Raw genomic sequence first — 56320 nt, forward strand, 5'->3', positions numbered from 1 at the left:
CATGCATCTGGTTGCATGCTCTTGGGTGAGGCCCAAAACCTCTCCAAACAGCGGTACCCGCTCCCGTTAACTAGCGGATTTTTTGTGCCTTTTTCCCAAAAGTGCGCAAACCCTTCGTTATGAGCGGGAGGGCGGTGAATACAATACCTTCTTCGGAGGGGAATAAACCCGCCTGTCTGTTTGCAGGTTTTTGGCCTCCCGCTCGCCAGCGAGTCCCAAAAGCTCTTTGTCGTGCGGCCTTCAACACCCTAAACAGAGGGATTGAATATGGTCGACTCCGCATGCGCATGCAGCGCCACAAACACTCTTCAAAATGAAATTGACGAAGTCCAGATCGTCGTCTCTGATCTTCAGAACCTCGCGTACATGCAACAGCTTGTACTCAGCGAGCGCGTGAAGAACAGCTGCGAGCGGGATGCTTTGCTCACTTTGCACCACGCTTTATGTGACCGCCTGGAGGCACTGAAAAAGTCCTGCGGATTATTGGAGCGGGTCGCCCTTCCGCAGCCGGTCAACACCAATGTTGTGTCTCTGGATTAACGCACTGTGACAGGTGCTCGGGCGGTGTCACGCGCACCCCGTGTTCACTGCCACAGGGAAGCCTCCACACCAAGGCCTCCAACCTCAGGTGAAAGGCACAACCCTGCAAATGAGCACCCTGCTGGTCTGCGGCCGGGCAACAAACGCCCGCAGGCCAGCATCCCAAAGGGCAGGGGATGCACTCCAATCTGATCAAACACAGCGCAATCAGGCCCCCTGAGCGTGAAAGTGATTCATGCTAATCAATCTAAAAATAATGGCAGGAGTTGCTAATATATAAGTTTATTGTGGAATAAATAGGATGTTTTGACGAGCCGTGAAGCCTGCCAAACCGGGGGATCTACACCCCGTAAAACCCAAAAACCCTTGGTATTTCAGGGAGCTTGTAACGGCAGTTGTGTCGCGCCGCGGCAAGGCCCCCCCGTCAACCCACTGTCTCTAAGTAGTTTTTCCTTTTGACTTTCAGGCCAATTCGCCCAAACTCCGATGTGTGTAATCAATTAGGTCTTGAAGTTACATTGGGACTAGGAAAATGCGCTGGTATCAGCTGTATTTGAATATCTTAAAGAGAGATAAGCTGCCTTGGCACATCGAAGATGTTTCCATGGCCAATAACCTGCATCTCGTCTGACGACCTCCGCCTGCAGTGGAGTCGCTCCTGCTGCACGGCCGCATGTAAGCTAGCCTCCTGCCTCCTATAGTCCACCAAAGATGCAGAGTGTAGAGGCCAGCCAAAACATGCAGCACCCCCAAAACAAGTAATATTAGGCACTCATTCCAACACTGCATCCCCTACGCAGCAGAAGAACTGTGCTTTGATATTGGCAATACCATCGGCACCTCCGGTTTGCGCTGCAGGTGTGTCGTGATTGCTTCAGATAATGACGTTTGTCTTTGCTCCTGCCTTCCAAGTGTTGAGCGCGCTTGGGGCAGAAGAACGGCACCGCCATGCCTGAGACTTGCAGCGGGAAAATATACAGATCACAGAACAGCCAAGATCATGCAGGCAATAACTCTGCATGGTCAAGTAATACTCATGTAAAAAGCAGCGCCTTGTGTATTGCATAAAGGTACATGTGTCTGTGATCTGTATATATAAACGATTATTTATTCACATATCCATATTGTTACTTATTGTGATGATCGAATATTTGGATAATTAATGAATACGAAGATTGGTGAAGCGAGAATGTTTTCGATTCGTAAGTAGACAAACTTCGAAATCGATAATTTCTTCACTCCTTGAGAATTCGGAGAGACATGGTCCCTCCGCCCTATTGGTAAAGAAGCAAGTAAGAGGACGTTCTTATGACTAAGTTTATGCCAGAGCCGTTCAAGATTAAATCTGTTGAACCAATGTACTTCATTTCTGACGAGCGTCGCGAAGCGGCAATCCAGGAAGCTGGCTTCAACACATTCCTGCTGAAGTCCAAAGATTGCTACATCGATCTGCTGACCGACTCCGGTACATCCGCGATGTCCGACAAGCAGTGGGCTGGCCTGATGGTTGGTGACGAAGCTTACGCTGGCTCCGAAAACTTCTACCACCTTGAAGAAGTTGTTAAAGAGCACTTCGGGTTCAAACACCTCATCCCAACTCACCAGGGCCGCGGCGCAGAAAACATCCTGTCCACGCTCACAATCAAGCCAGGCGACTACGTTCCAGGCAACATGTACTTCACCACAACACGTTTCCACCAGGAACGTAACGGTGCAACATTTGTTGACGTAATCTGCGATGAAGCCCACAACCCTGACCTGGTTGACGTGCCATTCAAAGGCAACGTGGACCTTGCAAAACTGCAGAAGCTCATCGACGAAGTTGGTGGCGAAAAGATCCCTTACATCTGTCTTGCTGTAACCGTGAACCTGGCTGGTGGTCAGCCTGTTTCCATGGGCAACATCAAAGCAGTAAGCGAACTCTGCCACAAGCACGGCATCAAAGTGATGTACGATGCAACCCGTTGTGTAGAAAACGCATACTTCATCAAAGAACGTGAAGCTGGCTTCGAAGACAAAACAATCAAGGCAATCCTCCTTGAAATGTTCTCCTACGGCGACGGCTGCACCATGTCCGGCAAAAAAGACTGCCTGACAAACAACGGCGGTTTCCTCTGCATGAACGACGACGACCTGTTTGCTGAAGCAAAAGGCATGGTTGTTCAGTTCGAAGGTATGCCTTCCTACGGTGGTCTCGCAGGCCGCGACATGGAAGCAATGGCAATCGGCATCAAGGAATCCGTAGAGTTTGACTACATCTCACACCGCGTAAACCAGATCCGCTACCTCGGCGAACGTCTGGATGCAGCTGGCGTGCCAATGGTTAAGCCTTACGGCGGTCACGCAATCTTCCTCGATGCACGCGCATTCCTGCCACACCTTGACCAGCAGCAGCTCCCTGCACAGGCACTTGCCGCAGCGATCTACCGCACCTCCGGTGTACGCACCATGGAACGTGGCATCGTATCCGCAGGCCGCGACGTTAAGACCGGTGAGAACCACGTTCCTAAGCTCGAAACAGTTCGTCTGACTATCCCACGTCGCGTATACACATACGCACACATGGATTACGTCGCAGATGCGATCATCGAGCTCTACAAAAACCGCGAAAGCATCAAGGGTCTCGAATTCGTATTCGAACCTAAGGTACTTCGCTTCTTCACTGGCCGTTTCGAAGAAGTCTAAGAACTAAGCCATTGAAGTGACTAGCAATAGTCAAAGACTAAACTGCATTGGAGGAGAGCCCGTGTGCTCTCCTCTGTTGTTATCAAAGCACAAATCTTACCCATCGTAAGTCTATGTGCGCTTTTCGGGAAAGCTCTGCCACGGGGCACTTACAAAATCGGCAGGTGTTTTCTCAATTGGTCACGGCAAATGCCGGAGTTGGGAGGCTCAACATGACCATTGCTTCTGAGCAGGTTCCTACTGCAGAGACAGTTGAACCAAAATCTACCAAGAAAAGCCAGGGCACAATCTTAGGCGCCAGTGTGATCGCTGCTGGCACCGCCGTCGGGGCGGGCATGTTCTCGCTCCCTGTTGCAAACAGTGGCGTATGGTTTTCTGTTTGCCTGGTTCTGATGATCGTTGTTGGTTACATCATGCACACTGCATCGTTGTACATCATGGAAATCACGCTTCATTTCCCTGAAGGGTCCAACTACGACAGCCTTGCCAAGGGCACCATTGGTAACGTGGGCCGTGTGGTCAACGGTCTCTCCGTTGCCTTCCTGTGCTACGTTCTCACCTACGCCTACATCTCAGGTGGTAGTTCGATCATCACCTACTCGCTGTCGATTTTTGGTGACGTCAACATGTCATCAGGGGTGGCGAGTCTGATCTTCGCAGTCGTGTTACTATCGATTGTGATGATGGGGACCCGAGCTGTTGACCGTGTGAACACTGTTCTCATCGGCGGCATGATCATCACGTTCATGATCAGCTTGAGTTCATTGATCGGTAACTCATCTACAACGAACCTGTTCCCAGAGATCTCTCTCGGCGATCGCATGCCATATGCGTTCTACACCATCTCCTTCTTGGTGGCGAGTTTTGGTCTTCAAATTACAGTTCCAACTGTAACCAACTATCTGGGTCTGGATGCGAAACGTACAAGCAAAGCGCTGCTGATCGCGATTTTCCTTGCAGGCTTCTTCTACTTCCTCTGGATGTTTGCAGTATTCGGAAACATCTCCCGTGATGACTTCCCTGCGATCATCGCTGAAGGTGGCAACATCGGTAACATTATCGGTGCTCTGAGTAAGTCTGGTATCAGTGAAAACATCTCTGTAATCCTGCAGATCTTTGGCAACATGGCTGTTGCAACATCCTTCCTGGGTGTGTCTCTCAGCCTGTATGATTACATCTCTGACTTGTTCAAGTTCGATACAGCTACCGTTGCTGGCAAAGCAAAGACTGTAGGCATCGCATTCGTACCAACCATTATCCTTGCTATCCTGTACCCACACGGGTTCATCGCAGCAATCGGTTATGCTGGTGTGGTTCTGGTGATCTTCTCCTTGCTGGCGCCAATCGTAATGGTTCGCATCTGTCGTGAGCGGAACCCGGACATGTACCAGGTCCCAGGCGGCAACGCCCGTCAGGCAATGGTGTTCGGTTTCGGTATCCTGGTGTTCATCATCACTGCATTCGAACTGACCGGCAACCTGCCAATCTTCGGCTAATCCGTTTGAAGAGAAAGCAATAAAGACGACTATTCAGTCGGGGCAAAACCTGATTGCGAGGCAAGCCACAAGCCCCCGCAATCAAACCAACTGACCCTCAAATGTCAGCAAAAGACTTGCCGCAGCCCTTCCCGCTGCGGCAAGTTTTGTCCGTTTCAACACCCCGAACCCACTGGGAGGCAGGTTCGGGGTGTTGGCGTAACCCCCAACAATGACTGATCAGGTGTCGTCGAAAGTAAAACCGCGCTCTAAGAGGACGACTGTTTGCCCTCAGGCAACCTCTCACCAAAAACGCAAAGCAACACCGAGTGCCAAATATCAGATCGGCAATTCAGGCGGGGTAGCTGTCCATTGTTGCATTTGCAAAGTACCGCGCCAATAACAAGGCCAGAGCTGGAGTGTCGGGCCAGAGTGGACATTCGATAGCGTCAATCAAGGCTTGAGATCGTACTACCTCAATATTATAAAATACACGCCTCCGGTATTTTCTTCGAAAATAAATATTCACGCAGTCGAAGCACTAAATGATCATGGTGTAGGGTTGTAGGAGAACGAGTTTTTCTTGCTTTCAGGACCGATCAGAGTAGCCAGAATTGTAGATTGTTTAGCATATCTTACATAGCCTCTTGAAAAGAGAGCTGAGAATAACTACATAAACAAAGCGCGTTTACAGCCATCATTGGCTATCTTTTCTTCCGGCTTGCCGGTTTGCTAGGTTCCCCCTGATTTTGAGAATGTTGCACCCCATGTACATATCGAACATGGGAAATACGCCCGCTTAGCCCGGGTAAAGTTACAAGGTATCAACCATGACACACGGCACTGTAAAATTCTTCAATTCCACAAAAGGTTTCGGCTTTATTTCTCCTGAAGATGGCGGAAAGGATGCATTTGTTCATATTTCTGCTGTTGAGCGGGCAGGACTTATGGGTCTCGAAGAAGGTCAAAAAGTTGCTTATGAACTAGAAAGCGGCCGCGATGGCAAAGCTTCAGCTGTGAATTTGCAGCTGGTTGACTAATAAAAGATCAGGGCTGCGCCTGTTGCGTAGCCCTAGTCCTTATAGAAAGAACCAAAATATGCCTAATATTTCAATGTCATGTGCAAAAGATCGATTTGCTGCGATTGAAAAAAATAAAAAAAAAGAACTCACCGATGAAGAGGAACGGGCTCTGCAATTAAGTGAAAAAACGTCTCGCCTAAAAGAACTCCGTCTTGCTAAAGAAGCTACCGATAAAAAGCCTCGCCCTTTGATAAAATAGTCTACCAAGTGATTGGCAATCAGCGAGTGCACAAGATATCGCTAAATATCTTGGGCTAAGATCTATTCTTTGATCTAGTAGATCTAAAGTTCAAGAAACTATGTTTCTCTAAGATTTACTTATACTATCCAAATAAATCCGTATTAAAATTTAAATTGATTGAACCAGTGCGATAAGATGTGCAATATGTACATAATGGAATATTGCTTTTGGGGAAGTAGTATTCTCTGGCCAAGCGACTGTACATAAGTACTAAAGCGTTTTTGGTCATCACAGATTGTATCCTAAATGATCAATGGTTCCGTGAAATTCTTCAATTCTGAGCAAGGCTTTGGCTACATTCAGGAGGACGGTACAAATTCACAGTTTCGCGTCCTTCGAGCGTCCTTAAATCGTGCTGGTATTAAGAAATTGGCTGAACGCCAAAAAGTACGTTTCGATACGCTTACAAATCCTGCAAACGGGAAAATAGAAGTCAACAATATCGAAGTTGCCTAACAAAAGACGGTCCCTGGACACGTAACTTCCTTACTCATGACAGTGGTGTTTATCAGATCTGCAGCTGGTCATATACACTACCTCACAGCTGCTCCCCCTATTCCTACAAGATCTTAGTGCCGTGAATAAAGCCATCCTCACCCGGCACTGTGTGAGTTAAATCCACGTTTTACCGGTCAATTATCCTCGCCACTTCCCGTGCTCTAAACAAAGGGCCGGCAATTTGCTTGTCAACTGATGACTGAGCAACGAAAGAATGGTCCAATGACAGAACGAACTGATCTTGCTAAAATTGGCTTAACCGCAGAATTAATTGGTCCTCTCCAGTTTCCCAATCCAATTGCAAACAGTAACCATCGGCAAAATTTGCAGGAACACTCCTCAAAATTGAAGAACCACATTGCAGTTGTAGCGACCAATACACATGATTTGAAAGAAACCGGATTTGGATCGATTGAGACATGTCGCTTCTTTTACGATGCTCTAAAAGAAAAATATCAAACAGTTACGTTTCACGAGATTTCTTCGATATCCAGTTTAAATGATATTGTTACGTCTAGACCAGATCTTGTTGTCCTTTGCAGTAAATACTTCCTGGATGTAAGTAATAATACAAAAACTTGGTTTTCAGATTACTTTTCTAAGCATGCAATTGCTTTTACCGGATCTGATCGCAACTGTCTGGAGTTCGATTCCAATAAAGGAAAGGCTAAGACGGCTATACAAAACCACGGTATTGCTACTGCAAAGTTTTTCCAAGCCTGCCCTGGCCAGTTCGAAACAGAAGACAAACTCCCTCTTTTTCTTCCTCTTTTCGTTAAACCAATAGATGCTGCTAATGGAAATGGAATTGATGAAAACTCGATAGTTCGCGACTTCGAAAGTTATCAAAGTAAAGTCAAAGAACTTTTCGAAAGCTATGGCGCAGATGTTCTGGTCGAGGAGGTGCTACCGGGACGAGAGTTTACCGTTGCAATCTTTGACGATCCGGAAACCGATTCAAGATCTATTATGCCTGTAGAAATCATAGTTCCCAAGAATGAAAAGGGTGATCGAATATTGGGATGTGCTGCAAAGCAGCAAAATCATGAGTTACTCAGAACTATTACCGAACCCACTTTGAGCGCTGTTTCCGAGCTTGCAGGCAGTGCTTTTACGGCATTAGGAGTTAAGAGTTTTGGTCGGATTGACATCAAGCTTGATGCAGAAGGAAACCCCAATTTTCTTGAAGCAAACCTAGTGCCGGGTATGACGCCCGATTCAAGTTACTTCCCGAGGGCTTGTTCATTACAAACTGGGTCAAAATCGAAGACGAACAGGCCGTCAGCGATGACACATTCTGAGGTTGCCTTGAAGATCGTTGAACTCGGCCTCAATCGCATCAACACATTACAGCAAGTGGGCTAATTACAATCGTCTGCTACAGCGTATCTCCGAAAAGTGGAAATCGGCCTTCGGATAAAGATCCGCAAAAACAAAGGCTAAAGCAGTTCATGTGTTTCAACTTAAATGCGAACTGATTTAGGTAGTTCTTGACCTGAGGTGAAGTAGGTTTTTACTCAGTAGAGCCTACTTCCTACTCTTTACGTGTCGCCGAATTAGACCCAGATAAGGTTCAATTATCACTCTCGCAGGGAGTGATTTGCTTTAGAAAGAAAGTCGGGTGGGCTAACTGATCATCACGCTGTTCAAACCGCTCCTCACGCAAATATCTCCCCCAATATTTCAAGATGAAAACACGTAACAACTTTATGTTGTGATTCATGTTTCTGTCATACAACTTTCCCACCCGCTTCTCAGAGTGCTTCAGCTCTATATCTGCGTCGGTCACTCAGATTTACTTGAGTACATACATTCCAGCGAACGATGTCCAAAACGAACAAAAACGATAAGGACACAGCATGAAAATTAACGGTAAGCCGCTCAATTTTTTGATTATCACGACGGATGAAGAGCGCTTTCCGCCGATCTATGATAATGACAGTGCCAAGCAGTACCAGTTGCAGAACAGTGTTGCGCTCGGAAAGATGCGCCAACACGGATTGGAGTTTCTCAACCACCACACTGCAACCACAGCCTGCGCTCCCAGCCGAACCAGCATTTACACTGGCCAGTATCCTTCATTACACGGTGTCAGCCAGACGCCGGGTATTGGTAATGACATCCGTCACGCACTGGAACAGGTGCTCGTTGAACAGCGCCTGAAGAAATGTCTGCTTACCCATACATTGAACAATGAAGACAGTTCCAGCCCCGGACCTTTGCGGCGCTGATGGACACTCTGACCGCGACATCGCGACACCATAAGCAAGCAGATAAGCATCCCTGACTGTTAGCCCATAAGACGGCAACCGTTCAGCGCAAAAAGGAGATAACAAATGCCGCTGAAATCAGCTTCACGATTAGCAACGCTATGGCTCGTACTCGCGTTCCCTCTACTCAGTTTAGGTGCAGCCAACGCTGAAACCGGCACAGACGCGAGCACAGACCTAAGTCTTTTCAAGGAATGCCCGGTATCTCAGGATGATCCCAACACATTCGCTCTGTGCGCCACAGCCAAATGCTGGACCGTCGACACTGTTGCTTACTGCAAATGTGATGTGATGAACGAACAGAGCATTTCTCTCCCGTTTCACTATAAAGAGGGTGACGAGAAAAAGGATGTCTGTGATCTGTTAAAGGCCGGCATTGATAACGGTTTCACGGTAAGCACCTATGCCACACCGCGCCAGATGGAAACTGACTACGATCCCGATACGGAAAAGCTGGGGCCACCCATGGCGACGTACAGCTGCCCCAACACAGACGATGCGCCCGCTGGCTACTCTGCTCAATGTGATGGCGGCTTCTGTTTTAACAGCACGCAGGGGAAAGACTTCCCCGGCATCGGAGCGGTCAAGGAAGACGAGATCATCTGTTCCTGCCCCTCAGTGCCTAGCCCGTCCGCAGGCTTTCAGATGGCTGGCCCCTGGTTATGCGCACCCGGCGATCGCAACACCGACGGTACGTGCTGCGATAAGTCGTTCCACGACAAGCTTTGTTCAGTCAAATCAGTCAATTCCACTGGCACTGAGCTTATGGTAGGTGCGCCTCTGGGAGTAGCTAAGTTGCTCTCGAAAAAGTTGGACGGTAAGGATCCGGCCATCAACCGCTGCGTCTTTAAATAAGCAGCACCTGTCAAAGACATGTCGCAGCTCTTCCCAGCTGCGGCATCTTTCTGCCGCTCAAGCACGCATACATTGCGGCCTCGACGAAGAGGCAGGCTTCGGGGATTTTGTTGACCGCTCAGCTGAAGAACCCGTCATTCAGTATTCAGGCAGTACTTGAGAAATGTAGTGCCATCATATTCGATTTCACCGACAAATACTGCGCCGAGCCTTTTAAGCGCTCCTAGTTTTTTGCGCGACGGCGGCAACAAAAACGTGACGAAGGGGATACGCTCATCTGCAAGGGCAAATTCAATTGCTTTTTGTGAGATGCGTGTGCCTAGGCCAAAAAACTCTGTTTTCAGAACCAGACCATAATCCCATTCATCTCCTTCTTTTTGAAAGCCACCCCAACCGACATAGTTGTTGTCTAGCAAGATAGCCCAATGCCCTAGGCCATCACGTTTCCAGCACTCTTCTTTAGCAGTGACAAATTTGCTGACGGCTGCTTCATCCCACTCGAATGTCAGAAGTGGCATATGCTCGGCAATACGAGGGTCGGACATGTGAGCAATAATTTCACTTGGCTCAACTTCAGGCAATCTGGTGAAGGTAATTTCGTGTTTCAATGGGGTTTCTTTCAGCGTTTAATAGAGCCGTCTAATAGGCGGGTAACTGGTGCCAGACAACTGGCGATACCTTCTAACATTGAATGCCGGGAAGGGGATCAATGTAGTATGCCTTCCTGAACTCAGAATGATAATCTCACTTCACATCAGCCACCTCTGCGTCAGCCGAAACTTCAAGTCCCCAAAACCGTAAAGCGTCAGGGCCGATCTGGCCTAACACCTGCTCAAAGCGGGAAAGGTCAACGCGGCTGCGCAAAACCTCAACCACACGTGCGGGCGTCTCATCATCCGCAAAGTTGTGATGTGCCCTGAGAGCTTTTACCTCAGCAGCCCAATCGTCTTCATCGCCAAAGTCCGCAGTGTAGTCGCTGCTGCTCCAGCCAGATGTGAAAATCGCCCGAAGAACCGCTGGCAGCGTATCAGCAAAGGACAGAACTTGCTCAGCGTTCAATCTCCGACGGAACACCAGCAAAACAGCCTGTACGCATGTGTAGGTCTGATTGCGAGTGGTCAGACCAAGTGCGTCCTGAGCATCAGCAAGGAAAGATTCGTACTGCTGAGAGGCCAGCTGATACTCCTGAGGCATAGGCATGAAGGTAACTCCGAAAATACGGGTGATCGCTCGATGTACGACCTTAACTCAGGTTTTCGCGCTGCAAAAGTGACTGATTTTCAGCTGGCTCTTAAATCGATTTAACTTAGGTAATCTACGTATATGTACTATAGCTGCGAGTAAAGGTGAGGTCAGTGCTAGAAAGTTTGTGGTCAAGAATAATAAAAGAAATAATTATACTAAGTTGTGCGGTGCGAAATGAAATGATGAAGAAATATCGCTTCTGACCATGAGTAAATTTCACATTAGTCAAATTATAAATTCATATTGACATAGGTCAAAATGCTATCTACGCTTTAAATGTCATTGAAGTGGAGGCACTATGACTTTCGGCTTGATATTATTCATTTGCGTATTCTTGGCGATCCTTGGGATGGTTGTGATTTCAGAGTTTTCTTCACGGAATAAAACTGCAGATCGCATGATCGCGGGTTTAGACGCTGATCTCAGCAAAGAATAACTCGGACAGAGATCCAGTCGAAGTGTGAGGCGCTGACTTTAAAGGACGGTTTGAAGTCGGCATCACCTCATAACGATAAGGCGGCTAGAGCTAGGGTATAGGGGGACTCTAGCTCTGCCGCCTTCTTCGTTTTCAGGCAATCTGCACGGTAGGGGCGGGGGATGACGCAGTCTCAATTTGCCGTAATCATCAGCCGCTCAGAATGAATAGGCGCACCGGCTGAGCCAAATATCAGGCCGCCATAACCTGCTGCACCAACTTCCGGCAAACTCTCCGTCTTCACTGCAGAAACATGCTGAATTTCCAGCACCGTATAAGGCCGCTGATAGGTCCAGGTTCGGTTCTCAACTCCGGTGAGATCAGGGTTTGGAGGCTGTTCAGTCGTGAAGGCGTAAAAGTAGAGCGTGAAACCAAAAGGCTCGACAGGCTGAACGGAGAGCGGCGTCATACCCCAACTGAGAATATCGGGCTCAATTGCCGTAGTGTCGCCAGTGCGCAAGGTCACAAGGCTGAGATGCGGACCTCCACCTAGTCGGCTCTCATCGAACTCCAGATCAGGCCGATCGCCTTCAAACCAATGGTCAATCAGCTCAATCACAAAACCTTCCGGATCTGTGAGTTTGGCAAGGTACCCGACATCCCGAAACTGCTGCGGCCCTGTAACATAGACACCGCGCGCCTGAAGCTGGGCGCAGGCCAGCTCGATATTGGGAACTGAGAGTGCGATTTTCCAATAAAGATCGGTAGCTTGCGGCGTGTAAGGCGCCTCCGCCTCGATGAACAGAAGTGCCGTCTCTTCCGCACAATATCCGACCCGCCCGTCACCCTGATCGGACATACCCAGGACATCGCAATAAAATCGCTTTTGAGCCGCCACATCACGGACGCGCAAACGAAGAGTATCAAGCTTTGTCATAACGGGCTGTCCTTTATCAGGGCACAAGGCAAATACGCGTGTTTATTGAGCGATCTCGAAGTGGTCCTCGCGCAGCAAAGCACGGCCATCCGGCTGCAAAACCCAAAGCTCATTGGTGATGACGCCATGGGCGTTGTTCATCTTCCAGTTGGCTGCAACGCGGGCAGAGGTCTGGTCCAGAACAGTGGTGACGGTACTGCTGTAAACCACATCATCAAATCCCTTGGAGATGATGTCTGTCCAAAAGCCCTCAATCGCTTCGCGCCCTTTAAATGTGCCAAATGGCTTCACCACCATCACGGCATCATCCTCATAAAGCGCTGCCGCACCCGCTGCATCACCTGCGTTGAACGCATCACGCCAGGCGCGGCTTGCAGTGGCAACAGCGGTGTTGAGCTTGTATTCACCTTCAGCCAGTTTTCCTGCTTCGTCAGCGATGGCTTGTCCGCTCAATCCAACCGCGACAGTAGCAGCAAGAGCGATAGATTTAATGAAAGTCATCACGTGATCTCCGTTCAGATGCGATGTTGATGACTGTCTTTTGCCGCACTTGCATTGTTTGAAAAACACTCTATTTCTGAAATCACTATTCACATAGTGAGAACAAAATGCTCTCAACGCTCCCGCTCTCCTTCGTCACAGTCGTCGAAACTGGCTCAATCACCCGTGCAGCGGATGAGTTGAACATAGCCAAGTCCGCTGTCAGTCAAAACCTGAAGCGGCTGGAAGAACAGCTGGATGTAAAACTCGCCATCCGCACCACACGCCACCTCTCTCTGACCCCAGCAGGGGAGCGCTACTACCAGCGTTGTAAAGAAATCCTCGCACTCTCACGGCAGGCGGAAACCGAGATGGAGAGTTTCGGAGCGGTCCCGTCTGGCCCGATCACCATCACAGCCCCCCACGCTTTCATCACGCCTGTCATCGCACCGGCCCTGGCAGTTGTGAAAGAGAAGTTCCCGAACCTTCAGCCTTCAGTGATAGCGGAGGACAAGCGCCTCAATCTGATCACGGAGGGGATTGATGTTGCGATCAGTGTCGGCCAACTGCCAGACAGCACGCTTCAGGCGCGCCGCATAGGGACGCTGCGCGATATTCTGTGTGCCGCGCCAGCTGTAATTGAAAAGGTGCCTCCCGCTGATGACCCGCTCTACTGGCAATGGGTGCAATCCCTGCCATACATCGCTCATACACGAGAGCCTGCTGTGGTGCGGCACCGCTTCCCGGTTCAGGAAAGTTCAGAGAGCATTGAGGTGAGCTTCAGGTCTGCCGTCAAAGCCAACACCATTGAAGCCATCGCAGCTTTTGCCCGAAATGGCCTGGGCGTTGCGCTCCTGCCGGATATCGCGATTGCGCAGGACCTGAAGACTGGAACCCTCCAGCCTCTCCTTACTCTGTCAGAGCCAGAACCAACACCAATTTATGCCGTGCACAGCTATGATACTCTGCCACCCAGATCGGTGCAGGAGACAATCACAGCAATTCAGCAAGCCTTGGCGAAAGCACTGCAATAAGGCAGGTCTCACTTGATCCCTACCTCTAACAAATTACACAACATGCTCTGAAATCAGAGTGTTTCCGAGAATGAACTCATGAAACCTTCTCTTAAAAGCGAGCGGTATATTTTACCTTCTGACTTTACCTATACGTTAATATATGATCCTATGCGGCCATCGTAAGTTGAAAAGATACCGCTATGAAGCAACTGGAAGAAATGATGGCTGAAAGTGAGCAGCGCGTGGAAACAATCACAATTCCCAGTGAGGGGGCTACACTGATTGGCAAAGCCTACTGGCCTGTGGGTGACCCAAAATCCTCAGTCATTATTCACGGCGCAACCGGTGTGCCGCAATTGTTTTATGCCAAGTTTGCCCGCTGGGTCGCAGAGCAGGGCCATCTCTGCCTCACCTATGACTATCGCGACTTTGGTGCCTCTAAACAGATACATCCACGCAACTCTTCTGCCACGATGTCTGATTGGGGCCTGTATGATCAGCAAGCTGCCTTTGATGCGCTGCTGAAACTGGCTGACACGCCCAGCACTCACGTGATTGGTCACTCTCTTGGCGGCTTCATGTTGCCATTCCATCGAAACCTGGACATGGTCGATAAAGTCACCACAGTTGCCTGCGGTCAGGTTTATTGGCGTGACCACCATATGCCATACTTCCTGACTGTTGTTGCCTTCTGGTATTTGCTAGGGCCAGCTGTCACACGTATGAAAGGTTATTTGCCCGGTAAGGCACTTGGGATCGGCGCAGATATCCCTGCTGGTGTTTACTGGCAATGGCGTAAATGGTGCACTTCTCCAACCTTCTTCAAGGATGACATCGGTAGTGTTTTACCTTCCATGAACCCGAAGCCGTTCACTGGCCCGATCAAAATCATGTCGTTCACCGATGATGATCTTGCCCCCAATGCCTCAGTGGAACGCCTTCCACCTCTCTACAAAGATGCGCAGGTCACGCGACAAATCCTTAATCCGGCAGACTTCGAGCTCAAGGAAGTTGGGCATCTGAAGGCCTTCGCCAAGCAAAACGCGGTCTTGTGGCCTGAGATTCTGGATATTGCTTGAGGCAGGCCGCTCCATTAACAGAGGGCAAATGAAAAAGACCAGAGCTGACGAGAGCACCTAACCACGCATTAGCGCCAATCTGCTTTACTGGCGAAAAAGCGGGTAGTCCCATGCTTCTTCGACTGATCAAAGTTCTGGTCTCCTTGGCGTTCAGCGGTTTTGCTGCTCTGGTCTGCTTCAATAATTATCAGGATGCACCGGCCAATCTGGCGTATATTGAAAGCGTCATTTCCATGGTGGACACATTCCCAACCAGCCCCAAATTCCGGGCTGTGTTCCCTCTGGAAACCGCACCCACCTTCCTCACCATTATCCTGGCCATAGAAGGCTTCATTGCTCTCCTGCTGGTTCTGGGAAGCTTACGCATGCTGGCCAGCATTCATCGGCCAGCGGCCTCATTCAATCGCTCCAAATCCACCGTCTCTTTCGGCCTTTGCATCGCCATTCTGCTTTGGTTCGGCATCTTTGTAACAGGAGCAGGAGAGTGGTTCCTCGCATGGCAATCTCCACTCGGGAGAGGGGCTATAGACACCTCCTACAACATCAGCATCATCGCGTTTTTGGTGCTGATCTTCGTGAACCAGAAAGAGGAAGACCACGGCTGAGACGAAAGGAAAACCCTGAGATCCACCCAATTAGATGTAACCTAAGACTATCCATCTGAGGCATTTGAAGGACTGCTTTTGCCTAGGAATTGTTCCACGTTTGAAACATCGACCACTTGTGGTGACGGGGAACAGAGATGGATATCAGGTTTGGGAGGAATGTGTTTTCAGGTCAACCAGCCGCTTCAAACAGGAAGTCGCATAAATCCATACCTGCGCGCTTTCTTGATGATGACTACTTGATTGGCCTTGGACTGGCCCTGCAGAAGAAAAGGCGGGGCGAGTATCTGACAGGAAGTGGCAATACCGTCCAACGCTATATCGCCAACCAACCGCAACGGGTGACGCTCCAATACACCAACAAATCCTTCTATTTCTCCTCCATTTGTGATGGCGCCATCGTGGTGTTTGATTATCTGCGGCATAATGAAAGCATGGCACACTTCAACGAGTACGCCCATGTCGGCAAGCGCTTCGCCACGATCAAGAAACCGCAGATTTGCGAAGTCCACCGCGTCGCTGAAGAAACCAATGCCGCCAACGCCATAGACCTGCTCCTCGCCGACTACCCCGGCAACCTCACTATGCTGCACCCGCTCAAGACCAACAAATGGTTCAACAAAGACCGCATAGATTGGTACGCCCGCCAAGGCGGCCACCACTACCGCATCGAAACCTCAAACCTTGGCTCAAGCCTCTATCAATGGAAAGACAACCAAATCCTCCTGCGCTTAACCCCCGAGCAAATCCAACTGCATTCGCAGATCGGTTTATCCCAGAACGATCAAGATTAACTGTTATTGCAAAGAGGAAAGGGGACGTTTTGACGTGGTTGACTTTTAAGCTTGCATCAAAATGCTCGATTTGGAGGTGGCGGAATTGGTGGTTCGGAGGAGATAGCAATTATGTTGAGCAGAAAGGACGCTGAGATACCTAAAAAAAGCGACCATTTAGGCCGCTTTCTACGTCTCAGGTTTCCAGTGCCAGTCCTTAGGACTTCTTCACGAATTCCGTCAGAATAACAATACGTTGGTCGTTGACGCGGCCTTCGATGTGTTCTGCATTATCCTGCACCAGAGTAATGTTCCGCACCGCTGTGCCGCGCTTGGCAGTGAAGCCAGCGCCTTTGACCTTGAGGTCTTTAACCAGCGTCACGGTGTCGCCAGCGGAAAGCACAGCGCCATGCGTATCCTTGTGCACGATGGAGTCTTCATCCTCTGCCGCTGGCATACCGGACTGAGCCCACTCAAGCGTTTCCTCATCCAGATACAGCGTATCCAGTAGGTCTCGTGCCCACGCTTCACCGGAAAGGCGGCCAAGCAGGCGCCATGCGCTCACCTGAACCGCTGGCTCAGTGTTCCATGCGCTCTCATTCAGGCAGCGCAAATGGTTCACATCCAGCTCAGCTTCACTCTCCAACTGCGCAGAGCAGGTGCCGCAAACCAGAATGGATTTTTCTGCACTGCCATCGCTATCCGGACCAACTGCGACTGCAGCAAGATCCTCTGTTGCACCGCAAAGCTCGCATTTATCGTCTGCGCGGCTGCGCAGGTCATTCTCAAGAGACATGGCTAAAGGCCTTTAGATCGTTGTTTCACGAAAAAGGCGACCAGAGGCCGCCTTAAAATTCTTTGCCGTAAAGTTGGCTTGCCGCAAAGCTCACCTGTCCTGAGGTTTTGCTTGCCTGCTCGACGGTGCTTTGCACCTTACCCTCGCGTGCCTTCGAAACTCGCAATGATTCACTGGATCATTGCGTCGAGCCTACTGGCCCGACCGTTTCTTTTGCTCGTCGGCTCGCCGCAGAAAAGCTGCTTACTCTCGCGCGGCCTTCGCACCTTCAAACGATTCACTGGATCGTTTGATCTTGCCAAAGCAAGACCAGTGCTCAGTCATCCATCTTCAGCGCTTGAATGAACGCTTCCTGAGGGATCTCAACCTTACCGAACTGGCGCATCTTCTTCTTACCCGCCTTCTGCTTGTCCAGCAGCTTGCGTTTACGGGAAGCATCACCGCCATAACATTTCGCGGTTACATCCTTACGCAGGGCAGAAAGGGTCTCGCGCGCAATCACGCGGCCACCAAGCGCTGCCTGAATAGGGATTTTGAACATGTGCCGAGGGATCAGCTCCTTCAGAACCTCACACATCGCACGACCGCGTTTATCTGCCTGTGACCGGTGCACCAGCACAGAGAGCGCATCAACCGGTTCGTCGTTCACCAGAATAGACATCCTGGCCAAATCACCAGCACGGTATTCGCTGATTGTGTAATCAAACGAAGCATAGCCTTTGGAGATGGACTTCAGGCGGTCGTAGAAATCGAAAACCACTTCGTTGAGCGGCAAGTCATAAGTGACCATTGCACGAGACCCAACGTAGGAAAGGTCAACCTGCACACCACGGCGATCCTGACACAGCTTCAAGATGGCACCGAGGTACTCATCCGGCGTCATGATGTTCGCGCGGATCCAGGGCTCACGGATCTCTTTGATCTTCACAACATCCGGCATATCAGCAGGGTTGTGCATCTCAAACTGAGAACCGTCTGTCATCTCCATCTCATAAACAACAGATGGCGCTGTTGCGATCAGATCAAGGTTGAACTCACGGGACAGGCGTTCCTGAATAATCTCAAGGTGCAGCAGACCAAGGAAACCACAGCGGAAACCAAAGCCAAGCGCAGCCGATGTTTCCATCTCATAAGAGAAGGATGCATCATTGAGGCGCAGCTTGCCCATAGCAGAGCGCAGGTCTTCAAAGTCGTTGGCATCCACCGGGAAGAGACCACAGAACACAACAGGCTGAGCAGGCTTAAAGCCCGGCAGCGCTTTGGTGCAGCCCTTTTTATCCGTAGTGATGGTGTCACCCACACGGGTATCAGCAACTTCCTTGATGGAAGCTGTCAGAACACCAATTTCACCCGGTCCAAGGCGGTCCGTTGCAACGAAAGCTGGGGTCATCACACCAACGCGGTCAACTGGATAAACAGCGCCAGTGCCCATCATCTTGATGGAGTCGCCTTTTTTCAGTTCACCGTCGATGATGCGAACCAGAACCATTACACCAAGATACGTATCGTACCAGCTGTCCACCAACATAGCCTTGAGCGGGCCATCCGGATTGCCTTTTGGTGCAGGAAGCTGTTTGACGATTGCTTCCAAAACATCAGGAATACCAAGTCCGGTTTTCGCTGAAATCATCACGGAGTCAGACGTATCAAGCCCGATCACATCTTCGATCTGCTCTTTGATGCGATCCGGCTCGGCAGCAGGCAGGTCAACCTTGTTGAGAACGGTCACGATATCGTGGTCGTTGTCGATCGCCTGATAGACGTTCGCAAGCGTCTGCGCTTCCACACCTTGGGAGGCATCAACCACCAACAGGGAGCCTTCCACCGCAGCAAGGGAGCGAGAAACTTCATAGGCAAAGTCCACGTGACCTGGGGTATCAATCAGGTTCAGCGTGTACTCTTCACCGTTATCTGCCTTATAGATCAGGCGAACGGTTTGAGCCTTAATGGTAATGCCGCGCTCCTTCTCGATATCCATGGAATCGAGAACCTGCTCCGTCATCTCACGATCAGTGAGAGTGCCGGTAGACTGGATGAGGCGATCAGCCAGGGTGGACTTACCGTGGTCGATGTGCGCGACAATCGAGAAATTACGAATATTGGACAAAGTTTTGGTCGTCATGGGCGCTCAATTACCACTGCTTTGCTCTATGGCAAAGCACATAATAAGCGCCCACGCGCTTTTTTGCCGTTTTCCAGCCAATAAAGTGAATAGCAATTGGCTTTCTCTCAGATTCTCGCTGCTATCTGGCTAAAAGTGATACTCAAAGCCAAGACCAAACAAATGAGCTGACATATCGGTCGACGCGTTGCCGGAACCGGAGATATTGTCCGTTGTGCTCAGTGAGAAATCCGCGGTCTGGAAGAACCCGTATTCGAGTGTTGCTCCAAGTTTGGGGTTAATCGCTATGGTTACCCCCCCGCGAGCCAGCAGGGCCCCCACCGTCGACTGACTGCCTTTGATTGTGAACTGATCTCCGTTAATTGTGCCATTGATCGTCCCGATGACAGGAAATGCAGCCCCAATGCTGATCCCGGCAAACGGAATGACCTTTTTGGTGAGGGGAGAAAGGGGAGCAGAAAGAATAACGCCGCCCATCACATAGGCGGCGGCCACAGTTCCACTTCCGCCGTCCACCCCGGAAAGGTTAGAAACGCTATTGCTGATGTAACCAGTATCCAGCTGAAGTTTGACAAAGTCCCCTGCCGTTACACCACCAAAAGCGGCGGCATTCCAGCCGATATTGTATTCGAAAAATTTTGTTCGCCCAGTCCCAGGTGTATAAAAATCACCATCAGGTGCGTAAGAAACAAAGGCCTTAGCACCTGCATAAGGTTTGAGTGGAAACATGCCCATCGCCGCCTTTTCAGCCGCTGCTGCCGCTGCTTCTTGCGCAGCCGCCGCCAAATCCGCAGCATAGGAACGGGCAGAGAGTGCTCCTGTCGCCAATAACGCAGAAACTAACATGATCACAGTAGAGGAAAGCTTTCCCATTGCGCACTATCTCCTGAAGTCCTGAAAGGGAGATTCGCGCAAATAGACAAGTCTTACCAAATAATTAATGATGTAATTCACAGAACATGTAAAATATAGGTATCAATTACAATGATATAACTTGTCTGGTCTCTATGAAGTCTGATGATATTACCAGTAGTCGCTATGCATAAAACAAGGCGGCAACCTGCCGCCTCTGTCAATAGTGAAAATTAGCGAAGTTCTTACATATGTTACCCGCTAAAAATCATAGCGAAGACCAACGCCGATGAGGTGAGAACTTAGATCTGACTCCAGTGTGTTTTCTACAGAAACGCCGCTTTGGGTTGTCTTTTGCTTGATGTCAAAATCGGCCGTTTGGAAATAAGTATAATCTGCAAAAAGGTGAGTGTTTTCATACGCCTCATAAGAAAGGCCGCCAGTGAGTTTCCATGCAAAAACATATTGATCTTCGATCTCGATTTGCCGTGTCTGACCCAAGAGCGCATTTGAGAGGATTGTTTTATCCATATCTGGCTTTGCAATGCCAATACCACCTCCCGCGAAGGCCGTCAGCTGATCTGTAAGAGCAAAATCAGCAAGTATGTTTGCCATAGTATATCTGGCAAAGATTTTTCCTCTTGAGCTGTAATCGATTGGAATGGTGTCACTGCTCATATCTTTGACCGAGTTGACAAGATATCCTAGTTCACCTTCAAGACGAAGATACTCATTCAACCTATATCCAAGGCTAGTGCTTGCCGACCATTCGCTTTTATAGTCAAAATCATAGCTATCAGTTGGCACACCTCCGATTGGGTCAAAGGTGCTACGAAGTGAAAATGCCTTTGCGCCTTTGAGCGAGATATACATGCCACTGTCTTGAGCCTGCGCAGCGGATGCTCCGGCAATTATTAATCCAACGCCCGCCATAAGGGTGGAAATACACAGAACCTGTTTCACTTCAAATACTCCAGATATGAAAGTGTAAGCAGGGTGATATTCAAGGAGTGAGATAATTGCTGCTGAGTAACGTGTTTGCTCTCTGTTAAGTAACAACTACCCAAAGGTGCAGTAATTAATTGATAACCTTAAAATCAACCATTGAAATTTGATGTAATCATCAAAAACTATGGTTAAAATTACGTAAAATAATTTGATGTTTAGTAAATTTCACCTATCTGATGTCTGCTCGGTTTTAACTCCAGATCCCAGACTATCCTGCAATAAACTCAAGTGTTTGCGCGCGGTGTGTTCTTGAGGCCTGTCGTAAAATATGACAATTCTGCTGAAAGTTAAGGCGTATCTATCAAAACTACGCAAAAAGTAGATTTCCGGGGCAACACGCATACCTTCACTCTAGCGTTATTTGCACCGGGCATTTTAAAGGGGCTTCCATGAAACTGCGTCATGCAACCAACTCTGATCTTCCTGTCATCCTGGAAATTCACAATGATGCAGTCAAAACTCTGGCTGCAATCTGGACGGATGCGTTGGAGACTTTGGAAGACCGTAAGACCTGGTTCGAAAACAGGATTGCTGGCGGGTTTCCGATCATCGTGGCTGAAGACGACAACGGTAATGTGCTGGGATACGGCAGTTATGGCCCGTTCCGTGAGAAGCCAGGCTATAACAAAACCATGGAGCATTCAGTTTATGTAACGCCGCAATCTCGTGGAAAAGGGGCTGGATCCGTATTGCTTGAAAAACTGATCGAACTTGCAAAACAAGATCAGAAACACGTCTTAATCGGTGCCATCGACAGCGACAATAAAGGCTCAATCCGATTGCACGAACGCTACGGCTTCAAAGTCAGCGGAGAGCTCCCCCAAGTCGGCTTCAAATTCGGCCGCTGGCTGGACCTGACCCTGATGACGCTCATCCTGAACAACGACAAAGCCCCAGCTGCGTACATGCATGATTGAGGAAAAAGGGAGCGATAGCGCTCCCCGATATATATGTCCAATCATAGAAGAATGAATGGCGAATATCTTTAGGGCCACGTGAAGTAGAAGGCCAGATTTTTGGCAACTTGCACATAGTACGCGTTGTGGCCTGTTCTCTTATCAATTGAACGACCTTCGTCATTTACATAGGTGAGATCTGCGAACAGACTATCAGCACTCGCATACTCTCCAACGTGAGTAATCGAAGACATTCCTACGACATACTCTCCATCAGGATTTAGATAGACGATGTAATCAGATTTTGTCTCAAACCCATAATCCGCCATATCTTCCATCTGGAGCGTGCCGTCTTGCATCGCTTTTTTTATCTCGATTGCAATAGGATCGCCGGTCTTTGCACTGGCATTGATTGCGCTCATAACCTCTCGGAAAACAACTTCACTATTCGGATCTGTCCAATCTTTGGATATATCAAAGAATTTCTGAATAGCTTTAGCCTTACGGTCTTGCTGCGATAGATATGACTGTATGACGTTGTCCATTGCGTCAAGATTAAGCCCAACAAGGACTTCAAAGATTTTGCTTATGGCTTTCTTCGCTGGGTCGTTGCTGTTTTCAGCCTCAGTTTTTGCATTTTGACTTTTCTGTCGAAGCTCGTTGTCTGGCGTAAACCGAACAATGTCTTGAAGCAGACCAATCGCAATTTCGTCCTGCGTCATAACTGGAGCAGGGTCGTAATTTCCGGCAAAATTAGTAAATGAAAAGGATAAGCGAACGCCACTAACATCCATAATGAATACCTCTACAGAATATCAATAAATTGCTATTGAAATCAGCATGCGCACTGAAACAACAGACATCATATCTGTAGGTAGCAAAATCTAGCTCTTACATGAGCTGAGAAATAAGTAAACGTGTTTGTATGTGGAGTCAAATACTTGAATTTATTTGATTTTACTACAATTTTAATGTTGTAAGCGTGTTGGATGTATTTTAGCAGGTTGGGCGCTGTTTACGTATTCATATAGAGCTTACTATGAATGATCATAATTCATCTATGTCATGATGCATTGATTATGAATACTCTGTCAGTTGGCTAGCTCGAAGAATACCGGTTTCTGCCGACTCCGCTTGTCTAAAAAGCGCAAATCTGTACTGAGCAACCACTCATCTCCTAAGATGGTGGAGTAAAAGAACTCAGTAGTTTGCTTGCAAACGTGCCGGGGAATTCTCTACGGCCATGATGTGTATCACCGCTGCTATGAGAGCACCACAAGCGGATATGAGCCTAGTATGACAACGCCACCCCAGGCCTGTTGTATGGAATCGTGGGTCTTGTTGTACCTCAGCCTCATCCGAAAAGCATGGACTAAACACCAGCACATGAAAGCAGTCACCGCCGAACAAACCGGAGATTGTTAGCTCGGTAACATCAGCAAGATACTGCACTACTCCGTTCTCAAAACCGTCGCACAGCTGTTAGGCAGGTCAGCAACAGCAAGCAGAGGCTTTGGCTTGCGTGGTTTTGGTTTTTCACCCGGTTTCGGCTTTTTAGGAACCCAGGGAGCATCAGAAAGCCAATAAGTCAGCTCTTTGCCGCAGCCATCACCAGCAGGTGGCACGGCCTGATTTTTACACTGTGTGCTGCCGTTTGGGCAGGCCATCCGCACGTGGAAGTGATAGTGGTGTCCCCACCAGGGCCGTACTTTGCGCAACCAGTCGCGATCAGCGCTCTCAAACTCACACAGTGCTTTCTTGATTGTCGGATTTACGAAGATGCGAGCCACACCATCGTCCTGGGCAGCGCGGCGGATCAGCTTTGCATGGGCATCCGTCCAGCGCTTCGGATTGACGCGGCGGTCCGCCCCCGGTTTGCTCAGGTTGCCATTCAGCATGGAAACTGCACTCTCTGACTCGCGCTGCTTGGCGCTGAAGCGTGTGTCTGGCATTTGTCTCAGCCAGATATCAGCATCCAATCCAATCTGATGAGAAGCATGACCCGTCAACATCGGGCCACCGCGCGGCTGCGAAAGATCGCCAACCAGCAAGCCATTCCAACCCAAATCTGGCGCATCAGCAGCCAGACGCTTCAGGAAATCGATGAGAACAGGGTGTCCCCAATTGCGGTTACGAGACAGGCGCATGACCTGCCAATTCTCACCGTCTTTAGGAATAGAGACAGCCCCTGCAACACAACCTCTTGCATAACTGCCAAAGGAGAGAGGTTTCGTTTTGGCAGGTGTTTTCTTGTGCCCGAAGTGATACTTGGCAGCTCCCGGAAATTCTGGCTGCTTTTTCAGGGCTTCGCGATAATCCTCAGCAGAGAGCGGAGGCTTCGTGTTAGGAAGAGGCACAGCATGAGCACCAGCAGAAAGCAGGCTCACAACAATTCCACCAGCCATTAAGGCAATCGTGCGCTGATGACCTCTCAACCCAAACATGATCCCTCCAATGGATCCACGGCTATAGCGTGAATCACTTTCACTATTCATCCTAGTGGTTGTAGCAGGGGCGGAAGGATTGTGAAGCCTAAAAGCCGGGGCCATCCTGCCTTTCTTCCATGATATCTGCCAGTTTGTCGAGTGCATCTTCGTGACCGGAAAGGAGGTCATCTGCAATGCGGTTGAGCTGAAGCACTTCGCCCGGACGCACGCTATAAATGTCGCTGCCAAAGTGTGGAAGATCAGCGTTGAGGCGAATGTACTCAATCCCCGGCATGTCTTTAAACAACACGTCTGCATACTGTCCCGTGGAGGCCGTTTGCCCATGCATGTAGCTGGAGAGCAGGGGCGTACCTTCTTCTGGAGAAAGCCATCCACTGGTGCCCCAGTTCACTGCCTGATTAAAGCTATGCTTCTCTTCAACCGGATTACCTGAGCCAAGCGAGAGAATAATGATGTCTTTGGGTGCCCATCCATGACGGCGTGCCTCTGCATAGGCTGCAAGTACTGGGTCATTCAGGAAGCCGGCAGCGTCAATCATGATTTCTTCATCGCCGGTCGTTAGGTTCTCAACGCGGGCTGGTTCAAACCACGATGGGGAGGAGGTCGTTGCCCGCACAGCCTGCCAGAAATAATAATCATCCCGCCCGGTTGTGTTGTTGCTCATGGAAACAACACGGCGGTTTTTCAGGTCATACGCAGTCAGCAAAATAGCCGTCATACTGCAGGAAAGCGCACTCCAGCCAATATGTTGCTTGATAGCTTGTTCAATGGGTCGTTCCTGAATGCCTTTATTGAACTGCCCGAAAGTATGGTAAAGGCGCCGAGGCAGCCAGTGCCTGCGGTTGTTCATGTAAAGCTCGCGGGCTTCGATCTCAAAAAACTCTTGCAGTTCGCTGAGCGTCATCGCTGGCTGGCCGGATTTGTCACGGTCTGGGTTCGGTGCCGTCAGCCCGGCAGCAATCAGGCCGCCGCTGGATGTTCCGCAGATCAAATCAAAGTATCGGCAAAGGGGAGCGGATTTTCCGCGCTCATATAATTTGGTCTCAAGGCCGCGCAGCAGACGAATGGGAATAAGGCCGCGCGCTCCGCCACCGTCAATGGAAAGGATAATGCGTTTTCTTTTTTTCATAGACAAACCCGATACAGTGATCTTGTGTTTTAATTTGCTCTTATACGTATCGAGTTTGTCCAAAAATGAGGTGAAGAGATGGCACCTGCGCCCGCACAAATCCAAGCACTTGCAATTGCAGTGAATTAAGGGTTAAGCCGCTTCACTCACAAGGGTGAGGGATGCTGCCACCTTCGCAATTCTGCCACCAAGTGCTTTGGCTGTATCTTTGTCGGCTTTCGGTGGAACAACCTCCGGTCCTTCGTCCGCATTGGCCTGTGCCATGACGCCGAGTGTGCTGCCCAAACGGTTGAGATCTTCCTCAGAACCTGTGCTGCTGTTGTTGCCGGGCATCAGATCCAATCCAACCCAGATCATGCCATGCTGAGCAGCAAACACGCTCAGCTGTGTCAGCGTGCCAAGTTTATCGCCACTGCGAGAAGCCGATACTGTAAACGCTCCAGCAACTTTATTGACCCAGCCACGTTCCATCCAAACTTTGGAACTGGCATCCATAAAGGCTTTAAACGGCGCACTCGCACTGCCCATGTATGTTGGCGAGCCAAAGATAATGGCATCAGCCGCCGCCAGCTTGTCCCAGTTTACATCATCTAATGTGCCGACTGACATCAGCTCAGCATCTGCACCAGCATCCAATGCACCTTGCAGCACGGCGTCTGCTAGGACTTGAGTGTGACCATACCCACTATGATAAACGACGATGACCTTGCTCTGCACGCTCATTGCAAATTCCTTTTTCCTGCACTGTGAGTTCGACAGCACCTGTCTATTCAGCTATGTGTCATTCGTCTAATGCATGTAAGGTATAGTCATTATGCGTCAGGTGAATTTACGCAATGTAGATCTGAACCTCCTCGTCGTTTTGGAGAAGCTGCTGGAAACACGCCACGTGTCTATTGCTGCCACGCAATTGCACATGAGCCAACCCGCAGCGAGCCGTGCTTTGCAACGCTTGCGTGATGCCCTGCAAGATCCATTACTGGTGCGCATTGCCGGAGAGTATGAACTGACGGAAAGAGCTATTGAGATCCAAAGGCTACTCCCCTCTGCTCTGGCAACCATAAAGGACGTCATCGCTAAACCGCAGTTTGACCCGGCCACCGCGGAAGAAACCATCCGCTTTTCAGGCCCGGAGCTGGAGGTAAACCTCTACGGGCCGCCACTGCTACAGCGTATGAAGCAGGATGCTCCAGGCTTAAAGCTTGAGCTGAAAAGTGACATCCGCAACCAGTTCGAACCGTTGGAAAGTGGAGAGGCGCACTTTGTCCTGTCTGGCCAAACTCCAGCATCAGCGACAAGCCAGCTCCATCGTTTCTCGCTGGGCCGCTTCAGTTACGTCTGCCTGATGAGCAAAGACCATCCGCTTGCAGGCAAGCCCATATCGCTTGAGGATTACCTCAGTCAGGACCATATCTCGGTTATGATCACGGGTTCTGGACACAGTATCATTGACGAGAAACTGTCAGTGTTGGGCCAAAAAAGAAACGTCGCGGTAAAAATCGGCAGCTTCTTCGCAGCCATGCACTTCTGCGGCCAGTCCGACATGCTCTTTCTGGTGCCTTCCATCTTCGACACCCAAATCTACACCGGCCACAACACTGTTTCCTCCCCAGTGCCGGACTTCCTCAAAGACCATCACCAGGAATTCTTCCTCTACTGGCACGAGCGCTACCACCACGACCCAATGATCAAATGGACCCGCGACCTGATGAAAGAAACTACGAAGCAATACCGGTAGCTAAAGTGACGATGTATGCCACGCACTTAAAAACTGCTTGAGAACCTGACAGCAAGGTCGCCTCCAAGCTTGTCCTGATAACGGGCCGAAAAGACCTTCCCCAAGACCTCAACGCGGCTTTGCTCAGTCATATTATAGGCTGCGCTTGCTTCGGCAACAAAACGAGCTCTGTTCTTTGAACGATCTGCACCAACAGAAAAATGTGCCAGACCGGGGATATTGGTAGAAGCTGATACCTCAACGTCATCTGCAAAGAAGTCTACTTCCCCCTGCAAACCAAAACCGAGTTCCAGTTGCTCAAAAACTGAAAACCGGGACCGGAGGCCAAAAACACCAGTGGCTGCACTTGTCGAGCTACCGTGAATATGGGCGATGGTGTCCAGCTCTGTCTGCTCGTCATATCCAGCTTGATAGGTGTTCTCCCAATATGCACCGATATAGGGGGAGATCATGAAATTCTCTGAGAATTGATGGTCAGCAATAAGTCGTGCGCCCACAGTCCTGCTGCTGAAATGAGTGGAGCCCCTTCCTACCTGTACATCAGTGAAATCTTGCCCACGTGTGACATCTGCATCGCTATAAAGCCATGCCCCATCAAGGCGGGCACGAACAGGCGTATCCTTAGAACCGAGAGGAAACGAACCAATCAAATACTCGGCGAATGCACCGACGCCAATACCGTAATTCAAGCCCAACGTTGAACCAGTATTCCCTTCTCCATAGGTCCCAACACTTGCACCGAGTTTGAAAGCATCGCTGATGTTGACCGCACCAGTTAAACTACCACCAAAAGCATTGGTCCCCTGAAACAAACTAGTTGCGCCAGCCCGAACACCCAAACAGGCATTGCGGCCCTGCGAAATGTGGCACTCTTCCTCCCTAAGCTTCCTCGCTAAATGACTATTCAGATCCACGGCATTCGCAAATTCATTTGCGACCTCAATGGCAGAAGCTTGCACGTTAGCAAGATCTTGAATAGCTGTGCGATAAATGAAGGCGCTGTACGTGGTTCCATCATATGAGTAGCCAGTAATCGTTGAACCGTCAGCGCTAATGTCAATCGCATGAGTAGCGACAGCTCCTGTCAGTTGGCCGAGATCTTTCATTTCTCCATTTTGCCATCGAAATGCGCGTGTTCTGGCAGCTCCGATTGAGTTGCCGACAACAACACCGCTGCTATCACTTACCCCCAAAGCATAGGAGTAGGAATCTCCGCGAAGAGTCCCCAAACTTTCAACTTTGCCATTGACCCATCTCGTGGCATTGGGAGTGCTACGGTCTCCAGAATGCCCTACGATGATCCGCCCATCAGCACTTACATCTTTTGCATCAGCCTCAACATCCCCTGTGAGAGGATTGAGTTCTTCCATCAGGCCATTTTGCCATCGAAACGCTCCGGAGATCTGGTTTCCTTTATTTAAAGTGCCGACGACTACGGTTCCATCGGCATTTACATTTTCTGCTGCTGCTTCACTAGCGCCCCCAGTCGTACCTAGGTCTTGCATGATGCCATTTTGCCAAAGAAATGCGCGTGTGAGGCCGCTGGAATTATCTGCGTTGCCCACCACAATCTCTCCAGATGCATTGGTCGCGGTTGCAAATGCCTCGTTTCCTCCAGGAAGGTGTCCAAGGTCCTGTAAGTGACCTCCCTCCCAACGGAATGCACGTACCACACTCGAATTTGAATATTTTATAGAGTTGCCAATAACAACTTGCCCATTAGCGCTGACCCCTGTCGCAAATGAGCTCGAATATCCTGGAAGATTGCCAAGAAGGACAGTGGGGGACTGAGTTGTATTCCAGACAGCTGCGCTAGAGGCCCCTGTCAGGCCCTGTACGCCAACGACTATTGTCCCATCTGCATTGATAGCGTTAGCAAGAGAGAGAGTTACAGAAGGGTCTTGTGGGTGAGGTAGAGAAGTGACCACCTCCAAAGGTGGCCATTGAAGCTGGCTTTGTGCAAGGCTCGTTGTGATGGTAAAAGGTGACCAAAGTAAAGTAAGCGCCAAACCTGCTAGACGAAATTCTGACGAGAAAGGTGAAAAATGCATGAGCAATAAGAGTCCGAAAAAGCGAGGCTCAATCTTGGCCGCTAATCATCCAAAAGTACCGAGATAGAGAGCACTGCAAATATTTATTTCATTCACTGATGAGCATAAATTGAAGTCCTGGCAAAAATGAAGTGTCCGACAATTACGGAAAAACTCACAGTTAAGGACTGCCATGAAACACCAGAGAAAATAGTTCGGAGGTCTTTGGGCTCATTTGACACGATGAAGCAAAAGTACGTCTCACTCAGGTGTTGTCAGTGAAGAGGTTTTTTCTTTTATTTATCAACAATTTAAATGCGTACGCACAGAAATTATTGTGCTTTGGCCCAATGAATATAAGTATTGAGCGGAGTCCCCTTGCTCCGATGCAGCTCATTCAGCATTTCACTGGGGCTCATGTCAAACTCGCTTCGAAACACCTTGGAAAATGTCGATAAGTGCTTAAAGCCACACGCCTCAGCGAGCTCTCCAATTTCTTTCCGATTTTGCAGGCGTAGGAGCTGGCGTGCCCGTGCTAACCGCATGGTGCGTAGGTATTTTGCAAAGCCTCCCATCGGATCAAGCAGACGGTAAAGGGTACTTCGCGAAATACCCATCAAGTGGGCAAGATCATCACTGCTCAGGTCAGGGTTAGATAAGTTGTGTCGGAGCAGGCCTTTTGCTTGAAGCCTGCGGAGATGCTGAACAGAACGGGAAAGTGTAGAGCTGGAGTTTTCATTGTCTTGATGGGACACGATCTGTCCGACCAATTCTGCGATGCAATCAACAATGCTGGTGTATTGGTCATCCGTAAGCGTGTTGATCTCTGTGCTGAGACTGAGCATCAATTGCCGAATAATTGGCAAGGGAGCAGCATTACCGCGAAAGATCTGGATAGGGTGGCTACGCTGGGTTGAAATGTAACCACTCAATTTCTCGCGTGGCAGCATCAACTTACAAAGTTGATAGTCTGCGTGATGTGCAGACATGGGCTGTGTAGCATCATAAAAAATCAGATCACCGCTCTGCAGTCCAAAGCTCTCTTCGGAGCATTCAAGTTCGCTTCCTCCGGTATGGCAGTAGAACTGAATGCAATACACATCGATGTTGTCTTGTGCAGTTCGCTTCTCAGTTCGCTCGACATAATAGTGACCACCGGAAATCAGACAAAGGCTGGCATCTGGAAGAAATCGGGCGCTCACAGATGCAGAAAAGTTCTCTACGGGCGGGCAATAGGCTTTGTTCACCACATCCCCGGTAACTGCATGATAGGTTTCTACCCAGTCCCCCCACCGAACGTCTTTTTGCCGATGCAAAGAAATATGATCTGATTTTTTTCGCAAATGAAGATGCTGCCAATATGTTGCAACTGATGGTGGTAGTGTTAACACTTGGAAATCGGGGGAGCAAGTGAGTAGGACGCTCTGCAGAATCGTTTCGGACCTATGCTTCAATCTCCTTTAACTGACCAGAAACTTTGAAGCTCAATGCAAATCTGAGAAAGCATCATTTCGTGAAAAAGAATATTCTGATTGTTGGTGGTACGTCTGGCGTAGGTCTTGAGCTGGCGAAGCATTATGTAAAAGAAGGCCATAATGTTGGGCTTACTGGGCGCCAAAATCCTGAGCTTGAAGGAGCGACCTTTCAAAAATTCTCGATGACAGATGACCCGGTTCAGTTAGCCCGTGACATCGATCAGGTGTTGGACGGCTTCAACAATGTTCATACGCTTATCTACGCCGCAGGTTTCCTTCAACGTGGGCATATTGACGAGCTTGCTGATGATCAACTCGGGACTATGGTCAATGTCGGCTTGCTGGCACCTATGATGTTGATACAGCGCCTGAAAAGAAGATCAGATCATCCTCTTAAGATCATGCTCATCACCTCCAGTTCGCAGTATACGCCTCGTGAGCTGGAACCTGCATATTGCGCGACCAAATCTGCTCTAGGAATGCTAGGCGCGTCACTCGTGCGTGACAAAGGCCTCGGCAAAGTTCTTGTCGCAGCACCGTCGGGAATTCAAACGCCATTCTGGGACGATACCGAGGAAGATACAGAGACGATGCTTGATCCGTTCTGGGTGTCAGAACAAATTGTCGAGCTCTCCGGTGGTAGCTTCAAATATAAGTTTGCAAAACTGCTGAGAGACCCGGCACGGGTCGAGGTCGTCGAAACTTTGGATAATAATCTGGTAACAATCTAGGCGGTTAGGCAGCTTGCTGACGGGAGGAGCCTTGATGGAACACAACATGATCCTCGTTAAGCCAGACCCGTCTAATCAACATAGGTTTGTCGAGGCCATCAGAGCTGACTTCTTGGAGAGCGGATACGAGATTGTTGCAGTTAGATATAAGCAGCTGAGCTCTGCGGAATTTGAAGGCAACTTTATCTGCAAAAATAGTCAGCATGTAGCGTATATGACCAGTGGCTCAATCGCAGCAATACTTTATCGTGGCCATTCTGCCGTTGGCTTCGGAAGGAACTATAAGTTCCATTTCAGAAAGAAGCACTCAACGGATAAGCTCAAAAACATCCTGCACTCGACAGAACCGGGCAATGAATTTGCCGTGCAGTTCGAATTGTTCTTTCCAAACCTGAATATCACCGAGCATCATCAGTTTGCTGATCAGGGCGTCTATTTTAGTAGTTTGAACGAGATACAGCTGGTTGAGCTATCGAGACTTGCCAGCTTCAATCTGATTGCGGCTAATAACGAAGAGGCGAGTTCGCGGCAGTTCAAGGAAACATGCAGCCTGAGAAACTGCAGGTATGTTGGATACCGCGAACGCATTCATACCAGCACAGAATTGTTGCGGTATCGAAGGAAAGCAGATTTAAGCGCTAAAGATATGCCTGAAGTGAGGGTCTTGCTTCTGCATGATCTGCAGGAATATTCGCAGCATATCAGACACATGAAAGAGACGCATAAGATACACGGAGTGGTGTGCTACAAGCCGAATCTCACACTTTTGGAAACGGAAATGCTACGCACAGCGATACTAGAAAACAATCTGTTCTGTGTTGGTGGCAGCTTCGGCGAGCAGCCGCCCGGTTCGATCAGAGCATCGCAGGAGTTAGCCGATATGTTTGATGCCTACTTTGAGCATAACTAGAAAATCGGTCTCTCTCCCCACCTACCCATTCGAAACAAACTTTAGCCCCACGATTGCAGCGATGAGCATGGCTATGAAGAAGAGGCGGAGGAAGGTGACTGGTTCTCCAAAGAGGAAGATGCCAAGGATGGCAATGCCGGAGGCGCCAATCCCCGTCCACACGGCATAGGCCGTGCCAAGCGGTATGGACACCATGGCTTTGGTCAGGAAGTAAAGTGACAGCAAGGCCGTGATGATAAAGGCAATTGTATAGAGCGGTCTGGTAAAGCCGTCAGACAGCTTGAGGCAGACGGCAAAGGTCATTTCAAACAGGCCAGCGATGATGAGCCAGATCCATGCCATTCAGTTGCCTCCAACGCAACGTCTACAGCGTAACCTCTGTTCACCACCAACGGTGCGCTTAAGAGAATACGCGATGAAACAAAAGCTTGATGCCGTTTGAGCGTTCCACTCCAAATTTGATCACCTATAAGAAACGCGGTTTAAGCCCTCAGTGTAAAGGGCTCTTTCCTTGAGATGGATGGTTTTCTCCACCTTCCACCCATCGGCGTGTCGCCTTTGCAATGCGGGCGCCATAGGCAAAGGCTGTATCTCTGTCTGATTGAGGAGGAGCCACTTCTGGCCCTTGATCCATGTTGGCCTGCGCTGCCGCGCCATAATACACGCCAAGACGATTGAGATCTTCATCGCTGCCAAAGCTGTAATTATTGCCCGGCGGCATGCCAAGGCTTACCCAGATCATGCCATGCTGGGCTGCAAAGGCTGCCATTTGAAGGAAGACGTTGTGCCGGTCGCCGCTCATGGAACCTGATACGCTGAAACCACCGGCGATCTTGTTGATCCAGCCTTGTTTGTACCAAACGGTTGCAGAGGCATCCATGAAGAATTTGAAAGGGGCAGCCACACCTCCCATGTAGGTCGGGCTTCCAAAAACGATGGCATCAGCAGCTTCCAGAGCGTCCCAGTCAGTATCCTCATAATCGCTGACAGGCACATAAGTGACCGTGGCACCGTTTTCACTGGCGCCACGGGCGACTGCATGGGCCAGTGCCTCGGTATGTCCGTTGGCAGAAAAAAAGGCGATTGCTACCAGAATGTCTTTTGACATAGACCGTTACTCTTCAAAGCCTGTCAGAATTCCGGTCTATTTGGGAGCAAACGCCTTTCAGCTACTCTAAGATAACTCGGGTAGATTTAGATGTGCTCGATTAAAATTCTTCACGCACATACCTGTTTATCTAGGATTCCTTATAGGCTCCGCTGGAATAATGCAGCTCATAGGAGTGGCTGTAGATTTCCAGAATGTTGCCGAATGGATCTTCCATGTAGATCATGCGGTACGGTTTCTCTCCCGGATAATAGTAGCGTGGCTCCTTCATGCGGCGTTTACCGCCAGCAGCCTCAATCTTGGCAGCCAGACCTTCCACATCCGGGTCCTGAACACAGTAATGGAAGATACCGGTCTTCCAATATTCGAAGTTATTTTCCGGTGTCTCGTTCTGCGCAAACTCAAAAAGCTCCACGCCAATGCCATCACTGGTGGAAAGATGAGCGATCTTAAAGCTCTTCCAGCCTTTACCAAACACGTCAGTACACATTTCACCAATCGGACTATCATCTTCAACAATCTCGCTTGGTTCCATGATGATGTACCAGCCCATCACATCACGATAGAACTTCACTGCGGCTTCTACATCCGGAACGGAAAGACCGATGTGAGAGAAACGTCTTGGATAAGGTGCGGACATAACAGACCTCGCTACGCTAAACTTTACAGGCGGAATGCCTTGGATACGTTGGATGTAGCAACTCTGTGAGAAAACTAGAAATTATCATTTATTAGTTTTATGATAATTTAATGTTATGTATGCTTGGGCCATGTTGAATTCCCAGTGGCTTAAGACCTTCGTTAAACTAACCGAAACTGGTCATTTCACCCAGACAGCCAATCAACTTGGTATGACACAGCCGGGTGTAAGCCAGCATCTGAAAAAGCTGGAGCAGCAAATTGGTGCGCCGCTGATCACAAAAATCGGCAAGGGTTTTGAGTTGACGCGGGAAGGGGAGCTTTTACTGGGCTTTGCATTGAAAGCAGAGAGGCAGGAAGCAGACCTGCGCGAAGCCATTCAGCAAGATGACCCCAATACCGGTGAAGTCCGCATTGCGTGTTCCGGGTCCATGGCACTCTACCTCTATCCCAAGCTTCTCAAGCAACAGAGCCTTCATCCCGGTTTACTGCTGAAAGTCGAAGTGGCTCCCAACCATCGCAGCCTCCAACTGTTGCAAAACAATGAGGTTGATCTCTGCATCGTTACTCAGCAGACTGTTCAGTCCTCACTTGTGCAACACCACATCGGCGATGAACCGCTTTGCCTTGTGGTGCCAGCCGATTTCGAGGGGAACCCATCGGTCTTCGCGGACCTGGAGGCGCTGGGTTTCATCGATCATCCGGATGGACAACACTATGCAGAGCGCCTGCTCACGCCAAATTTTCCAGAGATAAGTGCTGTTTCTGCTGACCTTAGAACAACCGGTTACATCAACCAGCTCAGTCAGATCCTTGTGCCTGTTGCGCAAGGACACGGGTACACGGTTCTACCAGAAACCGCTGTTCGCAGTTTTGAGGCACAAGCGAACATCAAAATTGTGGAGCTGAAAGAACCCGTCAGCGACCCGCTCTATCTGACAGCGAAAAAACATCGCACATTGGCAGCGCGTTATGACTGGTTCAGCAAAAAAATCGCAGAACTATGCGGGCAGATGAGCAGCAGTTAGGCCCCCACCACAAAAGCCTAACCACAAAATCAGATTAGCGCTGGGCCAGTTCCGCCACAGCAGCAATCATGCGGTCCAGATCTTCCGGGCGAGACAGGCGGTGGTCGCCGTCTTTCACCAGTGTCAGCACCACATCGTCATGGGCCATGCCCTCAACAATACGCAGCGCATGCTGCCATGGCACTGCATCATCCTTCTGACCTTGTAAAATGATGGTCTTGCAATTGGTGATGATCGGCGCGCCAAGCAAAAGGTTTGTCCTGCCATCCTCGATCAGATCGCGGGTGATGATGTATGGGCTGTCTTCATACTCGGATGGGCGCTCAAAGCGGCCTTTATCCATGATCTCCTGCTTGATTTCATCGGTAAACTCATGCTTCCACATCAGCTCCTCGGTGAAATCCGGGGCAGGGGCAATCAGCACCATGCCGGAGAGGGTGCCCTCAATGGTCTCGGAGGCTTCATGCAGCGCTTTAGCCAGCAGCAGTGCCATCCAACCGCCCATGGAAGAGCCAACAACAATAGTCGGTCCTTTACAGAACTGCTTGAACACAGCAACGGCTTCTTCCAACCAAAGAGAGATGGTGCCGTCAACAAACTCACCGCCGGATTCGCCATGACCGGAATAATCCATGCGCGTGCAGGTCAGGCCTTGCTTCTCAGCCCACTCACAAAGCACTTCGGCTTTGGTGCCCAGCATGTCGGATTTGAAACCGGAAAGCCACAGAACACCCGGCGCACCGCGTTCATCATGTCGCACTGCGATCTTCCGTGCACTGTCTCCTTTGCCAACGCTGATGAATTGCGGTAAGTCAGCACTCATTCATAACCTCCAAACACTTATCGGCTTATACTGGCCGGCAATTGTTCGGAAACCTGATTACAGTGCCTCCACAGTTGCCCGCCGGATATTTTGGCGAGCATAGTTGGATCACTCTCAAAAAACATAGAGAAATGTCCAAAGTGCCGACCATTTTGCAAATTGTCCCCGACCTTCAAACCGGCGGAGCCGAGCGCACCACAGTGGATGTCGCAGAGGCGATCGTCAACGAAGGCTGGAATAGCCTTGTGATTTCGCAGGGCGGACGCATGGTCCCCGAGTTGGAAGCAACAGGGGCGGTGCACTTTGAACTGCCAGTGAAGTCCAAGAACCCTTGGACCATGTGGCGTAATTCCTATTTGATTGAGCGTATCTGCCAGCAGAACAGAGTTGATCTGGTGCACGCCCGATCCCGTGCCCCCGCATGGTCGGCCTTGTGGGCAGCTCACCGTCTCAACATTCCTTATGTCACCACCTATCACGGCATCTATAAGGAAACGAACAAGTTCAAGGCGTTCTACAACTCCTCCATGACCCGTGCGGACAAGGTGATCGCGAACTCCAGATTCACAGCGGATCTGGTGGAAAAACGCGACCCGCGCACAAAAGGCAAAACCTCGGTTATCTATCGCGGCCCGGATGTGGAATCCTTCAACCCCGACAATATCAGCGATGAGCGTATCACAGACCTGCGTGCGCGCTGGGGTGTCTCTGACAACCGCCGCGTGGTGATAAACCTTGCTCGCCTGACTGAATGGAAAGGCCAGCGCGTGCTGATTGAAGCAACGCGCCAGTTGATCGAACGTGGCGGCTATGATGATGTGCTTGTGGTTTTGGCGGGCGATGATCAGGGGCGCGAATCCTATCGTCAGTCTTTGGAACTTCAGATTGCAGAATCTGATCTGACAGAACGTGTACGCATTGTGGGTCACTGTTCAGATGTTCCGGCAGCCCTCGCAATAGCAGATGTTTCTGTTGTTGCTTCCATTGAAGCCGAGGCTTTTGGTCGTGCAGCTGTAGAAGCGCAGGCAGCTGGTGTACCGATCATCGTCTCCAACATTGGCGCAGTACCGGAGACAGTTCTTGTACCACCCGTTGTAAAGGCTGAAGAGCGCACTGGTTGGCATTTTGAGAATGGCGATGCTGAGGAACTCTGCGAGTTGATGGCTCAGGCCTTGGATATGAGCGCCGAAGACCGTGCAAAACTTACCAAACGGGCTCATGACCATGTAGAACGGTCATTCACCAAGCAGGCTATGTGTGATGCCACACTAAACGTTTACCGCGAGCTGTTACCAACAGGAAGCTAACTGGTTGTAAATGTCGCGTCAGAACCAACAAAACTAGTGTTGACTTACGTGGCATTTTTCCTGATTCTAGCAATGCAGTGCAATTGATGCCCTTCCCACGCGTTTCTCGACTTGACGAAACAGTCGGAACCAGTCATTGAACTGTTACCAAATATTCGCAAGTTCGGCAGTCTAAAGAGGAGATACTCACATTCGCCGTCCGTTTCGCGCACCGCCACCCACTAAGGAAGGGCCGCGCACCAATAAAGAGATTCGCGTTCGCGAAGTGCAGCTGATCAACACCGAGGGTGACAACCTCGGCCCAACTCCAACCGAAGAAGCCCTCGCAATGGCGGTGGAACAAGGTTTGGACCTGGTCGAAATTGCTCCGAACAGTCAGCCACCTGTTTGTAAGATTCTGGACTATGGTCGCTATAAGTACCAAGCTCAGAAGAAAGCTGCAGAAGCACGCAAAAAACAGAAGATCGTTGAGATCAAAGAAATCAAAATGCGTCCGAACATCGACACTCATGATTATGAAGTGAAGATGCGGAACATGAAGCGCTTCTTTGAAGATGGTGATAAAGTGAAGGTGACACTTCGCTTCCGTGGCCGTGAAATGGCTCACCAGGATCTCGGCATGAAGTTGCTCCTGAAGGTTAAAGCAGAGACTGCGGACATCGCTAAAGTCGAGTCCCATCCAAAGCTTGAAGGCCGCCAGATGATGATGGTGCTCTCACCTATCGCTCGTTAATAAGGGTTGGTTGAAGCGCTCCGGCTTTGTTTCCGTGTAGCTACTCAACCGCAGCCCCAGAGAATTTTGAGATTACCCGGCACATTGTGTCGGGTATTTTCGTTTGTACCTGAGAGTGGAGGTCTGATGATGAATGACGAGATGAAATTACATCACGAGCGAATGCTAGCACTTGTTGCCTTCACTGCTTCCTCCTTCCAAACCTTGCATCCTTCTCCATTCGGTGGGGCGATTTATACCGCTAACGGAAGGTTGTTGGCTCAGGCCTACGACAGTGTGATCCGGGAGTGTGACCCGACCTGCCATGGAGAGGTCAATGCCATTCGGCAGGCCAGCAAAGTATTGGGCTCTCGCTGGCTTGACGGTTGCACCATGTACAGCACCTGTGAGCCTTGTGCCATGTGTACCGCCGCAACCATATGGGCTGGCATTGATCAGGTTGTTTTCGGCGCTTTCACCAATGAGGATGCGACCCACTTCTGGCCTCAGGAAATGGATTTGAGAACGAAGGATCTGACAGGTCATATGGTGCAACGCCCCCAGATCACAGTGATTGAAGGAGTTGAGCGTGAAGCCTGTAAGCTGCTTTTCACGCAGTGCGCAAGCGCGATGCAAAGGCTTGGGATAGAAATCTAAAGCACTTCATGGACGGCAGCATTCTTTGTAGAAAATTATTTGCCGTATAGGCTATTTCATTCGATCAAAAGGCGCCTTAGCCTGGTTTCGATAGGTTTTGAAATTGGGCGATGATAATGCGACAGGTTATTTTCTTAATTAGCTTTAGTTTTGCGCTTGCCTATGGAGTGTATTTTTGCTGGCAAGACCCGTCATTACTGAAAACCATTGTGAAAACAACAGCTCTCGGAGTTGTCGCTCTTTGGGCTTTTGTAACGCAAGCTCCGCTCCTGCTTGCATTGGCCCTGACGACATCATCAGTGGGAGATGCAGCGCTGGCTGTGCCGGGTGAAGTTCGGTTCCTTGTTGGGCTTTGCAGTTTTGCGATCGCACATATTTTTTATATCCTCTTATTCTCTCGAAAAATCAGGCATTTCGATTCCAGGATATTCATAGTGTCAGGAGCTGCTCTCTCAGTTCTGGTGCTGTCGACTGGCTGGTGGTTGCTTCCCTTTACCGGTGATCTCATGATTCCTGTTGCGATCTATATAATTTTGATAGCAATTATGGGAGGGATGGCAGCACAGGTTGGTGGCTGGGTTTTGATAGGCGCTCTCGCCTTCATGATGTCTGACACTTTGTTAGCTATCCAGCTCTTCCGTCTGGACGACATCAGCCCTCTTCAGCTGCCGGTTTCAGTAGCACTTTGGACACTATATTATTGTGGTCAGATGTTGATATTCTTGGCTATCAGCAGAGACCGGGTTCCAGTCAGCAAGTTCTCTTGAAATCTTCTTGCATTCCCATGCTGGCAGTTTTATAAGGCCTCGTTCAAAGTCGCCCGGCTGTAGTTTGCCTCCTATGAATTTATAGGAATCAGGCAGGAATTACAGGGCATGCCGTGGCGGCTTCTGATGCATCCATTGCAAATTTTTGATCAGTTTACTGATCATCACAAGAAAGGACGCAAAATGCCCAAGTTGAAGACGAAGTCTGGAGCTAAAAAACGCTTCAAGCTGACCGCGACTGGCAAAGTTAAGTGTGGCCAGGCTGGCAAACGCCACGGCATGATTAAACGCACGACTAAGTTCATCCGTAACGCACGTGGTACAACCACTCTGTGCGATGCAGATGCACGTATCGTGAAAAAATATCTGCCTTACGGCTAAGCCTTAAAACCTGACACTAGGAGACTACCATGTCACGTGTAAAAAGAGGCGTCACCGCCCACGCTCGTCACAAAAAAGTTATTAAGGCAGCCAAAGGTTACTATGGCCGTCGTAAGAACACCATCCGCGTTGCTAAGCAGGCAGTCGAGAAAGCGGCGCAGTACGCTTACCGCGACCGTAAAGCTCGCAAGCGGAACTTCCGTGCACTCTGGATCCAGCGTATCAACGCAGCGACCCGTGAACACGGCATGACCTACGGCCGCTTCATCGATGGCTTGAACAAAGCTGGCATCGAAGTTGACCGTAAGGTTCTTTCTGACCTCGCGATCAATCAGCCAGACGCATTCAAAGCACTGGTTGAAAAGGCGCAGGCTGCTGTAGCTTAATGTTATAGTAGAAAGCAGAAGCTTTTTTGAAAAAGGCAGGTTCCGAAAGGAGCCTGCTTTTTTTGTGCGCGTTTCAATGCTCGATGGATGTTATCTGTTCTTCTGCTATGGATTGTGAGGAAATGGCGGAACATCAGAAAGAGGCGCATTTAGCGCTCTGACGCATTGGGGAAACTATGGTCACAGGGAAATGCGACTGCGGTAAAGTGAGCTTTCAGGTGGAAGAGGTGAGAGATACGGTCACAATCTGCCATTGCAGCCATTGCAGCCAATGCAGGCGCACAAGCGGTCATGTTTGGGCTTCAACGCATGCACCTTCTGAAGAGCTATCCTTCATAGCAGATGAAGGATTGACTTGGTATGCATCCTCAGACTTCGCAAAGCGAGGGTTTTGCAAATTCTGCGGCTCAAGTTTGTTCTACAAAATGAATGACAAGAACAGTATCGCCATCGCGGCAGGCTGCCTTGATGCACCAACAAACCTCGAAATCGGCAAGCATATCTTTGTGAAAGACAAAGGTGACTACTACGAGATCACTGATGGAGCTCCACAGATCGAAAAGTTCTGAGCTGTGTACTCTTTGGAGTGATGAAAGCTCCCCCGGGTAGAGCCCGGAGGAGCGAAACTTGCGTTGAGAAATGGCCTGAGGCTTACCCAATCACACCATTATCATCACGCTTTATGACTATGACAGAAGAGCGTGGCAGCTTGCCGCCGTCTGGCCAGTTACCGCCCGGGTGCTGAATACCCACAAACATGCTGCGGCGATCAGCAGACCAGGTCAGGCCAGTGACTTCACTGCCGGTTGGCCCGGTCATGAAACGCTGGATCTCTCCCGTCACGGGATCACCAACCAGCATCTGGTTGTTGCCCATTCCGGCAAAATCGCCTTCATTGCTGTCGTTGCCATCCGTCTGGATCCAGACCATGCCTGTCTCATCAAATGCCATACCATCTGGTGAGTTGAACATATTGCCAGCATTAACGTTTGCAGACCCGGCCTTCGGACCTTCGTGAACGGCAGGATTGCCAGCCATCACATAAAGATCCCAGTCAAACGTATTAGCGGCATGATCCTCATTGTGCGGACGCCAGCGCACGATCTGGCCGTATTTGTTGGTCTCGCGTGGGTTCGGCCCGTTGACGGAAGTGTCGTCACCCCCGGCGTTTGGCTTCACGCCGCGGTTCTTGTTGTTGGTTAGACAACAATAAGCTTCTACTGCATTAGGATTGGCAGAAATCCATTCCGGGCGATCCATGGTGGTCGCACCAACTACAGAGCCGGCAATACGGCTGAAGATCGCGATGCTCGCCGCGTCCATACCAGTGGTTTCTTGAGTTAGTGCCAACCACTCACCTGTCTGGTCATCATTGAACTTGGCAACATAGAGCGTACCCTCATCAAGCAAGCCATCAGTTGGCTGCCCTGGAGCGTAAACGCCGTTGGAGACAAAGCGGTACATGAACTCGCCGCGCTCATCATCCCCCATGTAAACGACCACGCGGCCATCTGGTGCCAGAACCGCTTCCGCATTCTCATGCTTGAAGCGGCCCAGAGCAGTGTGTTTCACCGGTGTTGATGTTGGGTCTGTTGGGTCGATCTCTACAATCCAGCCAGCACGATGCGGTTCGTTTGGGTTCTTCGCAATGTCAAAGCGCTCATCGAACTTATGGTAGTCATAGTTGAAGCCAGTCTCGTTGATGCCATAACGCTTATAGCCAGCATCGACACCATCCAGACGTGCTGCAGGAGCAGCCTCAGTCGTGCCAAAGTACCCGTTGAAGTTCTCTTCGCAAGTCAGGTACGTGCCCCACGGTGTTTTGCCGGAACCACAGTTGTTGAAGGTACCAAGTGATTGCGTACCGGAAGGGTCAGCAGCCGTCTGCAGCAAAGGGCGACCAGCAGCAGGGCCTGCCAGCGTCATCGGGGTGTTGTGTGTGATGCGGCGGTTGAACGGGCTGTTCTTTACGATAGCCCAGCCATTGTCCCCGTCTTCCACTTCAATCACCACCACACCTTGCAGATGTTGCAGCTTCAGAACATCCTCGGCGCTCTTAGGAGCACCATCTTCGTTCTGAGGCAGGTTTATCTTGCGGTTGGCGTATTCATGGTTGATCGCCAGCAACTGCTTGCCCTGAAACACGAAGCTTTCCATGCCGTCGGTGTTCTCACCAAACACCTTGTCAGCACCAGAAGCAGAACCACCTGTCTCATGGTTGAAGGCTTCAGCACCATCCACCAGTGCATCACCCCAGCGCGCCAGTATTTCCCAGTTGTAACCCTCAGGCACATGTACAGTCGCATCAGTGTAAGTTGGGATGGGCTTGAACGTGAAACGTGAAGTAGAAGCTTTGGCTTCAGACATGGAGAGGCTGAGGACACCAGTGCCCATCACAGCTGCGCCGGAACCAAATGCCAACACGCCACCCAGAAACCCGCGGCGTGAAATCGCACGCTCGACAACGCGGTCAAATTCATTTTCTTCAGCACGTGGGAAGTTCTGTTCATCCCATTCATCTGCTGTGAGTTCATTCATAAATTCATTCGTCATTGGAAAATTCCCGTAGAAAAAGGTGAGCGCACACTAGAGCGCTAACATGACATCTTCACGAAGCAATAGGACGATGAAAATCCTGTAGATGTAATATGAATATCGTATTCAAGTTATAATGCGTCGTATGTTGGAGAAGTGATCTGTTATGGGTCTTAGAGTTAAGTTGTTGAGGTTCATAGCTATTGTTGGTTTTTATTATTTAATTTTATTTATTACTTAAATTTGAGGGGATAATTCTGTCAGAGTGCTGTAGATGATCAGAAAACTAAGTATTGACGCCTAATGATATGGTGTCGCAAGTAAATTTCAGGAATGCTTCAAACCAAGCAGGTAAGCTTTCAACTGTTTCCAAGAGCCTTGTGAAAACCGCGTAAAACTATGCTTCACAGCGGTTCAATCACCTTTTGCAAACAGATGGAGTGGGTGTCATTGTACCCCTGTCCTTCATAGAAGCTGACAGCCTGCGCGTTATCACCACGCACGAGCAGCTGGACCTTCCAAATACCTCAAGCCCGCAACCACTCTTCTGCTGCTGCCGTGATTGCCTTGCCAATCCCTTTCCCCTGATGGTCCGGGTGTGTACTCACATAATAGAACCAGCCACGATGCCCGTCTTCACCGCACATTATGCTGGCAACAATAGCGCCATCCAACTCACCGATTAAGATCGTAGAGTGTTCGCCTTCCAGTGCTTTTTCGATATCCCGCATCGGATCATTCCATTCACGGAAGACCCCGGCAGCTTTCCAGAGAGCAATAACTGCGTCCTGATCTGATAAGCACATTTCACGACAAATCATATGTACCGCGCATAGTAGTTCGAAAATAGAAAAATAATCACAGGATGTTTTGTAATTATCCTTTTTAATACAGGGGTTTGAAATTGAGAAGAGGAATAATAACAAGGTTAATAATCTATAAGTAAAAATATGAAAATCTTTGCGCGATTGAGAGGTTTTCGATATGGCTTTTTTTAAGCGTAATACACAAATGCTTGCTGAAGCCGCTGCAAATGACCAAGGAGAAGTAATCGGTCAGTCTGCAGTGGTGGAATTTACAGAACCTAAGAATTCCATTGATAGTGCACGCTTGTTTGGCGAATTGGATGCGCTCGCGTTGGACATGGCATCAGCTGCGGGAGAGCTGGACGCCGTGAATAACACTGCTGGCGCTTTGAGAATGGCCATGGAAAGCCTCCAGGACGCGTCTGGGCGCGTTGTCGAAAGTAACCGTGAAGTCAGTGCCGCGGTTGAACAAACTGCTGAGCAGACGTCTAACGCCCGCGATACTATGTCTAAGTCTCAGGAGGTGGTGACCGACGCGCTTGCTAACATCAACAGCCTGTCGACAGCCATCAGCAGCATCAACAGGCAGCTGGAAGGTCTTCAGGCTTCATTTGCCAATGTTCGCCAGTTCTCCAGCTCCATTGATGCCATTGCCCGGCAAACTAATTTGCTGGCGCTCAACGCAACCATTGAAGCAGCCCGTGCCGGTGAAGCAGGGAAAGGCTTCGCTGTCGTAGCCAGTGAAGTAAAGGCTCTTGCAACGCAAACGACTGTTGCGACAGAGCAGATCGACCAGACCATTCTCCAACTCGGCAAAGAAGCGGACACCTTGGTCGATTTAGGCAAGGGCGCGCTTAGCACAGTCGGAACTGCTGAGAACAGCACACAATCCATCAATGACCTCTTCCATGAACTGGAAGCGATGGTAGACAACATTTCCGCGAATACGGACTCCATACGAACGGCTTGTGCAAACAACGATGCAGATACCGAAGAGCTTCTGCGCAACCGTGATGAAGTGATAGGTGTTGTCTCAACAAATGCAGAAAGCATCGAACAGGTCTCGGGCCAGATGCTGGGAACCTCTCAGACCGCCGACGCGCTTCTCGCCGAAGTGGCTGTCGAACATGGCGATAACCTCAATCAGCAGATGATCGAAGTAGCAAAAGAGACCGCTGGCAAGACCATGGAAGCGTTTGAAGCTGAAGTGGACGCAGGCCGGATCTCAGTGAATGATCTCTTCGATTTCAACTACACGCCAATTGAAGGCTCCAATCCAGCTCAGTTCATGGCGCTTTTCACCCAAATGACCGACCGGGTGCTTCCAACTATTCAGGAGCCAGTCAAAGATCTCGATGACCATATCGTCTTTTGCGCAGCGCTAGATAAGAACGCTTATCTGCCAACACACAGCAAAGATTATTCCAAACCGCAAGGCAATGACCCGGTTTGGAATGCAGCAAACTGCCGTAACCGCAGAATGTTCGATGATCATGCGGGCCTGAACGCAAGCAAGAACACCAAGGAATACAGCCTGCAAACGTATCGCCGAGATATGGGGGGCGGCAAAGTAATGATGATCAAACTGGTCTCAGCCCCAATCTGGGTCAAAGGCCGCCACTGGGGCAACACCCTCATCGCATTCAATACTTGATGAAAATGCAAACATACTCCATAGCCGCCTATTTTGCGGCTATGGCCCCACAGTATTTTGAGCTGCATTCGTTACTGCGACAACACTTCTTGCGTTTCAAGAACATGGCTGAGTTGCGTGCTCATCACATGATCAGGATCAGATGTTTTTTGAAGGACAATGCATTTGTTTTGACACTGATCGACCCGCAAGGCGAACCCTTTTTCGATCATTGCCTTAATACACTCAGTGACAGCGTCAAATCCGTTAAGTTTGGGGTGAAATTCAATAATTAACATGCGGATATTTGCCATAATCAAGGCTGGCAACAGACCAATCTCAGCTCCTTCAATATCCATCATCAAAAAACTGGGATTAAACTCCTTGATCAATCGATTGACATCGACTGTCTTCTGAAGAATTTCCCTACTTTCTTTTCGTTCAAGGACGGATGAACCAGTGATGCGCTCTCCAACATAAAACGCAGATTGAGCAGTATCTTCCAAGGCAGCGATCCCGCTTACAATCGAGGGGGAGATATCGTTTAAGTAATGGTTGTTCTCAATAACTGGAATGAGGTTTGGGTTGGCTTCGATGCACATCACGTTGTCGGAACCGCAAATCATAGAAGCTGTTGCTGACAGAAAACCGATACAGGCACCGAGCTCCAGCACACGATCTTCAGGTTTCAGCAGCTGTGTTAGAAGATTGTGTTCTTCACTTTCATAGGTGCCACGTACGATTTGCTCTTTAACGAAGAGGTCTATTTCAGGTTGGGAAACATCCAGTTTGATGCCACGTAGCGTTTTATAGCGCCTACGCATTTTCAAGTTGTGTTCGAGGCCTTTAAGAAAATGCATTACGACACTCCATTAACGAGTAATTGGAACAAACTAAGCAACTACGGTTTCCTGAAGAGATGTGTCTTTTGCAGGGGAAAGTTGTTTTAGATATCTACGTAATGAAAGAGAACAGTAAGCCTGTTGAGAGGCATACACATCACTTACGTTTGTGAACTTCATCGACCCTTCGTACATAGGTGATTGGTGAAGGATCTTCTCCATTCCTGTGTAGTAAGCTTGGTATTCTACACCGTTAGCGTAGTAGGCCTGCCGGGTTATTTCTTCTTCAACACGGAACTTAAAATCTTGAAAAAACTTAAAATGCAGCATTGCACCCCAATCTTCAGCAAGGTTGGTTCTTATATCAACCTCGTGAGTGCCCCATAAATCAGAATAAGTTGGATTCCATCTGATGAGCGGGACTTTGGTGAGTTGTGGGCATTGCTTTTTCAAAAATCGCTTAAGTCGTCTTTCCAGATAATTTCGAAAAGGGAGCTTCTGGTGAATCTTTGCAGGTGCAAGATACAGATTCCGTAGTTGACCAAGTGGAGCAATCTCTCTCCTTTTGGGAGGGATCCCGAAAAGGCGGCCTCTGATACCCCCACGAATTTCAAAACTTGGGCTTTTGCCTTCCGATGAAACAGGAACGGCCCAGGTTGATGTCGTATCGAAATATGGGCATGTTTGAAGAAATGGATCGCCTTGCCTGTAATCAACATCAACTAGCGGTTTGTCAGAGTACATGTCGATGAGCGGAGCAATGACACCTTCCGCGCCAACACTATCCCAATAAACAGTCAGATCAGTCAACTTGGTCTCTGGCCAGCCAGGATAAATGAACTGCTCGTCGGTATCAGCCAGAATGGTCCACCTGTTTGCACAGTATTTATTGAGAATGCTGAGCAGCCAGTTTCGTTTGAACCGTTTATAAAGCTTACTTGTGTGAAATCTGGTCACATCTGGCTGTGCTTCCAGAAAAGCCGCTGTATCATCAGTGGATGCGTTGTCGACGACGAAAATGTGGCTTGCCCCGATGCTCCGATAATGCTCGAGAAAGAACGGTAATCTCAACATTTCATTACGCGCGCGGGTAATGATGATGATCCCATCTTTTGGCAAATTGATTTCTGGAAACTCGTCAAAATCAAAAATGTCACGAACGCTTGTCAACGCACAAATCCCATTCTTAGAGCCCCAAAAACAAATAGGCCCCACACTCATCCCTCATAGTGAGGTGAGAGTGTAGGGCCGTGGTGAAACAGCGTCTTCCCTTGAATTGGGAGGGGCTTACAGCTCGCCGCGGATCACGTAACGAAGCAGATCAACCACCTGGTCAGGGTCTTCGGCAACAGCAAGGGCTGCTGCATCCACTTCCTTCAATGGGTGCGTCAGAGCTGGTTCGTGCAACACGATGATGCTCTTGCCCAATGCTGAGGCGAACCCTGCATCGAAGGCTGCGTTCCATTGCCGGTACTTGTCGCCAAAGCGAACCACAACGATATCGGCCTCAGAGAGCAGCGTGCGAGTGCGTATTGCATTCACCTTTGCCCCCTTGTGATCTCGCCAGAAGTTGTTTTCTTCCGGGCCTAGAATTTCGACACCGCAATCATCACTGGCTTCGTGATCGGTCACTGCGCTGTCAAAATGAACAGGTAGGCCTGCATCAGCCGCACCATGTTCAATACGCTCTCTCCAATCGGTGTGGATCTCACCTGAAAGATAAACACGCCACGTTTTCATCGGCTCGCCTTCCCCTAAGAATCTGCGTTTGCCTGCAAATTTTAAGAGGGGTTGTAGCTCGGTTCAAGGTCAAGCAGCTTATTGGTGACTTCTTTTCGGACACGATCGCGTTGGCGCTCGCGAGAGAATAGCCTGTTTTGTGCAAGGAGCAGATCCGCACGAGCCAGATACGAGTCGGTCCGGGCGACATCTGCAGCTTTTCGGCAAGCCTTGCCTTCCTTGCCAGACTTACAATCTTCGCCGCGTGCTTCTTCTTCAAGCCGGTCTATACGGCGTTGAATTTCCCAGACTGCTTCCTGAGCTTCACTGGCAGTCTCATTGGCTGAATAAAGCTGGTTGCCCAGGGAGTAGCCAACTTTGAAGCTCTCTTCTGTGGCGATTGGGCATACACCACGATAGCTCTTACCCTCACGGCCCTGCTCAAAGCCAGAAATTGGGGTACAGTAGCTTTGCAGGCCAATAGTGCGCCCAGCCATATAGGCACTCACATCCGGTGTGACGCCGTATTTGCCGCAAGCTTTTGTATGTTCATTCAGCTTGTCAGAGGTGTAACCAGCGCGCCCATCAACAACACCAATGCCTTGCCAGTCGCCGACCTTGCAATCTTCCTCAGAAAGGGAGGCGCAGCCACTCAGCGCCAGCCCAAGTCCAACAACAGTAAAAAGTACCCGCATCCCCAACATGCCTTCCCTAAAATCCAATCGCGTTTGTAGTGCCCTGCACATCTGATTGGACAAAAATTGAATCTATGAAATCCAGATACGAGACTTAACCTGAACGCTTGCTGAATACAAATGTTCGCTATATGTTCTCTTTAAGGAATCGCATAGCCCTCGATTCGAGAGGCCATCTCATTTCAGTAGGTATTGGAAAGTCAGATGACGAAGACCATTGAATTTAAAGGGCGCTGCCTGTGTGGCGCGGTCACTTTTGAAGGTGAAGCGCCGAATGAACCGGTCAGCAGCTGCCATTGCAAGCAATGCCGTCAGTGGGGCAGCGGCCCGTTTGAGGCATTCAGCTTGCCGCTGGCAGATCTGAAGTTCACCTCAGGCGAAGATGCCGTCAAATACTATGAATCCTCTGAGTTTGCCCGCCGCGGCTTCTGTTCAAAATGCGGATCAAACCTGTTTTGGCATGCAGACCGCCATCCTCAATGGAAAGACCGAATTGCGATTGCCGTGGGTACGTTGGAGCAGCCAACAGGCCTCACAGCAGGCAATCATATCTTCTGTGCCACAAAGGGTGACTACTACGAGATCGAAGATGGTCGCCCTCAATATGCCTACGAAGATTGATGAGGAAATTGATCTTATCCCAAACCGTGGCCCTCGGCTAAGGTTACCCAACAAGCTCTAAGGGAGAGAGATATGTCTGACTTGCGGATTTATAAAGCGAAATGCCTTTGTGGCGAAGTCTCATTCAAGGCTGAAGCGCCCCAGAAAGATATTGGTTTATGCCATTGCACAATGTGCCGTCGTTGGAACAGCGGGCCATTCCACGCAATCGCAATTCCGTTTGATGCTTTGAAGGTTGAGAGCGGAGAAGAGAACATCTCATATTACCGCTCCTCTGATTACGCGAAGCGCGCATTTTGCAACAACTGCGGCAGCAGCCTGTTTTATCACGGAGACAAAATCCCCGAGATTGCTCATGAAGTTTACTTCAGCGCTGGGCTTTTGGAAGAAACGACAGGCTCGAAACTGGCAGGTCACATCTTCTGCGCCAGCAAAGGCGATTACTACGAGATAGAAGGAGACCTGCCTCAACACGAAACAGTATAAAAATCCGCTCTGCGGTCAAAACCGGTGCAAGGTGAGCGGTTGGATCAAGGCGTGTTCTTCACACGCTCTAGCTCCAGCCGTTCTCCCACATATAATCCAACGCTTCCCGGTAGTTCGGAAATTTGAATTTATACCCCAATGCGCCTTTCAGCTTGGCATTGCTCGCGCGTTTCACTTCGCCGTAAAACGAAATCGCCATAGGCGAAAGATCAGCATCTTCAAAGGCGATTGCGGGCGGTGGCTCCACACCCATCAGACGAGCAGCATATTCCACCACATCTTCTGGCGGACACGGCGCATCATCACACACGTTGAAAATACCGGAGGCGTTGTCTTCAAACGCATGCTGGACAGCGCCAGCAATATCACTCACGTGAATACGGTTAAAGACCTGACCTTCTTTGATAATCCGGCGGGCTTTACCTTTGTCCAGATTGCAAAGCGCATTCTGGCCACGGCCATAAATGCCGGCAAGGCGCAAAATGCTGACTGGGATGCTGGTTTCTTCTGAGAATGCGAGCCACTCGTGCTCTGCTTCCAGACGCTGCTTGGAGCGTTTGGAGGTTGGATTGCACTCCGCTGTTTCTGTCACCCAACGACCTCCGTGGTCGCCATATACCCCGATGGTCGAGAGATAGCAGATCGCCGTTGGCTTTGCTTTCGCAACTGCGTCACGCGCAGCATTCAGCAGAGGGTCACCATCGTCCGTTGGCGCGGCAGAAACCAGAATATGAGTTGCAGTGGCAATAGCCTCCAACAGCTCATCGCTTGCTGTTTGTCCGTCAAAGAGGATCGGCTGAACCCCTTTGGACCGCAGTTCCTCCATTTTCTCAGGAGAGCGGGTCGTTCCGCCAATCCAGGAAAACTCGGTCCCGTACATTTTCACAAAGTGGCGAGCTGAATATCCAGCTCCCAAAATCAACAAGCGCATTCCAAGCCCCCCGGCTTACGTTTACAGCTTCAGATAGTTCCTGCGCACTTCATAAAGCATCACAGCCGTTGCAACAGCCAGGTTCATTGAATCAGCCTGCCCCGCCTGCGGAATTTTCACCAGATCAGAGCAGGTGTCAGCCAGTTTATCACTCAGGCCAGCCTGCTCATTGCCCATCAACAAAATGACAGGTTCTTTATAATCTACAGCACGATAGTCCTTTGTGCCCCGCAAATGAGTGCCAACCACAGATCCGGACCAGCTCTTGCGGAATTCAACGAACTCATCAGCAGTACAGCGCACAAGTGGCATATGGAACAGAGAGCCCATTGTCGCACGTACAGTCTCAACAGCAAATGGATCAGTTGTTTCGTCAATCAGAATAACGCCAGTCGCACCAACCGCATCGCCGGTGCGGATGATGGTTCCCAGATTACCGGGATCACGGACACGATCGAGCGCGATCCATGTCGTGGCACTTTTCGGGTCAATGTCGCTCAGCTTCATGGTCTGCTGTTCGTAAACACCAACCACCATCTGCGGGTTGTCACGGCGGGTGATTGCACCAAGCACAGCCGTGTTCACCTCAAGAATGAGGGCACCACGGGCTTTTGCTTTCGCAGCCGCTTCTAGCGCAATCTTGTTCTCACGAGCTTCAGGACCAAGCGCCAGATATCGCACACCCCAGCCAGCTTCCAATGCATCGGTTGCCAGTTTCAGGCCTTCAGCAACGAACAATCCGGACTGTTTGCGATTCTTGCGCTGAGCAACAAGGCCTTTGATTTCCTTCACAATCGGATTGGAGTGTGAGGTGATCTGCTTTACTGCACCGGCACGGTGATTATCTCTGGTTTCCATCGGGTTATGCTCCCTCAGCCTTATTGTTTTCAGGTGCGCTCCACCGGCTGAATAGGGAGGTTGAGAGCAATCGTGGTCCATCAAGTTCGCGAATAGCCAGCTCACCAGATTCAATCGTGCCCGGCAAACCATCAAGGCATTCACGCATCAACTCATGAGAAGACAGGAAGCTGGCACGGATAGCGTAGCTGGACATCAGAAGGAACTGCGCATTGGGCGAGAGCAGCTTTCGCACGCACGCTAACATGTGCGGTACGCTCTCAAAGAAGTCCCAGACCTCTCCATTCGGCCCGCGACCATATTTCGGCGGGTCAAGGATAATGCCGTCATAGGTGTTTCCGCGGCGCACTTCCCGCTCCACAAACTTCATGGCGTCATCACAGATCCAGCGAATTGGCTTATCTTCAAGGCCGGATAACTCCTGGTTCTCACGTGCCCAGACAATGGCCTTTTTAGAAGCATCAACATGAGTGACTTGCGCGCCAAGAGCAGCAGGCAATAGCGAAGCCATTCCTGTGTATCCAAACAGGTTGAGAACTTTGAGCGGACGATCTGCTTTTTTGATCTGCTCACCAACCCAATCCCAGTGCGCTGCCTGTTCAGGAAACACACCCACATGGCGAAAAGACATGAACTGGCCATTGAAGGTGGCAGGGCCGTATTTCATCTGCCAGATCTCATCAACCTGATTGGCAAACTTCCAGCGGCCAGGGCCTTCTTCTTCGACGTCACCGGTAAAGATAGCGTCTGCGCTTTTCCATTCGCTTTCTGGCAGGCGAGGGGCGCCCATAGCCTGCGCTTCAGGGCGGATCAGCTTATAGCGACCATAGCGCTCAAGCTTTTGTCCATGTCCCATATCCAACAGGGCATAATCGTCCCAGCCGTTCATTTCCACCATCACAGGCAAAACGCTGGCAGGGGTGGTGAAGCGGGCAGATGTTGGCTTATGTTCGCGTACGATGGGCTCAACAACCGTGGTGGCTGGAGCGCTGCGCGTTTGGTCTCGCCGGTTCGGGCGCGTTGCTGCTGCGCTATCTTTCTTGCCACCACGAGTGTCGCGGAGATTGCGCGCCTCTCTCTGGTCCCGATTATCTCGGGTATCGCGTTTGGCAGAAAAACCACGCTTCGGACCGTTGTCCTTCCGTGCTCCGCCTTTTTTGGATTGCGCATTGCGGGTTCGTGGAGCGCCGCCTTTGGGTGATTTGCTCAAGGATGTTGCCTTTGATTTTCTGCGCACAAACGCGAGACAAAGCCTCACGCTGAATTCGTTTATTTAATGAAAAGGCATTAAGGCGATGCGGGCCTCGGGTCAACGCTTTAGCGCAAAACAAGCTCTTTACCGTTAAGTGAGTATCCACAGCGTGGGAACACCAGCATAATGCAGGACGTATAAAACGTCGTTGTGTTCTGAAAAGAAGTTTTGAGCATCCATGACAATTTTAACACGAGAGGTACTTGTCTTTTCCCTCGATTTAAGTCCAATCTACATGACGTGGAATGCAAAAGTGACCTTAAGGCGTGGAGCCTACCTAAAGGAAGCACTGAAAAGAACGAGGGGGCCAATCCATGGAAATGTCTGGAGAGCAGCAAATACCTGCGAGTCAGGAAAAGGTTTGGGAAGCTCTCAACGATCCTGAATTGCTGAAAAAGTGTATTCCCGGTTGCGATAGCCTGGAAAAAACCTCCGACACTGAGATGTCTGCCACGGTCACAGCGAAAGTAGGACCGGTCAAAGCCAAGTTCAAAGGAGAAGTAACCCTCTCCGATCTGAACCCGCCTAACTCCTACAAAATTTCCGGAGAGGGCAAAGGCGGTGTTGCAGGGTTTGCGAAGGGCTCGGCAGATGTAACCCTGTCAGAGAGTGGGGATGGCACTCTTCTGAGTTATGAGGTTAATGCAAAGGTCGGTGGTAAACTTGCTCAATTGGGAAACCGGTTGATCGATTCAACTGCCAAGAAGATGGCTGAGGAGTTCTTCTCGAATCTGAACAGAGAACTCGGTGGAACTCCGGTAGCAGGCAAGGACGAGCCGCTAGAAGCTGTTGAGTTGGATCAGGGGCTGATCGAGGAAGCCAAGTCTATCGCAAACGAGCACGCCATCGAAGGATCAGTTGAAGCCATGGCCGATGCTGAACATGCGTTGGAAGATGCAGTCAAAGACGTTGAGGAGAAGGTAGAAGTTGCAGCGGGCAAGGGATTCTTAGGTGGTCCGCTGGGTTGGGGCCTTATGGCTCTGGTTGTTTTGATTGCTCTTTATTGGTTACTTTGAAACTAGGAATTTGGCGGTCGGATTTTGCAAGGCGCGTAGAGGGCGCTTTGTAAGCTAACGGCCCCGCCGAATAACAAGGCCAATGGCCTAAATTACAACCAACTGCCTTGATAGGACGGGAGATCCTGACCAAGGCTGTTGGCTTCATAGTCTGCGGACGCGAAATTGCAGGCTTTTTTGAGGGAGGAAAACCATGACGACTGTCTCTATGACGGTGAATGGAAAGCAGATTTCTGGTGAGGTCGAAGACCGCACTCTTTTGTCTACATTTCTGCGCGAAAATCAGGGACTGACCGGAACACACATCGGCTGTGACACCTCACAGTGTGGTGCATGTCTCGTGCACATGGACGGTAAAGCAGTGAAGTCCTGCAGTATGCTTGCCGTTCAGGCAACTGGGTCTGCTGTCACCACAATTGAAGGTGTTTCCCAAAATGGCCAACTGCACATCATGCAGAAAGCCTTCAAGGAAAACCACGGTCTTCAGTGCGGTTTCTGTACCCCTGGCATGATCATGTCTGCAATCGATATGATTGATCGCCTGGGAACAGATCTCGACGAGAAAACAATCCGCCATGAGCTGGAAGGCAACATTTGTCGCTGCACCGGCTACCACAACATCGTCAAGGCAATCAAAGCCGCAGCTGACGAAATGGCCGAAGTTCTCGAAGCCGCAGAATAATTCGGAAATTCAACTGATCGTTGATCCAGCTGCACCTTATTTCAGGTGCGTTGCACTGCTGGAGCCTATGAACAGTTGCTGAAGTCAACCTTCCGGGAGGGGATGGAAATGACAGCAGAAGGAATCGGCGCACGAGTGCTGCGCAAAGAAGACAAAAGATTTATTACCGGAAATGGCCGCTACACCGATGACATGACCATGCAACGCATGGGCCACGCCGCTTTCGTTCGCTCAACACACGCTCATGCACGCATTAAGTCCATCAACACAGATGACGCGATGAAAATGCCGGGTGTTGATGCAGTCTTGAACGGACATCAGCTGGTCGCGGACGGCATCGGCAACATCATTTGCGGATGGATGATCCATTCCAAAGATGGTTCTCCAATGAACATGGGCGCGTACCGTGCTTTGGAGTCGGAAACAGTCCGTTATGTCGGTCAGGCCATCGCAGTTGTTGTTGCTGATACTCAGCAGCAGGCACGTGATGCAGCAGAAGCTGTTGTGGTGGAATATGAAGACTTGCCAGCTGTCGTTGACAGTCTTGACGCTCTGAAAGATGGCGCACCACAGCTCCATCCGGAAGCCGCTGGTAACCTCATCTACGATTGGGAGATCGGCGAGGAAGCTCCAACGGATGAAGCGTTTGCAAACGCAGCACACATCACCCGGATGGACATCGACAACAACCGCCTTGTTCCAAATCCGATGGAACCACGCTCTGCTTTGGCGCATTTTGATCCGTCAGAAGAGCACTACACGCTTTACACCACCTCTCAGAACCCGCATGTGGCACGCTTGGTACTCTCCGCGTTCTACAACGTGGCACCTGAGAACAAGCTGCGCGTAGTTGCACCGGATGTTGGCGGTGGCTTCGGCTCCAAGATCTTCATCTATCCCGAAGAGATTGCTTGTCTTTGGGCAACAAAGCGTGTTGGCCGTCCCGTTAAGTGGACTTCCGACCGTACAGAAGCCTTCCTGACAGATGCGCATGGTCGTGATCACCACAGCACCGCAGAGCTGGCTCTGGATGCGAACAACAAAATCACCGGGTTCCGTGTGAAGACAGTCGCCAACCTTGGCGCTTACATGTCTTTGTTTTCATCTTCTGTACCAACCTATCTGTACGCGACGTTGCTGTCGGGCCAGTACAACATTCCAAACATCTACGCGAATGTGAAAGCGGTCTACACCAACACCACTCCAGTGGATGCATATCGCGGTGCAGGACGTCCGGAAGCCACCTATGTGGTTGAGCGCATGATGGAAACGGCTGCAAAAGAAGTTGGCATGGCGCCAGCTGAGTTCCGCCGCATCAACTTTGTGCGCGAGTTCCCGCATCAAACACCAGTGATCATGGCTTATGACGCTGGTGATTATGAAGCCTCTCTTGATGCAGCCATGAAGGCCATCGATTATGATGGGTTTGCTCAGCGACGCACTCAGTCTGAAGCGGCTGGCAAGCTCCGTGGTATCGGTATGTCTTGCTACATTGAGGCATGTGGTATCGCACCATCTCAGGCTGTCGGTTCACTCGGCGCAGGTGTAGGTCTTTGGGAATCTGCTGAGGTTCGTGTGAATGCCGTTGGAACCATTGAGGTTCTGACCGGGTCGCACAGCCATGGCCAGGGTCACGAAACCACATTCGCTCAGTTGGTCTCTGACCGGCTTGGCCTGCCAACGGAGAGCATCTCCATCGTCCATGGTGATACCGACAAAGTGCAGATGGGCATGGGCACATATGGCTCCCGCTCTGGTGCCGTTGGTATGTCTGCAATTGCTAAGGCACTCGACAAAGTCGAAGCCAAGGCGAAGAAGATCGCAGCGCACCTGATGGAAGCGTCCGAAGGGGACATCGAAATCGAGAACGGTGAGTTGAAAGTCACCGGAACCGATAAGAAACTCACCTTCACCGAAGTTTCTCTGGCAGCTTACACAGCCCACAACCTGCCGGAAGGCATGGAACCCGGCCTGAAGGAAGGTGCCTTCTACGATCCAACTAACTTCACGTTCCCTGCAGGGTGTTACATCTGCGAGGTCGAAGTTGATCCGGATACGGGCGTTGTCTCCATCGAGAACTTTGTCGCAGCTGATGACTTCGGCACC

The 56320-nt window shown here is 50.0% G+C and carries 58 protein-coding genes (1 of these 58 cut by a window edge); 31 read left to right on the plus strand and 27 right to left on the minus strand.

The features are described from left to right. Window positions 1-267 precede the first annotated feature (267 nt). The 9 genes from PsW74_RS09230 (at window position 268) to PsW74_RS09270 (ending at window position 9646) form a co-directional block, all read left to right on the plus strand. Window positions 268-540, plus strand: coding sequence for a hypothetical protein (locus PsW74_RS09230; protein ID WP_057463957.1), 273 nt, complete (start codon window positions 268-270; stop codon window positions 538-540). A gap of 1308 nt (window positions 541-1848) precedes the next feature. Next, a complete protein-coding gene (locus PsW74_RS09235) occupies window positions 1849-3225 on the plus strand; it encodes a tyrosine phenol-lyase (protein WP_063286704.1) in 1377 nt (458 codons plus the stop codon). 212 nt (window positions 3226-3437) lie between these two features. Then, window positions 3438-4721, plus strand: coding sequence for an aromatic amino acid transport family protein (locus PsW74_RS09240; protein WP_057464244.1), 1284 nt, complete (start codon window positions 3438-3440; stop codon window positions 4719-4721). Between the two features lie 809 nt (window positions 4722-5530). Beyond that, window positions 5531-5740, plus strand: a complete 210-nt coding sequence (locus tag PsW74_RS09245) for a cold-shock protein (RefSeq protein WP_057464243.1) — start codon at window positions 5531-5533, stop codon at window positions 5738-5740. 58 nt (window positions 5741-5798) lie between these two features. Beyond that, on the plus strand, window positions 5799-5981 hold the full coding sequence (locus PsW74_RS28620) for a hypothetical protein (protein ID WP_152986764.1): 183 nt from the start codon (window positions 5799-5801) through the stop codon (window positions 5979-5981). 288 nt (window positions 5982-6269) lie between these two features. Next, on the plus strand, window positions 6270-6479 hold the full coding sequence (locus PsW74_RS09250; RefSeq protein ID WP_057464242.1) for a cold shock domain-containing protein: 210 nt from the start codon (window positions 6270-6272) through the stop codon (window positions 6477-6479). Window positions 6480-6743: 264 nt separating this feature from the next. Further along, window positions 6744-7886 carry a D-alanine--D-alanine ligase gene (locus PsW74_RS09255; protein ID WP_193775903.1) on the plus strand — a complete coding sequence of 381 codons (1143 nt, stop codon included), beginning with the start codon at window positions 6744-6746 and terminating at the stop codon, window positions 7884-7886. A 494-nt stretch (window positions 7887-8380) separates the two neighbouring features. Next, window positions 8381-8752 carry a sulfatase-like hydrolase/transferase gene (locus tag PsW74_RS09265; protein WP_063286707.1) on the plus strand — a complete coding sequence of 124 codons (372 nt, stop codon included), beginning with the start codon at window positions 8381-8383 and terminating at the stop codon, window positions 8750-8752. 105 nt (window positions 8753-8857) lie between these two features. Next, window positions 8858-9646, plus strand: a complete 789-nt coding sequence (locus tag PsW74_RS09270; RefSeq protein WP_063286708.1) for a hypothetical protein — start codon at window positions 8858-8860, stop codon at window positions 9644-9646. Window positions 9647-9780: 134 nt separating this feature from the next. On the opposite strand, the gene PsW74_RS09275 is transcribed toward PsW74_RS09270, so the two are convergent. From PsW74_RS09275 to PsW74_RS09290, 4 genes are all read right to left on the minus strand, one after another. After that, a complete protein-coding gene (locus PsW74_RS09275; protein WP_153041653.1) occupies window positions 9781-10254 on the minus strand; it encodes a GNAT family N-acetyltransferase in 474 nt (157 codons plus the stop codon). Window positions 10255-10390: 136 nt separating this feature from the next. After that, window positions 10391-10846 (minus strand): DUF2267 domain-containing protein, encoded by a 456-nt coding sequence (locus tag PsW74_RS09280; protein WP_063286709.1) that lies wholly within the window; start codon window positions 10844-10846, stop codon window positions 10391-10393. 653 nt (window positions 10847-11499) lie between these two features. Then, the gene (locus tag PsW74_RS09285) at window positions 11500-12243 is read right to left on the minus strand and encodes a VOC family protein (RefSeq protein ID WP_063286710.1); all 744 of its coding nucleotides are present in this window, start codon (window positions 12241-12243) and stop codon (window positions 11500-11502) included. Between the two features lie 42 nt (window positions 12244-12285). Beyond that, entirely contained in the window at window positions 12286-12744 is a 459-nt protein-coding gene (locus tag PsW74_RS09290) for an SgcJ/EcaC family oxidoreductase (RefSeq protein ID WP_193757867.1), read from the minus strand. Window positions 12745-12851: 107 nt separating this feature from the next. Between PsW74_RS09290 and PsW74_RS09295 the strand changes: the two genes are divergently transcribed. The 4 genes from PsW74_RS09295 (at window position 12852) to PsW74_RS09310 (ending at window position 16217) form a co-directional block, all read left to right on the plus strand. After that, window positions 12852-13757 carry a LysR family transcriptional regulator gene (locus tag PsW74_RS09295; RefSeq protein WP_063286711.1) on the plus strand — a complete coding sequence of 302 codons (906 nt, stop codon included), beginning with the start codon at window positions 12852-12854 and terminating at the stop codon, window positions 13755-13757. 182 nt (window positions 13758-13939) lie between these two features. Next, window positions 13940-14818, plus strand: coding sequence for an alpha/beta fold hydrolase (locus tag PsW74_RS09300; protein ID WP_057464235.1), 879 nt, complete (start codon window positions 13940-13942; stop codon window positions 14816-14818). 110 nt (window positions 14819-14928) lie between these two features. Beyond that, entirely contained in the window at window positions 14929-15423 is a 495-nt protein-coding gene (locus PsW74_RS09305) for a DUF2165 domain-containing protein (protein WP_063286712.1), read from the plus strand. 137 nt (window positions 15424-15560) lie between these two features. Beyond that, on the plus strand, window positions 15561-16217 hold the full coding sequence (locus PsW74_RS09310; RefSeq protein ID WP_063286713.1) for a hypothetical protein: 657 nt from the start codon (window positions 15561-15563) through the stop codon (window positions 16215-16217). Between the two features lie 196 nt (window positions 16218-16413). Here the strand turns inward: PsW74_RS09310 and PsW74_RS29670 are convergent, their stop codons facing one another. From PsW74_RS29670 to PsW74_RS09330, 4 genes are all read right to left on the minus strand, one after another. Continuing rightward, complete coding sequence (locus tag PsW74_RS29670; protein WP_063286714.1) at window positions 16414-16992, minus strand: alkylphosphonate utilization protein; 579 nt, start codon at window positions 16990-16992, stop codon at window positions 16414-16416. Window positions 16993-17308: 316 nt separating this feature from the next. Next, window positions 17309-19114, minus strand: coding sequence for a translation elongation factor 4 (gene lepA, locus PsW74_RS09320; protein WP_063286715.1), 1806 nt, complete (start codon window positions 19112-19114; stop codon window positions 17309-17311). Window positions 19115-19243: 129 nt separating this feature from the next. Continuing rightward, a complete protein-coding gene (locus PsW74_RS09325; RefSeq protein WP_063286716.1) occupies window positions 19244-19987 on the minus strand; it encodes a hypothetical protein in 744 nt (247 codons plus the stop codon). Between the two features lie 240 nt (window positions 19988-20227). Beyond that, the gene (locus tag PsW74_RS09330; RefSeq protein WP_153041654.1) at window positions 20228-21025 is read right to left on the minus strand and encodes an outer membrane beta-barrel protein; all 798 of its coding nucleotides are present in this window, start codon (window positions 21023-21025) and stop codon (window positions 20228-20230) included. Between the two features lie 338 nt (window positions 21026-21363). Between PsW74_RS09330 and PsW74_RS09335 the strand changes: the two genes are divergently transcribed. Next, a complete protein-coding gene (locus tag PsW74_RS09335) occupies window positions 21364-21891 on the plus strand; it encodes a GNAT family N-acetyltransferase (RefSeq protein ID WP_063286718.1) in 528 nt (175 codons plus the stop codon). A gap of 68 nt (window positions 21892-21959) precedes the next feature. On the opposite strand, the gene PsW74_RS09340 is transcribed toward PsW74_RS09335, so the two are convergent. The 4 genes from PsW74_RS09340 to PsW74_RS09355 form a co-directional block, all read right to left on the minus strand. Continuing rightward, complete coding sequence (locus tag PsW74_RS09340) at window positions 21960-22664, minus strand: hypothetical protein (protein ID WP_063286719.1); 705 nt, start codon at window positions 22662-22664, stop codon at window positions 21960-21962. A gap of 657 nt (window positions 22665-23321) precedes the next feature. Further along, on the minus strand, window positions 23322-24314 hold the full coding sequence (gene mepA, locus PsW74_RS09345; RefSeq protein ID WP_063286720.1) for a penicillin-insensitive murein endopeptidase: 993 nt from the start codon (window positions 24312-24314) through the stop codon (window positions 23322-23324). Window positions 24315-24402: 88 nt separating this feature from the next. Next, window positions 24403-25446, minus strand: coding sequence for a patatin-like phospholipase family protein (locus PsW74_RS09350; protein WP_063286721.1), 1044 nt, complete (start codon window positions 25444-25446; stop codon window positions 24403-24405). A 132-nt stretch (window positions 25447-25578) separates the two neighbouring features. Next, on the minus strand, window positions 25579-26169 hold the full coding sequence (locus tag PsW74_RS09355) for a flavodoxin family protein (protein WP_063286722.1): 591 nt from the start codon (window positions 26167-26169) through the stop codon (window positions 25579-25581). Window positions 26170-26260: 91 nt separating this feature from the next. Between PsW74_RS09355 and PsW74_RS09360 the strand changes: the two genes are divergently transcribed. Then, a complete protein-coding gene (locus tag PsW74_RS09360; protein ID WP_063286723.1) occupies window positions 26261-27184 on the plus strand; it encodes a LysR family transcriptional regulator in 924 nt (307 codons plus the stop codon). Window positions 27185-27210: 26 nt separating this feature from the next. Here the strand turns inward: PsW74_RS09360 and PsW74_RS09365 are convergent, their stop codons facing one another. After that, window positions 27211-29235 carry a hypothetical protein gene (locus tag PsW74_RS09365; protein WP_082830527.1) on the minus strand — a complete coding sequence of 675 codons (2025 nt, stop codon included), beginning with the start codon at window positions 29233-29235 and terminating at the stop codon, window positions 27211-27213. Window positions 29236-29546: 311 nt separating this feature from the next. Next, complete coding sequence (locus PsW74_RS09370; protein WP_193777955.1) at window positions 29547-30557, minus strand: AraC family transcriptional regulator; 1011 nt, start codon at window positions 30555-30557, stop codon at window positions 29547-29549. A gap of 170 nt (window positions 30558-30727) precedes the next feature. Here PsW74_RS09370 and PsW74_RS09375 point away from each other — a divergent pair, with 170 nt between their 5' ends. Both PsW74_RS09375 and PsW74_RS09380 read left to right on the plus strand, forming a co-directional pair. Then, window positions 30728-31420, plus strand: a complete 693-nt coding sequence (locus tag PsW74_RS09375; protein ID WP_063286726.1) for an SDR family oxidoreductase — start codon at window positions 30728-30730, stop codon at window positions 31418-31420. 34 nt (window positions 31421-31454) lie between these two features. Then, complete coding sequence (locus PsW74_RS09380) at window positions 31455-32330, plus strand: nucleoside-diphosphate kinase (protein ID WP_063286727.1); 876 nt, start codon at window positions 31455-31457, stop codon at window positions 32328-32330. A 21-nt stretch (window positions 32331-32351) separates the two neighbouring features. Here the strand turns inward: PsW74_RS09380 and PsW74_RS09385 are convergent, their stop codons facing one another. From PsW74_RS09385 to PsW74_RS09395, 3 genes are all read right to left on the minus strand, one after another. Further along, a complete protein-coding gene (locus PsW74_RS09385; RefSeq protein ID WP_057464218.1) occupies window positions 32352-32672 on the minus strand; it encodes a multidrug efflux SMR transporter in 321 nt (106 codons plus the stop codon). Window positions 32673-32820: 148 nt separating this feature from the next. Then, window positions 32821-33438: a flavodoxin family protein gene (locus PsW74_RS09390; protein ID WP_063286728.1), complete on the minus strand. Its 618-nt coding sequence runs from the start codon at window positions 33436-33438 to the stop codon at window positions 32821-32823. Window positions 33439-33568: 130 nt separating this feature from the next. Next, a complete protein-coding gene (locus tag PsW74_RS09395; RefSeq protein WP_063286729.1) occupies window positions 33569-34078 on the minus strand; it encodes a lactoylglutathione lyase family protein in 510 nt (169 codons plus the stop codon). A gap of 130 nt (window positions 34079-34208) precedes the next feature. Here PsW74_RS09395 and PsW74_RS09400 point away from each other — a divergent pair, with 130 nt between their 5' ends. Next, window positions 34209-35105: a LysR family transcriptional regulator gene (locus PsW74_RS09400; RefSeq protein ID WP_208987914.1), complete on the plus strand. Its 897-nt coding sequence runs from the start codon at window positions 34209-34211 to the stop codon at window positions 35103-35105. Window positions 35106-35139: 34 nt separating this feature from the next. Here PsW74_RS09400 and PsW74_RS09405 read toward each other — a convergent pair whose 3' ends face one another. Beyond that, window positions 35140-35928 carry an alpha/beta hydrolase gene (locus tag PsW74_RS09405; RefSeq protein ID WP_063286731.1) on the minus strand — a complete coding sequence of 263 codons (789 nt, stop codon included), beginning with the start codon at window positions 35926-35928 and terminating at the stop codon, window positions 35140-35142. 131 nt (window positions 35929-36059) lie between these two features. Between PsW74_RS09405 and PsW74_RS09410 the strand changes: the two genes are divergently transcribed. The 7 genes from PsW74_RS09410 to PsW74_RS09440 all read left to right on the plus strand — a co-directional run bounded on the left by PsW74_RS09410 (window position 36060) and on the right by PsW74_RS09440 (window position 40707). Beyond that, window positions 36060-37235 carry a glycosyltransferase family 4 protein gene (locus tag PsW74_RS09410; protein ID WP_063286732.1) on the plus strand — a complete coding sequence of 392 codons (1176 nt, stop codon included), beginning with the start codon at window positions 36060-36062 and terminating at the stop codon, window positions 37233-37235. A gap of 190 nt (window positions 37236-37425) precedes the next feature. Beyond that, entirely contained in the window at window positions 37426-37968 is a 543-nt protein-coding gene (gene infC / locus PsW74_RS09415) for a translation initiation factor IF-3 (protein WP_082596985.1), read from the plus strand. 126 nt (window positions 37969-38094) lie between these two features. Further along, a complete protein-coding gene (locus tag PsW74_RS09420) occupies window positions 38095-38604 on the plus strand; it encodes a nucleoside deaminase (RefSeq protein ID WP_063286733.1) in 510 nt (169 codons plus the stop codon). Window positions 38605-38720: 116 nt separating this feature from the next. Further along, window positions 38721-39371: a lysoplasmalogenase gene (locus PsW74_RS09425; protein ID WP_193775905.1), complete on the plus strand. Its 651-nt coding sequence runs from the start codon at window positions 38721-38723 to the stop codon at window positions 39369-39371. Window positions 39372-39554: 183 nt separating this feature from the next. Continuing rightward, the gene (rpmI, locus tag PsW74_RS09430) at window positions 39555-39752 is read left to right on the plus strand and encodes a 50S ribosomal protein L35 (protein ID WP_057464257.1); all 198 of its coding nucleotides are present in this window, start codon (window positions 39555-39557) and stop codon (window positions 39750-39752) included. 29 nt (window positions 39753-39781) lie between these two features. After that, on the plus strand, window positions 39782-40138 hold the full coding sequence (rplT, locus tag PsW74_RS09435) for a 50S ribosomal protein L20 (protein WP_008553032.1): 357 nt from the start codon (window positions 39782-39784) through the stop codon (window positions 40136-40138). Window positions 40139-40314: 176 nt separating this feature from the next. Continuing rightward, window positions 40315-40707, plus strand: a complete 393-nt coding sequence (locus PsW74_RS09440) for a GFA family protein (protein WP_063286735.1) — start codon at window positions 40315-40317, stop codon at window positions 40705-40707. Window positions 40708-40789: 82 nt separating this feature from the next. Here the strand turns inward: PsW74_RS09440 and PsW74_RS09445 are convergent, their stop codons facing one another. Both PsW74_RS09445 and PsW74_RS09450 read right to left on the minus strand, forming a co-directional pair. Continuing rightward, window positions 40790-42691: a PhoX family phosphatase gene (locus tag PsW74_RS09445; protein ID WP_063286736.1), complete on the minus strand. Its 1902-nt coding sequence runs from the start codon at window positions 42689-42691 to the stop codon at window positions 40790-40792. A gap of 509 nt (window positions 42692-43200) precedes the next feature. After that, window positions 43201-43479, minus strand: a complete 279-nt coding sequence (locus PsW74_RS09450) for a GNAT family N-acetyltransferase (protein ID WP_343286496.1) — start codon at window positions 43477-43479, stop codon at window positions 43201-43203. A 178-nt stretch (window positions 43480-43657) separates the two neighbouring features. Here PsW74_RS09450 and PsW74_RS09455 point away from each other — a divergent pair, with 178 nt between their 5' ends. Continuing rightward, window positions 43658-45133: a methyl-accepting chemotaxis protein gene (locus PsW74_RS09455; protein WP_063286737.1), complete on the plus strand. Its 1476-nt coding sequence runs from the start codon at window positions 43658-43660 to the stop codon at window positions 45131-45133. A gap of 71 nt (window positions 45134-45204) precedes the next feature. On the opposite strand, the gene PsW74_RS09460 is transcribed toward PsW74_RS09455, so the two are convergent. The 4 genes from PsW74_RS09460 to PsW74_RS09475 all read right to left on the minus strand — a co-directional run bounded on the left by PsW74_RS09460 (window position 45205) and on the right by PsW74_RS09475 (window position 48368). Further along, window positions 45205-45972, minus strand: coding sequence for an FkbM family methyltransferase (locus PsW74_RS09460; RefSeq protein WP_063286738.1), 768 nt, complete (start codon window positions 45970-45972; stop codon window positions 45205-45207). 33 nt (window positions 45973-46005) lie between these two features. Beyond that, the gene (locus tag PsW74_RS09465) at window positions 46006-47175 is read right to left on the minus strand and encodes a glycosyltransferase family 2 protein (RefSeq protein ID WP_063286739.1); all 1170 of its coding nucleotides are present in this window, start codon (window positions 47173-47175) and stop codon (window positions 46006-46008) included. A 66-nt stretch (window positions 47176-47241) separates the two neighbouring features. Beyond that, window positions 47242-47694, minus strand: coding sequence for a YtoQ family protein (locus tag PsW74_RS09470; RefSeq protein ID WP_063286740.1), 453 nt, complete (start codon window positions 47692-47694; stop codon window positions 47242-47244). 41 nt (window positions 47695-47735) lie between these two features. Then, a complete protein-coding gene (locus PsW74_RS09475; protein ID WP_063286741.1) occupies window positions 47736-48368 on the minus strand; it encodes a DUF2799 domain-containing protein in 633 nt (210 codons plus the stop codon). A gap of 204 nt (window positions 48369-48572) precedes the next feature. Here PsW74_RS09475 and PsW74_RS09480 point away from each other — a divergent pair, with 204 nt between their 5' ends. After that, complete coding sequence (locus tag PsW74_RS09480; protein ID WP_063286742.1) at window positions 48573-48989, plus strand: GFA family protein; 417 nt, start codon at window positions 48573-48575, stop codon at window positions 48987-48989. Window positions 48990-49061: 72 nt separating this feature from the next. Next, entirely contained in the window at window positions 49062-49475 is a 414-nt protein-coding gene (locus PsW74_RS09485; protein WP_063286743.1) for a GFA family protein, read from the plus strand. A 67-nt stretch (window positions 49476-49542) separates the two neighbouring features. On the opposite strand, the gene PsW74_RS09490 is transcribed toward PsW74_RS09485, so the two are convergent. From PsW74_RS09490 to PsW74_RS09500, 3 genes are read right to left on the minus strand one after another with little or no spacing between them, the layout of a single operon-like run. Next, window positions 49543-50406 (minus strand): SDR family oxidoreductase, encoded by an 864-nt coding sequence (locus tag PsW74_RS09490; RefSeq protein ID WP_063286744.1) that lies wholly within the window; start codon window positions 50404-50406, stop codon window positions 49543-49545. 21 nt (window positions 50407-50427) lie between these two features. Continuing rightward, entirely contained in the window at window positions 50428-51264 is an 837-nt protein-coding gene (locus PsW74_RS09495) for an RNA methyltransferase (protein ID WP_063286745.1), read from the minus strand. Window positions 51265-51268: 4 nt separating this feature from the next. Further along, window positions 51269-52225: a class I SAM-dependent methyltransferase gene (locus PsW74_RS09500; protein WP_063286842.1), complete on the minus strand. Its 957-nt coding sequence runs from the start codon at window positions 52223-52225 to the stop codon at window positions 51269-51271. A 605-nt stretch (window positions 52226-52830) separates the two neighbouring features. Between PsW74_RS09500 and PsW74_RS09505 the strand changes: the two genes are divergently transcribed. From PsW74_RS09505 to PsW74_RS09515, 3 genes are all read left to right on the plus strand, one after another. Continuing rightward, a complete protein-coding gene (locus PsW74_RS09505; RefSeq protein WP_057464200.1) occupies window positions 52831-53532 on the plus strand; it encodes a carbon monoxide dehydrogenase subunit G in 702 nt (233 codons plus the stop codon). A gap of 193 nt (window positions 53533-53725) precedes the next feature. Continuing rightward, window positions 53726-54214 (plus strand): (2Fe-2S)-binding protein, encoded by a 489-nt coding sequence (locus PsW74_RS09510; protein ID WP_057464199.1) that lies wholly within the window; start codon window positions 53726-53728, stop codon window positions 54212-54214. A gap of 108 nt (window positions 54215-54322) precedes the next feature. Beyond that, a protein-coding gene (locus PsW74_RS09515) for a xanthine dehydrogenase family protein molybdopterin-binding subunit (RefSeq protein WP_063286746.1) crosses the window boundary here: on the plus strand, window positions 54323-56320 show its 5' portion. The gene runs 366 nt beyond the window's last position; 1998 of the gene's 2364 nt are visible here — the first part of the coding sequence; it begins with the start codon at window positions 54323-54325; its stop codon lies off the right edge, out of view.

Origin of the sequence: Pseudovibrio sp. W74 (genome assembly GCF_001623085.1) — a bacterium.
GTDB lineage: Bacteria > Pseudomonadota > Alphaproteobacteria > Rhizobiales > Stappiaceae > Pseudovibrio.

What these genes read in the sequence shown, in the direction of transcription:
- PsW74_RS09250 (WP_057464242.1), top strand. Translation starts at nt 6,270, where the DNA reads ATGATCAATGGTTCCGTGAAATTCTTCAATTCTGAGCAAGGCTTTGGC.
- lepA (WP_063286715.1), bottom strand. Translation starts at nt 19,114, where the DNA reads ATGACGACCAAAACTTTGTCCAATATTCGTAATTTCTCGATTGTCGCG.
- PsW74_RS09310 (WP_063286713.1), top strand. Translation starts at nt 15,561, where the DNA reads ATGGATATCAGGTTTGGGAGGAATGTGTTTTCAGGTCAACCAGCCGCT.
- PsW74_RS09400 (WP_208987914.1), top strand. Translation starts at nt 34,209, where the DNA reads ATGTTGAATTCCCAGTGGCTTAAGACCTTCGTTAAACTAACCGAAACT.
- PsW74_RS09480 (WP_063286742.1), top strand. Translation starts at nt 48,573, where the DNA reads ATGACGAAGACCATTGAATTTAAAGGGCGCTGCCTGTGTGGCGCGGTC.
- PsW74_RS09295 (WP_063286711.1), top strand. Translation starts at nt 12,852, where the DNA reads ATGCTCTCAACGCTCCCGCTCTCCTTCGTCACAGTCGTCGAAACTGGC.
- PsW74_RS09455 (WP_063286737.1), top strand. Translation starts at nt 43,658, where the DNA reads ATGGCTTTTTTTAAGCGTAATACACAAATGCTTGCTGAAGCCGCTGCA.
- PsW74_RS09490 (WP_063286744.1), bottom strand. Translation starts at nt 50,406, where the DNA reads ATGCGCTTGTTGATTTTGGGAGCTGGATATTCAGCTCGCCACTTTGTG.
- PsW74_RS09355 (WP_063286722.1), bottom strand. Translation starts at nt 26,169, where the DNA reads ATGAGCGTGCAGAGCAAGGTCATCGTCGTTTATCATAGTGGGTATGGT.
- PsW74_RS09285 (WP_063286710.1), bottom strand. Translation starts at nt 12,243, where the DNA reads ATGACAAAGCTTGATACTCTTCGTTTGCGCGTCCGTGATGTGGCGGCT.
- PsW74_RS09495 (WP_063286745.1), bottom strand. Translation starts at nt 51,264, where the DNA reads ATGGAAACCAGAGATAATCACCGTGCCGGTGCAGTAAAGCAGATCACC.
- PsW74_RS09270 (WP_063286708.1), top strand. Translation starts at nt 8,858, where the DNA reads ATGCCGCTGAAATCAGCTTCACGATTAGCAACGCTATGGCTCGTACTC.
- PsW74_RS09380 (WP_063286727.1), top strand. Translation starts at nt 31,455, where the DNA reads ATGGAACACAACATGATCCTCGTTAAGCCAGACCCGTCTAATCAACAT.
- PsW74_RS28620 (WP_152986764.1), top strand. Translation starts at nt 5,799, where the DNA reads ATGCCTAATATTTCAATGTCATGTGCAAAAGATCGATTTGCTGCGATT.
- PsW74_RS09230 (WP_057463957.1), top strand. Translation starts at nt 268, where the DNA reads ATGGTCGACTCCGCATGCGCATGCAGCGCCACAAACACTCTTCAAAAT.
- PsW74_RS09350 (WP_063286721.1), bottom strand. Translation starts at nt 25,446, where the DNA reads ATGAAAAAAAGAAAACGCATTATCCTTTCCATTGACGGTGGCGGAGCG.
- rpmI (WP_057464257.1), top strand. Translation starts at nt 39,555, where the DNA reads ATGCCCAAGTTGAAGACGAAGTCTGGAGCTAAAAAACGCTTCAAGCTG.
- PsW74_RS09240 (WP_057464244.1), top strand. Translation starts at nt 3,438, where the DNA reads ATGACCATTGCTTCTGAGCAGGTTCCTACTGCAGAGACAGTTGAACCA.
- PsW74_RS09255 (WP_193775903.1), top strand. Translation starts at nt 6,744, where the DNA reads ATGACAGAACGAACTGATCTTGCTAAAATTGGCTTAACCGCAGAATTA.
- PsW74_RS09505 (WP_057464200.1), top strand. Translation starts at nt 52,831, where the DNA reads ATGGAAATGTCTGGAGAGCAGCAAATACCTGCGAGTCAGGAAAAGGTT.
- PsW74_RS09300 (WP_057464235.1), top strand. Translation starts at nt 13,940, where the DNA reads ATGAAGCAACTGGAAGAAATGATGGCTGAAAGTGAGCAGCGCGTGGAA.
- PsW74_RS09245 (WP_057464243.1), top strand. Translation starts at nt 5,531, where the DNA reads ATGACACACGGCACTGTAAAATTCTTCAATTCCACAAAAGGTTTCGGC.
- PsW74_RS09445 (WP_063286736.1), bottom strand. Translation starts at nt 42,691, where the DNA reads ATGACGAATGAATTTATGAATGAACTCACAGCAGATGAATGGGATGAA.
- PsW74_RS09395 (WP_063286729.1), bottom strand. Translation starts at nt 34,078, where the DNA reads ATGTCCGCACCTTATCCAAGACGTTTCTCTCACATCGGTCTTTCCGTT.
- PsW74_RS09510 (WP_057464199.1), top strand. Translation starts at nt 53,726, where the DNA reads ATGACGACTGTCTCTATGACGGTGAATGGAAAGCAGATTTCTGGTGAG.
- PsW74_RS09440 (WP_063286735.1), top strand. Translation starts at nt 40,315, where the DNA reads ATGGTCACAGGGAAATGCGACTGCGGTAAAGTGAGCTTTCAGGTGGAA.
- PsW74_RS09420 (WP_063286733.1), top strand. Translation starts at nt 38,095, where the DNA reads ATGATGAATGACGAGATGAAATTACATCACGAGCGAATGCTAGCACTT.
- PsW74_RS29670 (WP_063286714.1), bottom strand. Translation starts at nt 16,992, where the DNA reads ATGTCTCTTGAGAATGACCTGCGCAGCCGCGCAGACGATAAATGCGAG.
- PsW74_RS09280 (WP_063286709.1), bottom strand. Translation starts at nt 10,846, where the DNA reads ATGCCTATGCCTCAGGAGTATCAGCTGGCCTCTCAGCAGTACGAATCT.
- PsW74_RS09305 (WP_063286712.1), top strand. Translation starts at nt 14,929, where the DNA reads ATGCTTCTTCGACTGATCAAAGTTCTGGTCTCCTTGGCGTTCAGCGGT.
- PsW74_RS09485 (WP_063286743.1), top strand. Translation starts at nt 49,062, where the DNA reads ATGTCTGACTTGCGGATTTATAAAGCGAAATGCCTTTGTGGCGAAGTC.
- PsW74_RS09465 (WP_063286739.1), bottom strand. Translation starts at nt 47,175, where the DNA reads ATGAGTGTGGGGCCTATTTGTTTTTGGGGCTCTAAGAATGGGATTTGT.
- PsW74_RS09460 (WP_063286738.1), bottom strand. Translation starts at nt 45,972, where the DNA reads ATGCATTTTCTTAAAGGCCTCGAACACAACTTGAAAATGCGTAGGCGC.
- PsW74_RS09360 (WP_063286723.1), top strand. Translation starts at nt 26,261, where the DNA reads ATGCGTCAGGTGAATTTACGCAATGTAGATCTGAACCTCCTCGTCGTT.
- PsW74_RS09340 (WP_063286719.1), bottom strand. Translation starts at nt 22,664, where the DNA reads ATGGATGTTAGTGGCGTTCGCTTATCCTTTTCATTTACTAATTTTGCC.
- rplT (WP_008553032.1), top strand. Translation starts at nt 39,782, where the DNA reads ATGTCACGTGTAAAAAGAGGCGTCACCGCCCACGCTCGTCACAAAAAA.
- PsW74_RS09405 (WP_063286731.1), bottom strand. Translation starts at nt 35,928, where the DNA reads ATGAGTGCTGACTTACCGCAATTCATCAGCGTTGGCAAAGGAGACAGT.
- PsW74_RS09450 (WP_343286496.1), bottom strand. Translation starts at nt 43,479, where the DNA reads ATGTGCTTATCAGATCAGGACGCAGTTATTGCTCTCTGGAAAGCTGCC.
- PsW74_RS09265 (WP_063286707.1), top strand. Translation starts at nt 8,381, where the DNA reads ATGAAAATTAACGGTAAGCCGCTCAATTTTTTGATTATCACGACGGAT.
- PsW74_RS09235 (WP_063286704.1), top strand. Translation starts at nt 1,849, where the DNA reads ATGACTAAGTTTATGCCAGAGCCGTTCAAGATTAAATCTGTTGAACCA.
- PsW74_RS09365 (WP_082830527.1), bottom strand. Translation starts at nt 29,235, where the DNA reads ATGCATTTTTCACCTTTCTCGTCAGAATTTCGTCTAGCAGGTTTGGCG.
- PsW74_RS09390 (WP_063286728.1), bottom strand. Translation starts at nt 33,438, where the DNA reads ATGTCAAAAGACATTCTGGTAGCAATCGCCTTTTTTTCTGCCAACGGA.
- PsW74_RS09470 (WP_063286740.1), bottom strand. Translation starts at nt 47,694, where the DNA reads ATGAAAACGTGGCGTGTTTATCTTTCAGGTGAGATCCACACCGATTGG.
- PsW74_RS09335 (WP_063286718.1), top strand. Translation starts at nt 21,364, where the DNA reads ATGAAACTGCGTCATGCAACCAACTCTGATCTTCCTGTCATCCTGGAA.
- PsW74_RS09385 (WP_057464218.1), bottom strand. Translation starts at nt 32,672, where the DNA reads ATGGCATGGATCTGGCTCATCATCGCTGGCCTGTTTGAAATGACCTTT.
- mepA (WP_063286720.1), bottom strand. Translation starts at nt 24,314, where the DNA reads ATGTTTGGGTTGAGAGGTCATCAGCGCACGATTGCCTTAATGGCTGGT.
- PsW74_RS09475 (WP_063286741.1), bottom strand. Translation starts at nt 48,368, where the DNA reads ATGCGGGTACTTTTTACTGTTGTTGGACTTGGGCTGGCGCTGAGTGGC.
- PsW74_RS09290 (WP_193757867.1), bottom strand. Translation starts at nt 12,744, where the DNA reads ATGACTTTCATTAAATCTATCGCTCTTGCTGCTACTGTCGCGGTTGGA.
- PsW74_RS09410 (WP_063286732.1), top strand. Translation starts at nt 36,060, where the DNA reads ATGTCCAAAGTGCCGACCATTTTGCAAATTGTCCCCGACCTTCAAACC.
- PsW74_RS09425 (WP_193775905.1), top strand. Translation starts at nt 38,721, where the DNA reads ATGCGACAGGTTATTTTCTTAATTAGCTTTAGTTTTGCGCTTGCCTAT.
- PsW74_RS09325 (WP_063286716.1), bottom strand. Translation starts at nt 19,987, where the DNA reads ATGGGAAAGCTTTCCTCTACTGTGATCATGTTAGTTTCTGCGTTATTG.